47 protein-coding genes (2 of these 47 running past the window's edge) are annotated in these 57,671 nt (G+C 32.5%); 44 read left to right on the forward strand and 3 right to left on the reverse strand.

All coding sequences use genetic code 11. The features are described from left to right. The 34 genes from BMY18_RS21275 to BMY18_RS09745 form a co-directional block, all read left to right on the forward strand. Positions 1 to 339 carry the 3' end of a zinc ribbon domain-containing protein gene (locus BMY18_RS21275; protein WP_092453386.1) on the forward strand. Its footprint begins 1,086 nt before the window's first position, so 339 of the gene's 1,425 nt are visible here — the last part of the coding sequence; its start codon lies off the left edge, out of view; its stop codon occupies positions 337 to 339. 313 nt (positions 340 to 652) lie between these two features. Next, positions 653 to 1,585 (forward strand): DUF932 domain-containing protein, encoded by a 933-nt coding sequence (locus BMY18_RS09585; RefSeq protein ID WP_092453388.1) that lies wholly within the window; start codon positions 653 to 655, stop codon positions 1,583 to 1,585. 12 nt (positions 1,586 to 1,597) lie between these two features. Then, positions 1,598 to 2,044: a JAB domain-containing protein gene (locus BMY18_RS09590; RefSeq protein ID WP_092453390.1), complete on the forward strand. Its 447-nt coding sequence runs from the start codon at positions 1,598 to 1,600 to the stop codon at positions 2,042 to 2,044. Continuing rightward, the gene (locus BMY18_RS09595; RefSeq protein WP_092453392.1) at positions 2,045 to 2,386 is read left to right on the forward strand and encodes a DUF3848 domain-containing protein; all 342 of its coding nucleotides are present in this window, start codon (positions 2,045 to 2,047) and stop codon (positions 2,384 to 2,386) included. Positions 2,387 to 2,392: 6 nt separating this feature from the next. Further along, positions 2,393 to 3,322 (forward strand): YqaJ viral recombinase family nuclease, encoded by a 930-nt coding sequence (locus tag BMY18_RS09600; protein WP_092453394.1) that lies wholly within the window; start codon positions 2,393 to 2,395, stop codon positions 3,320 to 3,322. Between the two features lie 14 nt (positions 3,323 to 3,336). Continuing rightward, the gene (locus BMY18_RS09605) at positions 3,337 to 4,137 is read left to right on the forward strand and encodes a recombinase RecT (protein ID WP_092453396.1); all 801 of its coding nucleotides are present in this window, start codon (positions 3,337 to 3,339) and stop codon (positions 4,135 to 4,137) included. 75 nt (positions 4,138 to 4,212) lie between these two features. After that, complete coding sequence (locus BMY18_RS09610) at positions 4,213 to 5,142, forward strand: DUF5688 family protein (protein WP_139197250.1); 930 nt, start codon at positions 4,213 to 4,215, stop codon at positions 5,140 to 5,142. Between the two features lie 24 nt (positions 5,143 to 5,166). Continuing rightward, positions 5,167 to 5,349 (forward strand): hypothetical protein, encoded by a 183-nt coding sequence (locus tag BMY18_RS09615; protein ID WP_092453400.1) that lies wholly within the window; start codon positions 5,167 to 5,169, stop codon positions 5,347 to 5,349. Between the two features lie 140 nt (positions 5,350 to 5,489). Beyond that, positions 5,490 to 6,113, forward strand: coding sequence for a recombinase family protein (locus BMY18_RS09620; protein WP_092453402.1), 624 nt, complete (start codon positions 5,490 to 5,492; stop codon positions 6,111 to 6,113). Between the two features lie 501 nt (positions 6,114 to 6,614). Then, positions 6,615 to 9,854 carry a helicase-related protein gene (locus BMY18_RS09625; protein ID WP_092453496.1) on the forward strand — a complete coding sequence of 1,080 codons (3,240 nt, stop codon included), beginning with the start codon at positions 6,615 to 6,617 and terminating at the stop codon, positions 9,852 to 9,854. Between the two features lie 13 nt (positions 9,855 to 9,867). Then, positions 9,868 to 10,479: a DUF4391 domain-containing protein gene (locus BMY18_RS09630; protein ID WP_092453403.1), complete on the forward strand. Its 612-nt coding sequence runs from the start codon at positions 9,868 to 9,870 to the stop codon at positions 10,477 to 10,479. Beyond that, positions 10,479 to 12,323 carry a site-specific DNA-methyltransferase gene (locus BMY18_RS09635; protein WP_170841367.1) on the forward strand — a complete coding sequence of 615 codons (1,845 nt, stop codon included), beginning with the start codon at positions 10,479 to 10,481 and terminating at the stop codon, positions 12,321 to 12,323. The genes BMY18_RS09630 and BMY18_RS09635 overlap by 1 nt, the downstream gene beginning before the upstream one ends. A 2-nt stretch (positions 12,324 to 12,325) precedes the next feature. Next, on the forward strand, positions 12,326 to 12,523 hold the full coding sequence (locus tag BMY18_RS09640) for a hypothetical protein (protein WP_092453404.1): 198 nt from the start codon (positions 12,326 to 12,328) through the stop codon (positions 12,521 to 12,523). Between the two features lie 179 nt (positions 12,524 to 12,702). After that, a complete protein-coding gene (locus BMY18_RS09645) occupies positions 12,703 to 15,813 on the forward strand; it encodes a type III restriction-modification system endonuclease (RefSeq protein WP_092453406.1) in 3,111 nt (1,036 codons plus the stop codon). An 8-nt stretch (positions 15,814 to 15,821) separates the two neighbouring features. After that, positions 15,822 to 16,034 (forward strand): YdbC family protein, encoded by a 213-nt coding sequence (locus tag BMY18_RS09650; protein WP_092453408.1) that lies wholly within the window; start codon positions 15,822 to 15,824, stop codon positions 16,032 to 16,034. Positions 16,035 to 16,055: 21 nt separating this feature from the next. Next, positions 16,056 to 17,774 (forward strand): ATP-dependent nuclease, encoded by a 1,719-nt coding sequence (locus BMY18_RS09655; protein WP_092453410.1) that lies wholly within the window; start codon positions 16,056 to 16,058, stop codon positions 17,772 to 17,774. Then, positions 17,762 to 19,324: a UvrD-helicase domain-containing protein gene (locus BMY18_RS09660; RefSeq protein ID WP_092453412.1), complete on the forward strand. Its 1,563-nt coding sequence runs from the start codon at positions 17,762 to 17,764 to the stop codon at positions 19,322 to 19,324. Before BMY18_RS09655 ends, BMY18_RS09660 begins: the two co-directional genes overlap by 13 nt. Positions 19,325 to 19,411: 87 nt before the next feature. Beyond that, complete coding sequence (locus BMY18_RS09665; protein WP_092453414.1) at positions 19,412 to 23,998, forward strand: protein NO VEIN domain-containing protein; 4,587 nt, start codon at positions 19,412 to 19,414, stop codon at positions 23,996 to 23,998. 4 nt (positions 23,999 to 24,002) lie between these two features. Then, positions 24,003 to 25,292, forward strand: coding sequence for a topoisomerase IV (locus BMY18_RS09670; RefSeq protein WP_092453416.1), 1,290 nt, complete (start codon positions 24,003 to 24,005; stop codon positions 25,290 to 25,292). A gap of 197 nt (positions 25,293 to 25,489) precedes the next feature. Further along, positions 25,490 to 26,941 (forward strand): DUF262 domain-containing protein, encoded by a 1,452-nt coding sequence (locus BMY18_RS09675; protein ID WP_242941003.1) that lies wholly within the window; start codon positions 25,490 to 25,492, stop codon positions 26,939 to 26,941. Then, positions 26,931 to 27,407, forward strand: coding sequence for a HEPN domain-containing protein (locus tag BMY18_RS09680; protein ID WP_092453418.1), 477 nt, complete (start codon positions 26,931 to 26,933; stop codon positions 27,405 to 27,407). The genes BMY18_RS09675 and BMY18_RS09680 overlap by 11 nt, the downstream gene beginning before the upstream one ends. A 931-nt stretch (positions 27,408 to 28,338) precedes the next feature. Further along, complete coding sequence (locus BMY18_RS09685; protein WP_092453420.1) at positions 28,339 to 29,349, forward strand: ParM/StbA family protein; 1,011 nt, start codon at positions 28,339 to 28,341, stop codon at positions 29,347 to 29,349. 13 nt (positions 29,350 to 29,362) lie between these two features. Next, the gene (locus BMY18_RS09690; RefSeq protein WP_092453422.1) at positions 29,363 to 29,806 is read left to right on the forward strand and encodes a hypothetical protein; all 444 of its coding nucleotides are present in this window, start codon (positions 29,363 to 29,365) and stop codon (positions 29,804 to 29,806) included. A gap of 205 nt (positions 29,807 to 30,011) precedes the next feature. Next, complete coding sequence (locus tag BMY18_RS09695; protein ID WP_092453424.1) at positions 30,012 to 32,186, forward strand: hypothetical protein; 2,175 nt, start codon at positions 30,012 to 30,014, stop codon at positions 32,184 to 32,186. A gap of 17 nt (positions 32,187 to 32,203) precedes the next feature. Continuing rightward, positions 32,204 to 33,286, forward strand: a complete 1,083-nt coding sequence (locus BMY18_RS09700; RefSeq protein WP_092453426.1) for a helicase HerA domain-containing protein — start codon at positions 32,204 to 32,206, stop codon at positions 33,284 to 33,286. A 126-nt stretch (positions 33,287 to 33,412) separates the two neighbouring features. After that, complete coding sequence (locus tag BMY18_RS09705) at positions 33,413 to 35,581, forward strand: hypothetical protein (RefSeq protein ID WP_092453428.1); 2,169 nt, start codon at positions 33,413 to 33,415, stop codon at positions 35,579 to 35,581. Between the two features lie 420 nt (positions 35,582 to 36,001). Beyond that, the gene (locus BMY18_RS09710; RefSeq protein WP_092453430.1) at positions 36,002 to 36,190 is read left to right on the forward strand and encodes a MerR family transcriptional regulator; all 189 of its coding nucleotides are present in this window, start codon (positions 36,002 to 36,004) and stop codon (positions 36,188 to 36,190) included. A gap of 106 nt (positions 36,191 to 36,296) precedes the next feature. Next, positions 36,297 to 37,508, forward strand: a complete 1,212-nt coding sequence (locus BMY18_RS09715) for a tyrosine-type recombinase/integrase (protein ID WP_092453432.1) — start codon at positions 36,297 to 36,299, stop codon at positions 37,506 to 37,508. 471 nt (positions 37,509 to 37,979) lie between these two features. Beyond that, a complete protein-coding gene (locus tag BMY18_RS09720) occupies positions 37,980 to 39,032 on the forward strand; it encodes a M23 family metallopeptidase (RefSeq protein WP_408645054.1) in 1,053 nt (350 codons plus the stop codon). A gap of 224 nt (positions 39,033 to 39,256) precedes the next feature. Further along, the gene (locus BMY18_RS09725; RefSeq protein WP_092453436.1) at positions 39,257 to 40,543 is read left to right on the forward strand and encodes an aspartate aminotransferase type Ic; all 1,287 of its coding nucleotides are present in this window, start codon (positions 39,257 to 39,259) and stop codon (positions 40,541 to 40,543) included. Between the two features lie 33 nt (positions 40,544 to 40,576). Further along, on the forward strand, positions 40,577 to 41,374 hold the full coding sequence (gene proC, locus BMY18_RS09730; protein ID WP_092453438.1) for a pyrroline-5-carboxylate reductase: 798 nt from the start codon (positions 40,577 to 40,579) through the stop codon (positions 41,372 to 41,374). A gap of 17 nt (positions 41,375 to 41,391) precedes the next feature. Continuing rightward, positions 41,392 to 41,937 (forward strand): NUDIX hydrolase, encoded by a 546-nt coding sequence (locus BMY18_RS09735; RefSeq protein ID WP_092453440.1) that lies wholly within the window; start codon positions 41,392 to 41,394, stop codon positions 41,935 to 41,937. 81 nt (positions 41,938 to 42,018) lie between these two features. Continuing rightward, entirely contained in the window at positions 42,019 to 42,588 is a 570-nt protein-coding gene (locus BMY18_RS09740) for a stage II sporulation protein M (RefSeq protein WP_092453442.1), read from the forward strand. Between the two features lie 183 nt (positions 42,589 to 42,771). After that, the gene (locus tag BMY18_RS09745; RefSeq protein WP_092453444.1) at positions 42,772 to 43,659 is read left to right on the forward strand and encodes a site-specific tyrosine recombinase; all 888 of its coding nucleotides are present in this window, start codon (positions 42,772 to 42,774) and stop codon (positions 43,657 to 43,659) included. A 134-nt stretch (positions 43,660 to 43,793) separates the two neighbouring features. Here BMY18_RS09745 and BMY18_RS09750 read toward each other — a convergent pair whose 3' ends face one another. Beyond that, complete coding sequence (locus tag BMY18_RS09750; RefSeq protein WP_092453446.1) at positions 43,794 to 44,825, reverse strand: 3-deoxy-7-phosphoheptulonate synthase; 1,032 nt, start codon at positions 44,823 to 44,825, stop codon at positions 43,794 to 43,796. Between the two features lie 200 nt (positions 44,826 to 45,025). On the opposite strand from BMY18_RS09750, the gene BMY18_RS09755 reads away from it, so the two are divergent. From BMY18_RS09755 to BMY18_RS09800, 10 genes are all read left to right on the forward strand, one after another. After that, the gene (locus tag BMY18_RS09755; RefSeq protein ID WP_092453448.1) at positions 45,026 to 46,198 is read left to right on the forward strand and encodes a phosphopentomutase; all 1,173 of its coding nucleotides are present in this window, start codon (positions 45,026 to 45,028) and stop codon (positions 46,196 to 46,198) included. A 118-nt stretch (positions 46,199 to 46,316) separates the two neighbouring features. Then, the gene (locus tag BMY18_RS09760; RefSeq protein ID WP_092453449.1) at positions 46,317 to 47,621 is read left to right on the forward strand and encodes a pyrimidine-nucleoside phosphorylase; all 1,305 of its coding nucleotides are present in this window, start codon (positions 46,317 to 46,319) and stop codon (positions 47,619 to 47,621) included. Between the two features lie 50 nt (positions 47,622 to 47,671). Continuing rightward, a complete protein-coding gene (locus tag BMY18_RS09765; protein WP_092453451.1) occupies positions 47,672 to 48,043 on the forward strand; it encodes a VOC family protein in 372 nt (123 codons plus the stop codon). Between the two features lie 238 nt (positions 48,044 to 48,281). Continuing rightward, positions 48,282 to 48,776, forward strand: a complete 495-nt coding sequence (locus BMY18_RS09770; RefSeq protein WP_092453453.1) for a MarR family winged helix-turn-helix transcriptional regulator — start codon at positions 48,282 to 48,284, stop codon at positions 48,774 to 48,776. 24 nt (positions 48,777 to 48,800) lie between these two features. Beyond that, complete coding sequence (locus tag BMY18_RS09775) at positions 48,801 to 50,963, forward strand: ABC transporter ATP-binding protein (protein ID WP_092453455.1); 2,163 nt, start codon at positions 48,801 to 48,803, stop codon at positions 50,961 to 50,963. A 2-nt stretch (positions 50,964 to 50,965) separates the two neighbouring features. Further along, positions 50,966 to 52,828 (forward strand): ABC transporter ATP-binding protein, encoded by a 1,863-nt coding sequence (locus BMY18_RS09780; RefSeq protein WP_092453457.1) that lies wholly within the window; start codon positions 50,966 to 50,968, stop codon positions 52,826 to 52,828. A 176-nt stretch (positions 52,829 to 53,004) separates the two neighbouring features. Then, the gene (kduI, locus tag BMY18_RS09785; protein ID WP_092453459.1) at positions 53,005 to 53,847 is read left to right on the forward strand and encodes a 5-dehydro-4-deoxy-D-glucuronate isomerase; all 843 of its coding nucleotides are present in this window, start codon (positions 53,005 to 53,007) and stop codon (positions 53,845 to 53,847) included. Positions 53,848 to 53,899: 52 nt separating this feature from the next. Next, positions 53,900 to 54,697 carry a gluconate 5-dehydrogenase gene (locus tag BMY18_RS09790; protein ID WP_092453461.1) on the forward strand — a complete coding sequence of 266 codons (798 nt, stop codon included), beginning with the start codon at positions 53,900 to 53,902 and terminating at the stop codon, positions 54,695 to 54,697. 250 nt (positions 54,698 to 54,947) lie between these two features. Continuing rightward, positions 54,948 to 55,709 (forward strand): RNA polymerase sigma factor, encoded by a 762-nt coding sequence (locus tag BMY18_RS09795; protein ID WP_092453463.1) that lies wholly within the window; start codon positions 54,948 to 54,950, stop codon positions 55,707 to 55,709. 86 nt (positions 55,710 to 55,795) lie between these two features. Continuing rightward, entirely contained in the window at positions 55,796 to 56,131 is a 336-nt protein-coding gene (locus BMY18_RS09800) for a carboxymuconolactone decarboxylase family protein (protein WP_092453465.1), read from the forward strand. Between the two features lie 258 nt (positions 56,132 to 56,389). Here the strand turns inward: BMY18_RS09800 and BMY18_RS09805 are convergent, their stop codons facing one another. Both BMY18_RS09805 and BMY18_RS09810 read right to left on the reverse strand, forming a co-directional pair. Continuing rightward, positions 56,390 to 57,262, reverse strand: a complete 873-nt coding sequence (locus tag BMY18_RS09805; RefSeq protein WP_092453467.1) for a polysaccharide deacetylase family protein — start codon at positions 57,260 to 57,262, stop codon at positions 56,390 to 56,392. Between the two features lie 165 nt (positions 57,263 to 57,427). Then, positions 57,428 to 57,671 carry the 3' end of a D-alanyl-D-alanine carboxypeptidase family protein gene (locus tag BMY18_RS09810; RefSeq protein WP_139197252.1) on the reverse strand. The gene runs 1,181 nt beyond the window's last position, so 244 of the gene's 1,425 nt are visible here — the last part of the coding sequence; its start codon lies off the right edge, out of view — the gene reads right to left on this strand; the stop codon is at positions 57,428 to 57,430.

The following is a 57,671-nucleotide window of genomic DNA, read 5'->3' on the forward strand; positions in this document are numbered from 1 at the left end:
GCATTTTCGAAAGAATATAATAAGGCTTCTAGCCTTGCAAGTATGGGGAAAGAGGGCTTTAAAGATTTGAAAGATTCTATTAAAATAGTGGTAACTAATGATGTATCAATAAATTCATTAAAGATTGGTGATACCTTTGCGACACTAGATTTTGCCATCCCGTATACTTCAACAGGTGATAGATACGATGATTACTTTTGGAAAGGGAAATTAATGAAAACTGATGTAGTAAACAAGTATAAAGTCATTTTAGATAATGGTACGATATTTGGATATCTGTCTGTAACAAATTCTTCTATAATCGTTACGGAAAGTAGTTATTCGGGAACCTATAACTAAAATAGAGCTTCTACTGTATAAGAAGTTGCTATGAAATATATGGTTAAACCAGAATTGGTTTAGCGTATGAATATGGTTTATTGAAATTTAAAAAGAGTCATGGGATAAATGGATCAACTAATTTTGATATGAAAAATAGCTAACACGAAATAGGTTCAATTATTGAATTGTATATTATAACGAAGAGTACTTCCGTGGCTGCACGGAACATAGGATCATAAAAAGCATACTTCTGAAGTCGAAGTATGCTTTTTTAAGTGTATATAATATAAGTGTAATGAATAATAATATTGAATTTAAGGAGGTAAAAGTTATGTCAGCAAATGTTGAAACAATGTTTTATGTAAGAGAGGTACCATGGCACGGATTAGGTACCAGAGTGGAAAAAGCACCGACGTCAAAAGATGCAATAATAATGGCCGGGCTTAACTGGGAAGTGAAACCGCGGAATATCTACACTTCAGATGGGACAGAGGTTGAAGGCTATAAAGCCAATATCCGAACTTCTGACGAAAAAATACTTGGAGTGGTAACTGATAAATATCAGATCGTGCAAAATGAAGAAGCATTTGCCTTTACTGATAACTTGCTAAGTGAAGGGATAACTTATGAGACAGCCGGGAGTCTGCAGGGTGGAAAAAGAACCTGGATACTTGCAAAGATGCCAGGGAACATAAAGGCAGCAGATGATGAAATTACACCTTACATGGTATTTTCAAACTCATTTGACGGATCAAGCTCCATCAAGGTAGCAATGACACCAATAAGAGTGGTATGTCAAAACACTTTAAACCTTGCCCTGTCTACAGCAAAGAGAAGTTGGGCATGCAAGCATATGGGAATCATACAGAGCAAGATGGAGGAAGCTGGAAATACACTCTTATTAGCGGATAGATACTTACAAGAGCTTAAGAGTTCTATTGAGCAGATAAGTTTAAAAAAGATTTCTGATGGTAGATTCAAAGAATATATGGATACGTTATTCCCTATATCAGAGGATATGACGGAGATGCAAAAAAAGAACAGTCGGATTTTAAGGGAGCAATTAAGTATCAGATATTTCGATGCTCCTGACCTCGAAGGTATGGATTTGAATGGGTACCGATTTATTAATGCGGTATCGGATTTTGCAACTCACGCATCACCTTTAAGAAAGGGAAAGAATTATAGAGAGAACTTGTTCTTTAAGACGGTAGAAGGCAATGCAATGATTGATAAGGCATATGCGATGATAAAAGTCGCTTAAAGGAGGCTTCATATGCACGGAAAAAGATTTAGTCTCATTCATACAGAGATTGTAAAGGAAAAATCACTTATATATAAGGAACGTATTATTGACTCCCCAAAAGCTGCAGCTGATTTTGCTGCAGCTTTTTTTAAGGGCAGTGACAGAGAGAAAGTGTATATTGCATGCTTGGATGCGAAGGGAGAAATTGTATCAATGGAGCTGATTTCGGTGGGAACCGTAGATAAGGCGTTGATAGGGATAGCGGAAGTGTTTAAAACAGCCATCATGCAAAATGCGAGCAAGATACTGTTAATGCATTTTCATCCGTCAGGGTCAACAAAACCGTCAACTAATGATATTCTTGTAACCAAAAGAGTCAAGGAGGTAGGCGAACTGATGGGAATAAATCTTGCAGATCATATCATAATTGGTGACGAGGATAACTACTATTCATTCACCCGAGAGGAGACATTATAAATGAAAACGAAAGATCGATTGACAGAAAGATTTTTATTAAAGATAAGTACAGAATATCTAAATTTTAAAATAAGTGTTGTCATGAAAAATCATGAGGAGATATATGCAATGGCGTATGAAATTGATCATATTGCAAGGATATATTTGATTCTTCAGGAAAGAGCTGATCAGATCCCAGCATATATGCTAAAAGCACTTTATCAAACACCTGAGCTTATTAAGACAGTATATGACATATGGATGAACCATCAGGACTCTTCTGAAACAGAACTTAATGGATTTGTGGTAAAAATTCTTGCCATGTTGTCAGATAAGAATACAAATTTAAAGAAGGGAGCGTGAAAAGTTATGAAGAGACTCGTAAATATCAATGAAATCAGCCATGAAGAATGGTTGATTTACAGGAAGAAAGGTATCACAGGAACAGATGCTGGCGCTATCGTGGGTATGAATCCATATGTAAGTTCAATGCATGTATACCAGAATAAGATTTCGGATGATACAGATCAGATTGACAATGAGGCCATGCGACAGGGTAGAGAACTAGAAGATTATGTGGCAAAGCGATTTATGGAGCATACGGGTAAAAAGGTACGGAAGGCTCAAGCAATATTTTATAATGAGGAACATCCTTTTATGCTAGGTAATTTTGACCGACTTGTAGTGGGAGAAAATGCTGGGCTTGAATGTAAAACAGTAAGTCCGTATTCTGCAGATAAGTGGAAAGATGGTAAGATTCCTCTCCATTATCAGATACAGTGCCAGCATTATCTTGCAGTATCTGGATGCGAATGTTGGTATCTAGCAGCGCTTGTATTTGGACAGAACTTTATTGTTCATAAAATCGAACGAGATGAGGATCTAATCAATAGCTTGATAAAAATCGAGCAGAGGTTCTGGGAAGATAATGTACTTGCTGGTATATTACCTGATCCGGATGGAAGTGATACCTATACAGATGCAATAGCTAGAATGTATGCCGATTCAAGAGCAGAAAAAACAATAGAATTATTTGGAGCTAAGCAGGAACTTGATAGGCGCAATGAGATTGATGAACTTGTTGAAAAGCTAGAGAGGGAAAAGAACGAGATAGACCAAAAGATAAAACTTCAAATGCAGGATGCAGCTTATGCAGAGGCAGAAGGCTACAGAATATCATGGGTATCGTCGCAGTCGCAGAGGATTGATACAAAGAAACTTAAGGAAGATGATCCAAATATTTATTCAAAATATTCAAAAATAAGTAGTAGCAGAAGATTTATGGTTAAGGTAGCTTAACGGAAAGGAGTAAAATGGAAACAATTGATATCAAACAGGAACTAGCGTCACAGGCCCAAACAGACTCAAAAAAAGAAGTGAAGCTCACTAAAGCGATGAGCATTGCAGAGATGATTAAGGCTATGATGCCTGAAATCAAACGGGCATTGCCATCAATGATCACACCGGAACGATTTACAAGGATTGCTTTATCAGCGCTTAATAATACGCCAGAACTACAAGCATGTACTCCTATGAGTTTTATTTCAGCGCTTTTAAATGCTGCACAGTTAGGGTTGGAAATAAATTCGCCCCTTGGACATGCATATTTAATTCCTTATAAAAATAAAGGAGTATTGGAGTGTCAGTTTCAGATTGGATACTTGGGACTAATTGCGTTAGCATATAGAAATGAACTAATGCAGACAATACAGGCACAATGCGTTTATGAAAACGATGAGTTTTTATATGAATATGGTCTGAATCCAAAACTAGTACACAGACCTGCCACTTCTGATCGGGGTGAACCTGTATTCTTCTATGGACTATTTAAGATGATTAACTCTGGTTTTGGCTTTTGTGTCATGTCTAAGCAAGAAATGGATGAATTTGCAAGAACATATTCAAAAGGATTGGCATCTTCATTCAGCCCATGGAAGACTTCGTATAATGAAATGGCTAAGAAGACCGTTATAAAGCAAGCTCTAAAATATGCTCCCATTAAAACAGATTTCCAGAAGGCGTTAAGTACGGATGAGAGTATAAAATATGCAATATCAGAGGATATGACTGAGGCTGTAAATGAGATAGTTTCACAAAATACAGAAGTAGCATAATTATATATGGATACAGTAATAGTAATATTGAATTTAGAAAGCCCCTGCAGAGATACTGCAGGGGAAATTTATTTTATGGAGGAAAAAGAAATGACATTTGAAATATTTAATAAAATGGTGGTAGATTTAATTATTAAAAAGACCATAGGAAAATATTATTTAAAAATAAATAAAGTGATAAAAAATAACGATTGTGAACTCACAAGTATAACTCTTTTGGATAGCGCAAATAAATGCGTACCTTGTGTATACTTGGAAAATTACTTTAAACCAGAAACGACAATTGCTGATATTCCTAATATTGTAGAAGAAATAATTAATACTGTAGAAAACAATCAAATGACAGTTCAGAATTTTGACTGGATATCACAGTGGAAAACAGCAAAAGAAAAGATTTCATGTAAAATAGTAAATACAAATCGAAATGAAAAATTGTTAGAAAGTGTACCAAACAGATCTTACTTGAATCTTTCAATTATTTATTATTTAGATATATCAGATGGATGTGTCAATGGAGAATCTGTTCAAGGTACATCCTTGGTAAGGAATGAGCAACTAAAAATGTGGAATGTGAGCGAAAATGATTTATATGAAGCTGCAGTTGAAAATATTATTGGATCAGGTACTCTTAAAACAATGGAACAAATTATGAATGAGTTTTTAGATTCAGGGTCCGAAGAAGAATTAGAAGATTTTGATTTTACTGATGATGGAAATATAGGAATGTATGTTGTCAGTAACAAAAATAGAATTTATGGTGCAGCAGTTTTACTTGATTTGGATTTTATGGTTAAACTTTCTAAAAGATTTGTAAGTGGATTTTATATACTTCCAAGTTCAATCCATGAATTGATAATTGTTCCATATAGCGATGAAATTAGTGTGAAAGAACTTAATGAAATGGTTAATCAAGTAAATGAAAGTGAAGTAAGTGAATCGGACTTTTTATCGAATTCAGTTTATTTCTATGACAGCACGAATAAGAAGATTTTAATTGCAGCTTAAACATACACAAGGAGGATTAACATAATGATTTTGTTAATATTATATATAATATTAGGCTTTTATTGTACAAAAAAGACGATTTATGCAAATAAAATAGTATTCTATCAGAATTTTGGTGATTTGTTTTTGCAGAGATTTATTTATGGGATTTTATTCGGCTGGGTATTAATTCCCTGGGCATTGATTAAAAAGATAGTGACAAGATAGGTAGATAATTTAACGTCTGAAAATGTGTACTTATTCGAGCTAATAATATATCACAAAATTACGTCCGTAAATGCCTACATGGTAATTTACGGGCGTTTATTTTTTTGTGTAAACATTAACGAACGATTTGGAGGATTAATATGGGAAATTATTATGGATATCATAGGACGAGTACCACTCAGCAGCATCTTGACAGAGGGATCAAAGAGATTACAGATTTCTGTGAAATTAATGAAATAAAATTAGAAAGGATATATACGGACCAGCTGACTGGGAAGAATTTCAATAGACCACGTTATACAGTGTTGAGTAATGATATTTTAAGAGATGGGGATACACTTATAATTAGTGAGGTGGACCGACTTGGAAGAAATAAAAAGGCAATTCTTGAAGAACTTAGATGTTTTAATAATAAAGGTGTTAGAATTATGATTCTGGAACTGCCTACAACATTGCAGGATTTTAGTAAGTTGGATAATTCTATGGCTAAGATGCTTATGGAAACAATTAATAATATGCTGATTGAACTATATGCAGCTATGGCACAGGCTGAAATTGAAAAGAAGGAGAAAAGGCAGAGAGAGGGAATTGATGCAAAAAAGGCAAGAGGAGAGTGGGAGGATTATGGACGACCAAAGATAAAGAAACCTGAGAACTGGGATGACGTAATAATAAAATGGAACAAGGGTGAAATTAGATCTGTTGAGGCAATGAAACTGACTAGGGTGAAGAAAAGTACATTTTATAAATTCCTTAAGTTATAGAGGGATTTAATATATTTTATATTATAGAAACGGTATACAGAATGTTTGTTTGTGCTTGATAGTATTATTATAATAATAATTAAATATGTCATCATAAATTGTTAAAATAACTTGTAAAAATTTATAAAAGGTTATAAAATACATTATATGCAAAATATTGGGGAATATGCTGCAATTGGGGATGAAAATATAATTGTTATTATAAGAATATAGTGATTGTAGGTTTCCCCAAAAGAAATCTACAATTTTTTTTGCCCAGTATGGGCGTAATATAGAGGGCAAAAGTCCTTAACATGACCTTTTAGTGGTAAATGTATAGCTGAGAACAAGGGTGCCCATCGTGATGTGAAATCTGAAGGAGGTTTAAAACAAAATTCTGATCCGACGAACAGAAATAACATATAGTAGTAAGAAGTCCTGAAAATGGGACAGATGTATATGATAAAATACAATGCGGTGATCGAAAGCATAGTTCATAAAAGATTGAAAGGAAGTACTAAAATGAAATTGATCGATAATGTTACTCAAACGTTAAGTGATGATTTATCCGTAGAAATAAAAAAAGATAGTAAAGTATCAATTGCAGCGGCCTGCTTTTCAATCTATGCATTTCAAGAGTTAAAAAAACAACTTATTAATGTGGATGAATTACAATTTATTTTTACGTCTCCAACATTTATTAAAGATAAAGCAAAGAAAGAAAAAAGAGAATTTTTTATTCCAAGAAAAGATAGAGAGAAAAATCTTTATGGCTCAGAATTTGAAGTGAAATTGCGAAATGAGTTAACACAAAAGGCTATTGCGAAAGAATGTGCCGAGTGGATAAAGAAAAAATGTGTTTTTAAATCCAATATTTCTAATGAGAATATGATGGGGTTTATGAATGTGGATGAGAAAAGTTATATGCCATTAAACGGATTTACAACTGTTGATCTAGGCTGTGAGCGTGGTAATAATGCATACTATATGGTTCAAAAAACGGAAACTCCAATGAGTACTGCTTATTTGCAGTTATTTGAACAGCTATGGAATGATAAGAATAAATTACAGGATGTCACAGATGAAGTAATCCAAAACATTTCAACCGTTTATAATGATAATTCTCCAGAGTATATATATTTTGTTACACTTTACAATATTTTCAATGAGTTTTTAGAGGATGTATCAATAGATGAACTTCCAAATGAAGCAAATGGTTTTAAGGAAAGTAAGATATGGAATATGTTGTATAATTTTCAAAAGGATGCGGTGTTAGCAATAATAAATAAGCTAGAAAAATATAATGGTTGTATTCTAGCAGACAGTGTTGGACTTGGTAAAACATTTACAGCATTGGCTGTTATTAAGTATTACGAAAATAGAAATAAATCGGTTCTTGTATTATGTCCGAAGAAATTGGCCAATAACTGGAATACATATAAAGATAACTATGTGAACAACCCAATCGCAGCCGATAGGATGGGATATGATGTCTTGTTTCATACCGATCTAAATAGGGATGCAGGAACATCTAACGGTTTAGATTTGGACAGATTGAATTGGAGTAATTATGATTTAGTTGTAATCGATGAATCGCATAATTTCCGTAATGGTGGAAAGGTGACAGATGATGGGGATAAAGAAAATAGATATTTGAAATTATTGAATAAGGTAATAAGAAAAGGTGTACGGACTAAGGTGTTAATGTTGTCTGCAACACCTGTTAATAATAGATTTACTGATTTGAAGAATCAGATTGCACTTGCATATGAGGGTGAAAGTAGGCTGCTAGATGAAAAACTTGATACTAGTAGAAGCATTGAAGATATATTTAAGCAGGCGCAGGCAGCATTTAATGCATGGAGTAGGTGTGAACAGCAAGATAGAACAACTGGGCGATTGCTAAAAATGCTCGATTTTGATTTTTTTGAAGTTTTAGATAGCGTTACAATTGCTAGATCAAGAAAGCATATCGAAAAATTTTACGATACAACAGAAATTGGCACTTTTCCAAAAAGAAATCTTCCAATTTCAAAAAGACCTGGACTTACTGATTTAAGTGATGCCATAAATTATAACGAAATATTTGAACAACTTAGTTTGTTAGACTTGTGTATCTATACACCTACAGATTATATTTTACCAAGTAAACTTGAAAAGTATGTTGATATGTATGATACCAAGAAGGTAAAAGGAGGATTAACACAGTCTGGACGTGAACAAGGAATCAGAAGATTGATGTCAATTAATCTAATGAAACGTATGGAAAGTTCCGTATACTCGTTTAATCTTACACTAAAACGAATTAAAGAATTGATTGATAATACGATACAGGCAATTAATGATTATGAAGATCATAAAATATCAACTAATATGGTGCTTAGAGATATTACTAATTTGGCTGAAAATGATTTTGACGAAGATGATTTAAATGATGATGTATTTACTATAGGGAAAAAAGTCAAGATAGATTTGTCTGATATGGACTATCCAACTTGGAAGAAAGCACTTGAAAAGGATAAAGACGTGCTCGACTTATTGGTGTGTATGATAGGGGATATTACACCTGAACATGATAGTAAACTGCAAGAATTATTTGATATTATTGATAAAAAGCAAGAGTATCCAATAAACGTAGGCAATAAGAAAATAATTATATTTACAGCATTTGCAGATACAGCTGGTTATCTTTTTGATACTGTAGGTGTCTATGCAAAGAAAAAATTCGGACTAGATACAGCATTGGTTACTGGAGCTATAGATGGTAAAACTACGATAAAGGGTATGCGAACCAATTTAAATACAGTATTAACGTGTTTTTCTCCAATTTCAAAAGGAAAAGATTTATTGATGCCGGATAATAAAGCTGAGATTGATATATTAATTGCAACAGACTGTATTTCAGAAGGTCAAAACCTTCAAGATTGTGATTATTTGATTAATTATGATATACACTGGAATCCAGTAAGAATTATTCAGCGTTTTGGACGTATTGATAGAATTGGAAGTAAGAACGATGTAATTCAGCTTGTGAACTTTTGGCCTGATCTTACTTTGGATGAGTATATTAATCTAAAAGCAAGAGTTGAAACAAAGATGAAGATTGTGGATATGACTGCTACTGGAGATGACAATCCACTGAGTCCAGAGGAAAAGGGCGACCTAGAATATAGAAAACAACAATTAAAACGACTTCAAGAAGAAGTAGTAGACATTGAAGAAATGTCATCAGGAATATCAATTATGGATTTGGGATTGAATGAATTTCGATTAGATTTATTAGATTATATTTCCACACATTCAGAGATTGAACATGCACCTTTTGGAATGAATGCAGTAGTGAAATCCACAAATGAATTACCACCAGGTGTAATATATGTGTTGAAAAATATTAAGAATGAAGTAAATATTAATAGTCAGAATCGCTTACATCCATTTTATATGGTATATCTTACAGAAGATGGTGAAGTGGTTATCGACCATTTATCACCAAAGGAAATGCTGGACAATTTTAGGTTCCTTTGCAAAGGAAAAAAAGAGCCGGATAAGAAATTATGTGCTGCATTTAATGATGAAACAGAAGATGGAAGAAAACTGGGCAAGTATTCAGAATTATTAGGTGATGCGATTTCATCTATAATAGACATAAAAGAAGAAAATGAGTTAGATAGTTTTTTAAGTGGAAAGCAGATGAGTTTTCTATCTGAAAATATTGGTGGATTGGATGACTTTGAGCTGATTTGTTTTCTGATTATACAGTAAAGGTGGGATGGATATGTTTGGTCTACCACAATCTACGGAATTACGCAAAGTAGTACATAAGAAATTAATCTTTGCCAAGTTTCCAGGAGAATTGAATGGAGATAGAAAAAAACGATTCGACAATGATATTAGTAGAATCGGAATAGTAAATGAAATATCACCGTCTTCAGTAAATATCAAAGAGGGCGAATCAATAAAGTCAATCTTTGTAGTGCAGATAGAATTAAAGACAAAGAATTATGATGAGCGAAATGTCTTATTGATATCAAAGTTATTTGGACAGCAGATGCTAATTATATTGAAGTATGAAGAAGAGTATCAACTTGCTGTATATCAGACAAAGTTATTGTATTCTGATTGGAAAAGTAATAGCGAAATGGAGCTTCATTTAAACGGACTGGATCTGGATTCTATGTGGCTGAATATGGTGGAGCAGGTATCTGGAATTATTCCTAAAAATGGCAATTCACTTGATGAACAGATTGCTGTTGAAGTAGAAAAAGCCAAACTAATGAAACAGATTGATGAGATGGAAACGCAAGCAAGGAAAGAAACTCAATCAAAAAAGAAATTTGATATGTTTCAAAGAATGAAAGAATATCAGAAACTATTGGAGAAACTATAATGGATAAATTAAAAATGGGCACAAAAAACTTGGCTGATGTAAATTATAAGAAACTAGCTGCATTATTTCCTAATGCAGTTACAGAGACAATAACTGGATATGATGAAAATGGAAAAACCATTATTGAGAGAGCAATTGATGCAGATGTGTTGAGGCAAGAAATATCATCAACCGTAGTTGAAGGAAGAGATGAAAGATATCAGTTTACTTGGCCAGATAAAAAGAAAACTTATGCTGATATTAATGCGCCAATTGATTCAACGTTGCGACCATCAAGAGGAAAAAGCGTTAATTTTGATAAAACTGAAAATGTATATATAGAAGGTGATAATTTTGAAGCATTGAAATTATTACAAGAAACATATTTAGAAAAAATAAAAATGATTTATATTGATCCACCATATAATACTGGTAGTGATTTTATTTACAATGATGATTTTGCAGAAGATTCAAACGAATATATGCAAGATAGTGAACAGATAGATAACGAAGGAAATCGAATGGTTCAAAATACAGAAACAAATGGAAGATTTCATAGTGATTGGCTTAATATGATGTTCCCAAGATTAAAACTTGCTAGAAATTTATTGGCAGAGGATGGGGCAATATTCATAAGTATTGATGATAATGAGGTAACAAACCTCACAAAAATAATGGATGAAGTATTTGGTGCTAGAAATAGAATTGCAATAATTTGTCATAAATCAAGAGCTTCGATATCAAATGATAAAATAATATCTCCAAATCATAATATGATTTTGTTTTATGCAAAAGAAATACTAAATCTTGAAGAAAAAAGAAAAATGATTGGACTTGATCCAATACTTGAGGGTTTTGGTTTAGATGACGGGGATGGACGAGGGGAGTATCGTCTGGTACCAGTTGATGGACCTGGGGGAGAAAAAAAAGGAAATCCGTTTTATGAGTTTCTTGGAATAGAAGGTTATTGGAGATTTTCCAAAGATACTATGCAAGATAAATATAATGAAGGTCTTGTAGTAAAAAGAGGAAATAGTCTTTATCAAAAATATTTTAAGTCAAAAGCTGCAAGTACTCGTCGTACGGCAACAACTTGGTGGGATGATGCAGGACTAATGTCAACAGCAACATCAAAATTAAAATCTTTGATGGGTGGAGCTACGTTTGATACTCCGAAACCAATAGAATTAATTGATAAAATGCTTAGAATGATTACCTTCGAGGATGAAAATGCAATTATTTTGGATTTCTTTGGTGGCTCATCAACAACAGCTCATGCAGTATTACAATATAACGCAGAAACAAATGGAAAGCGAAAATTCATTTTGGTCCAAGTACCTGAAAAAATTTCAGAAAAACTGGAGGCTTATAAAAATGGATATAGAGATATTTGCGAAATTGGAGAGGAAAGAATACGTAAAGCAGCTGTAGAAATTATGAAGATAAATAAAGATGTTGATACGGGTTTTAGAGTGTTTACTATTGAAGAATCTAATATGAAAGAGACTTTTTATAGTCCCAAGGAAGTTCAACAGTCATTATTTATGACGTATACTGATAATATAAAGGAAGATAGAACTCCAGAAGATTTACTATTTCAAGTGATGCTTGAATTAGGCGTTTTATTATCTAGTAATATTGAAGAAAATGAAATTGCTGGAAAAAGAGTATTTAATGTTGCAGAAGGTTTTTTAATAGCTTGTTTTGATACAAACATATCTGATGAAGTTATAAAGAAAGTGGCTGAGTTGAAACCATTATATGCTGTATTTAGAGATAGTAGCATGGCTAATGATAGTGTTGCAACGAATTTTGAACAAATTTTTATGACATATAGCCCAGATACGGTTAGGAAAGTACTGTAAATATGGATAATAATTTATTTGACGGAATTTCTTTACCACAATTTAACACAAGCTTCAGTTACGATATGGCTAATAGTTTGCGTAAGCAAACGCAAGATATGATTGATAGTATTAAGCCGCTTGATGAAATTCTTACAGAGCAGATAAAACCCTTACTTGAAGGAAATCAACAGGTAATAGAAGGTTTGTCTAATAATTAACAAAAACTGGATGAATTATATCAATTAAAGGAAAAGGAATTACAAGATTGTAAGGAAGATGCCAAAAAAGCGAAAAAATATAATTCTATAATGCTAATCATTGCTTTGATTTCCGGAGGAATTGCATTAGCTTCATTAGCTGCAACAATAATAATATCAACATTGGGAGGTGCTACATAATGAAATTTAATTTTAAAATTCAGCAGTACCAGACAGATGCTGTTGAAAGTATTATAAATGTATTTAACGGACAACCATATAATGATCCGGTTAATTATCGTAGAGATATAGGTAAAAACAAAGTGGTAAAATCATTTTCTCAAATATCTTTTGATGATTCGGATGAATTGGAAATAGCTGATGATTTTAACGATGCAGGATTTAAGAATGAACAAATGGCTATTCCTGATAATATGATTTTATCTAACATAAAAAAAATACAGCAGGAAAATAATTTGAAAGTTTCGGAGTCATTGATCAAAAATCTTGGATGCTGTTCTTTGGATATTGAAATGGAAACTGGTACAGGAAAGACATATGTGTACATAAAGACTATGTATGAGTTAAATAAGCGTTACGGATGGTCAAAATTTATCGTTGTTGTTCCGTCTATTGCTATTCGAGAAGGTGTTATAAAGTCATTTGAAATAACACAAGGTCACTTTATGGAGCAATATGGGAAAAAAGTAAGACCATTTGTATATAATAGTAAGAATTTAAATCAACTAGATGCATTTTCGAGTAATGCCGGTATTAATGTTATGATAATCAACATGCAAGCTTTTAATACGTCAATGAAAGAAGGCGGGCGATCGAAAGAGTCAAGAATTATCTATGACAAGAGAGATGAGTTTGGAAGTAGAAGACCTATTGATGTAATTAAGGCAAATAACCCTATTATTATATTGGATGAACCACAAAAAATGGGTGGAGATGCTACGCAGAATGCTTTGAAGAATTTTAATCCGTTGTTTTCTTTGAATTACTCTGCAACCCATAAAGAACATCATAACATGGTATACGCATTGGATGCGGTTGATGCATATAATCAACATTTGGTTAAGAAAATTGAGGTAAAAGGATTCCAGGTAAAGAACTTCCGTGGAACAGATAAATATATGTATTTGGAGAATATTATTGTTTCTCCAAAGCATCCGCCTAAAGCAAAAATTGAATTTGAGATTGCCTATAACAAATCAATTAATCGTGAATCCAAAATACTTGGGGTTGATGATAATTTATATGAATTATCAAAAAATATGGAGCAATACAAAGGCTATCGTATTTCAGAGATTGATCCTTTTTCAGCTACTGTTACATTTACAAATGGAGAAGTAATATGTAGAGGAGATGTTGTAGGCGATATCTCAGAAAAAGATATGCGACGTATCCAAATTAGAGAAACCATAATATCACATTTTGAAAAAGAAGAACAATTATTTAACCAAGGAATTAAAACATTATCACTATTTTTTATTGATGAAGTAGCTAAATATCGTCAGTACAATGAAGTGGGTGAGGAGGATCTTGGAGAATATGGAGTGATATTTGAACAAGAATACAATGACATAATAAATGATTACATCACAATATTTGATACTCCTTATCAAAAGTATTTAAAAGATATAGCGGTACATGAAACCCATAAGGGATATTTTAGTATTGATAAAAAAGGACAGGCTATAAATAGTACTGCAACGAGAGGTAATGATTATTCGGATGATATTTCAGCATATGATTTGATTTTAAAAAATAAGGAAAGACTACTTAGCTTTGAAGAGCCAACAAGATTTATTTTTTCTCATTCAGCATTAAGAGAAGGATGGGATAATCCAAACGTATTCCAGATTTGTACTCTAAAACACAGTGATAGTACTATGTTAAAGCGGCAAGAAGTAGGACGTGGATTACGTCTTTGTGTAAATCAGGATGGTTTTCGTATGGATGAACAAAGTCTTGGACGCGATAGAGTCCATAAAGTTAATAAGCTGACCGTAATAGCAAGTGAAAGTTATAAAGACTTTGTGACTGATTTACAGAAGCAGATTAAGGATGTTCTTTATGAAAGACCAACAAAAGCTTCGAAAGAATATTTTATAGATAAAACAGTTAAGGTAGATGGTAGTTCAGTTAAGATTACAGAGCAACAGGCAACCGCAATTTATCGCTATTTGTTAAAGAATGATTACATTGACAATGATGAGCATATCACAGAACAATATCATGCAGATTTGGAGAATAATTGTTTTGCAGTTTTACAGGAAGAATTGCAGCCACTCGCAGAGGGTGTTCATAAGCTAATCCAGAGTATATTTGATGATAAAATTCTGGGTGATATGATTTCTAATGGTAATGAGACTACGATTCCTAGTAATGACCTGAATGAAAATTTTGCAAAGAAGGAATTTCAAACACTTTGGGGATATATTAATCATAAGTATGCTTATACCGTAAGTTTTGATAGTAATGAGCTGATTAAAAAAGCAATAGATCACATTGATGAAGAATTGTTTGTATCGGAGCTGCTTTATACCGTTTCAAAATCAGAGCAAAAAAGTATAATGGATGCGAATATGGTTAGAGAAAGCAATTCGTTTTATGATGCAAAGTCAAAAACCAATGCATTGAAGCATTCAGAAACAAGCCAGATTAAATATGATTTAATTGGAAAGATTGCCGAAGGCACTGTATTAACGAGAAGAACTGTTGCAGCAATCATAAGTGGAATAAGTCCATTCAAGTTTGCAATGTTTAAGAATAATCCAGAAGAATTTATCACAAAAGTGATCCGCCTAATAAAAGAACAAAAAGCAAATATGATAGTAGAGCATGTTTCTTATGACAGAATTGCCGGCAAATATGAGAATTCTATATTTACAGCAGAAAAGCATGCAAGCATGGATAAAGCATTTAGAGCAGAAAAGCATATTCAGGATTATGTTTATACCGATGGAACAGCAGAAAAGAGTGTTGAGAGAACATTTGCAGAATCATTAGAAGAGGCATCTGAAGTGTGTGTATATGCAAAGTTACCAAAAGGATTTGCTATTCCCACCCCGGTTGGAAATTATTCTCCTGATTGGGCTATTGCATTTAACGAAGGTACGGTAAAGCATATCTATTTTGTTGCAGAAACGAAAGGAACGTTGGAGAGCTTAAGCCTAAGACCAATAGAAAAAGCAAAGATAAAATGTGCTCGAAAATTGTTTAATGAAATATCAACAGAAAATGTTGTTTATCATGATGTTGATAGTTATGCAACATTACTTGATGTTATGAAGAGTTTATAGGAGGTATTATGGTAGATATTAAATACGATATAGTTGAAGAAATAGGCGTTCTTTCGGAGAATGCAAAAGGATGGAGAAAAGAAATAAATCTTATTAGTTGGAATGGTGGTGCACCTAAATATGATATACGTGATTGGGCCCCAGAGCATGAGAAGATGGGTAAAGGGGTAACTTTGACAAAAGAGGAACTTGATAAGATAGTTGAGATTTTAGCAGAGTAAGGGTGAAAAGGGGTAGTAATAATGTTATTTAAGCGTATATGGATTAAGAACTTTAGAAATTTTGAGAGTATTGATATCAATTTGGAAAACAAGAATATTCTATTTGGATTAAATGACATTGGAAAAACAAACTTTTTATATGCTATCAGATTCCTCTTTGACAGAGAATGCAGAAAAAACGGATTAATTGAATCTGATTTTTTTCAGAAAAAGATTGAACGTGAAATAGAAATAACTATAGAGATAGATATAAGTGATATTAATGATAGTGATAATAAAAAAATCAGAAAAAGAATGGCAGGAGCAATCTCAAGTGGATATGATTCTGTGTTTATGCAATTAAAAGCAAAATACGAATCTGGAAGTATAGTTGCAATGCCAGAACTGTTTTGGGGAAGCGATATTAATTATCTTGAAGCTATTCCTAGTACACAGGCAATTTTTGAAATTGATAAAATTTTTAATGTCGTCTATATTGATTCCTCTATACAGTTGGGTAATGTATTTAAAAGATATACAAGAAATATTTTTAGTAAAGATAGTGGAATGACCGAATCAGAGCGTGGAGTTGTAAAACGATTAATAGATACTCTAAATGATAAACTTGGAAAACTCGATAGTATCAAAGAACTTGAAGGAATGATAAAAAGTGAATATTTTAAATATCGACCTGAAAAAGGATTTGAAATAAACATTAAATCTGAAATGGAATTAGAGAATATATCATCTAAGCTCATGCCATATATAAATTATGGGGGAGATGTTTCTTATCCAACATCAGGTGATGGAAGAAGAAAGTTGTTGGCATATACATTGCTTTCATTAGAAAATCGCCAATATGAGGATGTGAAAATTAATATTTTTTTAATTGAGGAATTAGAAAATCACTTACATAGATCAATGCAATTAGCAGTTTCAAAACAACTATTTACAGATGAAATATTCCAATATATGTTTTTAACAACTCATTCATCTTTGATTGTAAGCTCTATGGATGAAGTAAATTTAATCAAATTATATAAAACAGATAAAACGGATGGAAAATCAGTCTATTATAAGGTTCCTCCTAAATATCAAAAACTTAAGGCCCAATTGAATCAGAATCTAGCAGAAGCAATATATGCAGATTATGTATTATTGGTGGAAGGTCCATCAGAGAAGATTTTGTTTGAAACAATCATGTGCACAAAATGTCCAGCATACGAATTGCTTGGAGGATACATTTTGGAGGTGAATGGAATTAGTTTTAAGGAGTATATAAAAATATTAAGTAAACTAAATGTGATAACAATTATTAAGACTGATAATGATTTGAAGTATAATAAAGATAAAAAGGAATATAACCATTTAGGATTAAATCGTGCATTGTCCATTGCAGATGAGAATAAAGTAAATAATGTTTTGTATAATCCAACACAATTTGAAATAGATAAAATGGGTATTCAAACACAAATTTATAATAATTATATTGAAAAGCTTGAACTATTGCAGCAGAAGCATATATATTTATCAAAAATTGATTTAGAAAATGATTTATATGAAGCAATACCAAGTAAAATGGACAGTTTTGTAAAAAAGAAAAATACAACTAAAAGCGCCGTGGATTATTTACAAGAGAAAAAAATGATACGAATGATTGAATTATGTTCGGAGTTAAACTCATCAGTTACAATCAACAAAATTTATAATCACGATAGATTTAAATGTATAAAGGAGATGTGTGATTTATGCTGCCGATAGATCAGGAAATACGAGAAGCAATAATAAACCAAGTTGGTAATATTTCTATAAGCGCTAGCGCTGGTACAGGTAAAACACATACAACAATTTTAAAAATAAAACATGAAATTAAAGTGAATACTTCCTTTCAAACATTTGCAGCTATTACTTTTACAAAGAAAGCAGCCAAAGAAATTCAAACTAGATTATCAGGAGCTAAAGGAGATGGCTTTGTAGGAACAAATGATAATTTTGTCTTGAAAGAAATTATTTGTCCATTTATGTATGATGTATATGGAAGAGAATTCAAAAAAGAACTTAGGCCAGATTATTCAAGTGAAAATCAAGTTGGAAAATTTGAAGATGGAATTGAGAAGATTAAGCAATATGGTTATATATGTAAATATGCTGATAATAAAAAGAATTTTTCTTTTCAACTTGCCTTGAATATTTTAAAAAGATCTGAGGCAGCAAGACTTTATTTACAATCAAAATATTACCGTATTTATATTGATGAATATCAAGATAGTGACAAGGATATGCATAATCTATTTATGTACATTTGTGATACATTAAATATTCTTCTTTTTATTGTTGGAGATTTAAAACAGTCCATTTATGGATGGAGAGGTGGATATTCTAAAGGTTTTGAACAGATTATATCTAATTCCAATTTCAGTCAGTACCGTTTGAGGCACAATTTTCGTTCAGTGATTTCAATACAAAATTTTTCAAATATGTTCATGGATGATGTGAGATGTGATGTAAGAAAGGAAGAGTTTGATAATGGTGTATGCTGTTTTGCATATAGAGAAAGCGGTTATGCGGTAGAAAAAATTAAAGAGTGGATTCAGTTTGAAAGTACAAGCGCATTTCTTGTGCGTCGCAATGATGATGGTAAAAAATGGGCATCAGAATTGAAGAATAATGATTTGGAATTCACATTTATCTCAGGCTCTCCATTAGATAATAATGATTTGGAAAGCGAGCATGTTTGGATTTCACGTCAATTAGCTTATTTTTTAATAAAAGAATTATATTCGGAATTTGATTTTTATGATGAAATTCCAAACTCTGATTCATATAATTTCGCAAAAATAAAAACAGCACTTCAGCGAGTAGAAAAAAGTATGGGTGATAAAGAGGTATTCGAACAATGTTGTTATGGACTTTATGAAATACTTGGATATGAAAATAGTGAAAAGATACGAAAAGAAGTAACTGTTTTATATCAAGTTATAAATGATGAACAATATATTCCTACATATAATAGTGATAAGTTTAGACATGTGGTGACAACAATCCATTCGGCGAAAGGATTGCAGTATGCACAAGTTATAGTTCTTGCAGAAAATTATAATTTGCAAAACGAAGAAGATTTAAATCTTCATTATGTTGCTGTTTCAAGACCTGAAAAAAGATTGTTAGTATTATGTAATTATTCGACCTTCAATGGAAAAGCGTATTGCGCTGCAGTTAAAAATAATATTACTCAAGTTAATAATTTGGGAATTGATGTTAATATAGATGATGTGGCAGAATGTCTAAATTCTGCTGAATTTAGCAAGTAAATAATTGCTGCGATTAAAAGATAAGCCTTAAGTTTCGAAAATGTAGTAGATAATATATATTTAAATTCAGGTTTGGAGAGTGTATTAATGAATGATAAAGTGACATGTGCAATAGAAACCATGAAAAAAGGGTATGTTCTTGACCCAAACCGCATATTAGCGGACTACAGGAAAGAAACAGATGAAATTCGCGGTTATCACGGCAGGGAACTGTTAGAACTACTCCAAAATGCAGTGGACGAACTCGGTGGGACAAAAGACCGCTTTGTTTCTATTGTGTTAAAAGATAATGTGCTGACAATTAGCAACAACGGAAATGCATTCACTTTTGAAGGCTTTATTTCCTTGATGTATTCAAACCTTAGTCCAAAGCATAACAAAGACGAATATATAGGTAATAAAGGTACTGGGTTTCGTTCCATACTTAATTGGGCAGACAGTGTTCGTATATATAGTGGTGATTTGTCTGTTGAATTTTCTGAATTCTATGCTCGTGAAACACTGCTTGAATTGCTCGAAAATGTTGGTGTTAGTGAATTTCGTAAAAAGCATGATGATGTAAGGCTTGCGACACTTGTTGCACCTCGATTGATTTCGCCGCTACAAAACAAAGAATACGACACAGTAATTGAAGTTGAATTGAAATCTGACGTTGTTGATAGGGTAATAGGTCAGCTAAAACAAATCAATTCAAAAACGCTTCTGTTTTTGGAGAAGCTGGAAAAGCTGACTATAGAATATTTTAGAGAAGTATTTGTTTATGAAAAGGCACCATCTGAACGTGAAAATAGTATTTGTGACATACAGATTACAACTAAAAGAAACGGGAAAATCGTCGAAACCGATAATTGGTCTATTTTATCTCGAGAGGGCGTATTTGAGAAACAAAAATATGGTGTAATGGTTGCATATAAAAAGGATATGTCTGTTATGCCAGATGTTTTGTACAGCTATTTCAAAACAAAGGTTCAATTTCCAGTCCATGCACTTATTCATGCGACGTTTGACCTAAACGCAGACAGAAACCACCTCGTTGAAACAGAGGCTAATAAGCACATACTGAAAGTTGTTTGTGATACGCTTGTTGAACTTGCACTGCTAACAAATTCTGAAAACGTAAACTACGCCCCTCTTACTTTACTTTCAACAATAGGAGATTTTCCAATTGACTTGAGTTGGGATAATTTCACTATTAAGAATTATTATCTTGAAGCAGTTGCTGTGAGCAAGGTTTTTCCGACAGTTGACAACAAATATATTTCATTCACTGAAAAACCGCGATTTTATGATAGCAATATTGCTGACTTTTTGTGTGGAAATGTATTTTCTACGCTAATGCCTCCAACGGATAATTCTGCAATAAGAGCTATGCTAAAATCCATTGCAAAGCATAGAAAAGTAAGTATGCGGTATCAATGCAGTGAAATCACAACTGGCATCAATTCTGTTTTGTCATCACTTCAAATCAGTGAGAGAGCAGCTTTGTGGCTTGTATTTATCAGTGAGTACCGAAATGAGATTTCCGAAGAAAATAAGCCGCATTTTATTTTGGATAGTAGTGGTAACACTGTAATTGATGGTCAACAAGTGTTCTTGCCTGCAGAAAATGTAGAGTTTTCTTCTCCACCTGATTTTACGAAAATCGTTTTTATGAATAAAGACCTTGTGAGTGCCTTACGCGATATGCAAGGCAAAGAAAGTACATTAAGAGGTCTTGCCAATGAACTCTCGAGATTCAATATTCGAGAATACAATATTGCAAATATCATTAATGCTGTTATTTCTCGACTAAGAAATCGTGTGCATCAAACAAGCAAGAAAACCCGAGGGTGCTACGAAGATACTATCGAGTGGCTGTGGAAGCTATGGAAGGCCAATGTTTTGAAAAATGAAATGTCTGCGTTAACGACAATTCCGTTGATAAATCGTAGTGGTGCAGTAAAAAATGCAAATGAATTATATTTCGGTCAAGAATTTGGCAATGAGGTAACTGACAATTTGTTTATGGACAACGATGATCTTTTTGTTGCACTCCCTAGAAGAATAGTCTTAACTGAATTAACAAAGCAGCAATATAAAGAGTTTTTGTCAGCGTTAGGTGTTGCCTATTTTCCTCGAAAGACTAAGTTGAAAATCTACCCAGTTTTAGATGCCTACAGAGAACTTATATACACAAGCATAAGAAAATACCCATTGCTTGCAGAGGATAATTGTTATCACAATGAACAGGAATTACGTAGCGCATCTTTTAGTTATGTTGAAATTGCTACGGTTGAGCGTCTTGATGAAATTTTCAAAGAAGCAAATACCAAAAGCATAATTGACTGGATTAGACAAGATGAGAGTATCCGCCAATTGCTATCTGATTATGAGCCAAGTACAAGTCGTGCTTACGTCTATAATTTGTATCAACAAAAAGTAAGAGCCATCAGTGGCGAACAGTTGGCTTCGCATCTTCGTTTTGTCTTTGCAACAAGCAAGTGGATAGAGATTGATGGTATTAGATATTCACCTAAGCAGTGCTTGTTAGTGAACAAAATTGACACATTATTTGCGCCTATCGTTGTTGCACCTAATTTAGACTTGCTCATCGATAATCATAATCGCAGGATTTCAGAAATAAACGCTGTTCAGAATGTTTTGGAGCAGATAGGAGCCGCATCAGATTTTTCGGGATTAGACACAGAAACTTTTTATTCATTGTTAATGGCATTACCAGAAACTGATGAAAGCGGTGAGATAAGCAAGGCTCTTTACACATCCATTTTGAAATCTGGTGGACTAAAAAATTTCAACCCAAATAACGCAAAGCGACGTGAGTATTTACAAAATGGAAGAGTATTTTGCAAATCTTCGAAAACATATATGGCGATAAAATATGTCCATTATCTTACAGAGAAGACGGTAAGTCGTGAAATATTGAAGGGTTTTAACCTAATTGCTATCCCAAGCAGACAAAGCCAAGAAAATATAAAGAGATATTTTGGAGTATTACCGTTAAAAATCAAAGGTTCAATAATCGGCGAGCCAACAATTCACCCAGAGAGCGTTGACTTTGAACAAGATTTTAACGATTTCATTTGTTATGCTTTTTGCTCGCGTGTCGATGCTGCAAAGCAAAGCGAAATCTCTACAGTAAAAGCATTGCGGGTTCGTTTATGTACTAATATAACAGCCGACTACGGAAAAGGCGAAATTATATTAGCCGAAAGTTCTTACATCAGGGGCAAAAATTGTGTTTATGTTCAGGCACCCAGAAATGGAGGACATTTGAAACAGCTAAAGAGTAACGTGGATTTCTGTTCCGCAATTGCCGAACTTTTTATTACGGCTATTGATATTCAGGACGATACTCTTTTCGGATATGTACGCTCCTTATATGAAAAGGAACTGCACAATCGAAACGCTTTAATCTTGCACGATTTTGATGATTTGAGTATTCTTGAAAGGTCTCGTGATGCCCTCAATCGAACACAATCTGAAAAAGAAATGTTTCTTTCGGCTTGCGTACTTATTGCTGGTGAGAATAGCATTGCATCAATTGAAACTGACATCGAATCTATAAATTTTACTGATTTTAACTCAACTGCAAACGTAGTGACACTTATCGATATCCTACAAACTCTGCAAATCGACGTGGATGAGTTTAATGAAAAATCCGAGATCATTATAGACTTAAGTCCATTCTATCTTGAGTGTTTACATAAGCGAGCAAATGACGAGAATGATTCATATAAAAATGGATTGTTTGCAATGCTAAAAAGTGAACCTATTAGCAAACAACGCACATTCATAAAACAATTGGATAAATACAGGACGTTTGTTTTCAACCCGCTAAACAGTATCTATTATGATTGGAAAGCTGAGTTTACACAGCAGTTTGGAAGTGTAATTTCATTCGCATCTGAGGAGAATGCAGATACGGTTTGGAAAACATACAGGGATATTTTTGTGCAAAATAAGGATATGTCCATAGTAAACGATATGCTTGTTGATTCGGAACAGGAGAGCCTCTTATACTTTGGTAAGCTTGATGAGTTGGACAAAGCTTATAATGCCAGAAAAGCTGACATTGTCAATGTACAAGCAAAAGAATCAAAAATACTAAGCACGACATACGCAACAACCATTCCAATAATATTGGTTGATGTTGTTGCTCCATCGAATAATACCGTCAATAATCCAGGTAGCTCATCACGCACAGGAAGCCGTATGGCGGGAATGAAACGAGAACGTAATATCTCAGAATGGGGTGCATTTGCAGAAAAACTTGTATACGAACAAATGAAATCAAACTTCCTCAAAGTATTATGGGTTTCGGAAAACGCAAAAAAAGAGGGGATCAACCCTGATGGAATAGGAGGTTTGGGCTATGACCTAAAGTATTCCAACGAAAAGGGCGAAATTGTTTATGTTGAAATAAAGTCCACTGCCGGGACGGGAATTTCATTTGTAATTACAGAAAACGAACTGAACTTTGCCGAAGAACATCCACAACAATATGAGGTTGTTTTGGTGACTGCGGTAATGAGTGATGTCGAACGAAAAATCTATCGACTTGCAGATTTGTTTTATTACGCCGATGGTGAAGAACGTTTTTGTAATTCCAAATTTGGTATCATTGGAGATAGCTACACTATACGTTGTCAATTCTACACCCAGTTGGGAGGATGAAATTATGGATATTTTACTGGTAGTAATATTAATAATAATAGTTACTTTGATTGTTGTATTAGTAATTCACTCAGGAAGAAAAGTTATTTACAATAGCAACGATGTTTTAAGTGCTGAAAAAACTAATTCAACTACTTTTGAAGCAGTAGAAGTTGTACAAGGCGGTGGAATAGGCATATCGATAGAACGACTACCTGCGACAACTAAAATTGAGGAAAAGAGTCTATTTGAAATTACTGACCATACAGTTATTGCTCGAATTTCAGAGATAATACCGGCCGCAGCAGAAACTGTAGCAAAAACACTTACAAACAAAGCACTTAAAAATGTTGAATTATACAAGGTGGTTATCCCCAGTGGTGTTACCCTTGCAGAATCTAAACAAATGGAAGGTGCTGTTCGAGGCTTTTATCGAGGAGCAAAAGGAATTAAAGGGCAAGCTAATTTAGTCAAAGTAGACCCTACGAAAATTTCTAAAGCCGCCACGGTAGCTAATAGGTTTGCAAATATAATGAATGTTGGCTCTTTGGTTGTGGGTCAATACTATATGTCAGAAATCAATTCTAAGATTGAAAATTTGAGTAAGAGTGTAAATAAAATTAGTGATTTTCAAGAGAGAGAATTTAAAAGTCGGATTCTATCATTGATGGCTTTATCAGGGAAAATATCTAATTTTAGTTCGGAAATTTTGGAAAGCGATGATTTGCGAAATCGAAAACTGCATACTATAGATGATTTAGAGAGAGAAGGAATTCAATTACTTCAGCAGATTAATTTAGCCTTCGTCGAAATAATAAAGAAAAATCAAAAAACAGATTACAAGGAGTATCAAGAAAAAGTTGATAGCTTTAGGCTCTTGCTCGAATATCAACAAATATTAATGACAGTATTAGAACAGATTAGTAAGTTGACATATTTACTTGGTAAAGGCGAAAACTCAAATGAGATGAGTTATTCAATATTTAACGTATATCTGGAACAATCAAATCAGATAAGGGCGGCATTAGAAGAATGGCATAGAAAACAAGTGGAGTTGCATGGAATTAATGTAAATAAGAACCGAAGAAGTAAAAAAGGCATTGAAGGTTTCTTTGCATCAATACCAGGTTTTATTGATGATAATTTAAATTATAAGGGGCTTGAGGACGGATTGGTGCAAAAAATAGATGCTCAAACAACGCAAAGCAAATTAATGCTGAATAAATCTGAAGAGGTATATGACAAAGATGTTCAGATTATTATTAAAGATGGTAAATACTACTTTTTACATGAAGAACTCAATAGTTATTCATAGTAGGCAAATCGCAAGGAATGATGGAAAATAAATCGTTTAACACACAAATATATGATCTGATCAAAGGATTACAAACTGATGGAATAGAGTGAAATATGGTTGACAAAGAAAAGAGCATATTAATGTGTATGTAATGAAATATAATAGAAAAAATCAGCGTATAATAGATAGTAACTACATTAGGAGGTAAATAGTCTTTGTATGCTGATAAAATTGTTCTGAACGTTAATGAAATAATAAATCGAAAAGTCCATTGGGATAATATTGAAAAGAAGGAATATGATTCTAGATGTTTTGATATGGGAGAGTTAATAATAATCGAATATGAAGATAAAAGTATAAGACTTTTTTCAACGCAGTTAAAATTATTATCGACATTGTTCTTTCTGAATGGGAAACAAAATACTGATAGGATTATTTTAGAAAAAACAATATACTGTACAATAGTACAATCCAATATATTATTGGCACATATTAATGAAAAAGAATTTTCAGAAAGATACACTTTAGGAGGAAATTTAATGATTGAAAAGAATGTAAAAATTGAAAGTTTGGACGAGGAGGAAGTGTCATATTCAGATGATGATTTGTACAATATAACATCATGGGGAGCTGATTTGTCTTTTAGAGAAATACTAACTATGTATGAAGATGGTGAACTACTTAAACCGGAATTACAACGAAAATATGTATGGTCTAGAGTAGAAGCAAGCAGATTTATAGATTCCATTCTATTAGGGTTGCCTGTTCCAAGTATTTTTTTTGCAAAAGAAGTGAAGGAAACTATGTTGATTATTGATGGATATCAAAGAATAATGACAGTTAATGATTATGTAAATGGTACTTTTTCCGGAGATGGAAAAGTATTTAAGCTATCAAATACAGATAATATTAATGCTCGATGGAGAGGAAAAGCATTTGTAGAATTAGAACCGGACGAAAAAAGAAAAATTAAAACAACAACAATTCATGCAATTATTTTTGAACAAAAGCACCCTACGAATGATACAGGAATGTATCAGATTTTTGAGCGCATTAATACAGGTGGAAGAACATTAAAACCACAAGAGATTAGAAATTGCATATATCAAGGGCAGTGTAACAATTTGTTGCTTGAATTAAATAAAGATAAGAGCTGGAGAAAGGTATTAGGATTGAATGATGAAGATTCAAGGATGGCAGATATTGAATTGATTCTCAGATTTTTTGCAATGAAAGACATTCATAAGAGAAAGGAAAAAACTCAAAATCAAGTCAATTTGACAAAATATCTAAATGATTATATGGGTGATAAGAAGAAAATCTCACTTGAAGAATATGCGTTGATGAAAAATGAATTTGTAGAAATGATTCATATTTGCTATAAAAACTTTGCTGAAAATTCATTTAAAAATCTAAAAAAGGGAACGGAAGAATTTGTTAAAAAAGTTAATCCTGCTATTTTTGATGCAGTTTCAGTTGCAACATCAAATGCAATCAAAAATGGATATAAGTTTGAGGAAGAAAACTATATTGAAAAATATATAAAACTACTTAAAGATGATGAATTTATTGACGCTGCAAGTAACAGAACCACTAATATGGTAAATATTGAAAAGAGAATAAAGAAGGCCTCTGATATTTTATATGGAGTAACATATGAATGGTAGATATGAACAAATAATTAATGATACACATGAAGAATTAAATAGTATTAAAAAGTGGATCAACAGCGGAAATCAATTTGATTCAAAGAGCAGGTATTTAATTTCTTATGCAGTAATCAAATCAAGTGGTACGGTAGAAGTGGTATATAAAAGCATTATATTTGACGCGCTCGTAGAAGGAACAACACAGGAAACAAAAACATATCTTGAGAAAATGATTATTGATAGCTCATCAAATCCCAACACTGGAAATATGAGTCAAATGTTGCAACAAATATCTCCTGAATGGCGTACTGAGTTTGATGACAAGGTAAACAAAAGCGGCGAAAAAGATAAACTTAATTCTTTAGTTAAATTAAGAAACGATTTTGCACATGGAACTAATATTACAGCATCTATTGATACGGTTATCAAATATGTAAAATCAGCTAAAAAAATACTTGATATATTAGCTGATACAGTAAAATGATTATTATAACGAAAAAAATCAAATGAATGAGATACATAGAGTGATTTAATCATAATAATCACTGAAATGCATATTTTAGATTTACATAGCAATCCAGAGTTACATAGGATAGAAAACGGTTTATTCAAACGATAAACAAGTTGATTGGTGAAATAAAGCAGTTGATTCAAGCAAAAAATTAATCGATTGGAGGCAAAACCAGTTGATTCATAAGAAAAATCCACTGTCAGTTTCAAACAATGAGGTTTCTTAGAAAAATACAAGCTCTTCAGATAGATCAATTTTGGGAACGATGATGCGTTCTATAATGATGATAAATTTTTCATGAGATGATGCTACGCCTTTATTTACCTTGAGAATACCTTGATTTCTTATGGTCCAATACCGAATATAATACCATTGTCGGATAATCATTAATGATTATCCGACAATGGTATTGTGAATTTAATAAATTATAAATGTATATTATATACGCATAAGTGTATAATTAATGTTTTGTATTTGAATAGGAAAATTGTGTAAAAAGCAATATAGTGGATATAAAATATATTTAATTTCAAAGTTTATATGTTAATTAATAAAAAAAAATATAATAATTTTACTTTAAAAAACGTTTATATAGTGCATTGCATTATATGAACGTTTTTTCTATTTAGTGAACATCAATACAAGTTATGAACGCTGGGAATTATTTTATCTATATTTAATAGGCATTATAAGGGACTTTATATTGTAATCAATAATTTAATCTAAAAGAAAAGTCAATCAGAGAAAGAAACAAATTATATTTTCGCGCGTGAAACAAATGATCCAACGAAAAACGTTGCTATATAATCAGTTAGTATTTCTTAAACTAGGAGGATGAAAAATGGAGAATTTCAAACAATGTTCTAAACCCAGTACCTATGAACGACCTGGATAGAAGAAATAAGTGAATATTAATAAAACTAGAATTGATGAGAGAGTACCTACAAATGTAGATGAAGGAGATAATATGGATATTATGAAAGATTATAGAACTGAAAAGGGAGCAATTATTGTACCAGTGGATGGTGGTTATGGAAATATGAAAACTGCGAATCATGTATTTGCGACTGGTGTAATTTTAAGTGAGTTAGCACCAACAATGAGCAAAGACGTTCTTTTATATAATGAGAATCATTATATAATTGGAGAAAATCATAAAGAATTTAAATTTGAAAAGATCTTAGACGAAGATTTTTATGTATTGACATTAGTAGCGATTGCAATGGAGTTAAAGAGTCGAAATCTTCATATCGCGGATATTCAATTGGCAACAGGGCTTCCACTAACATGGTTGAAAAGTCAGAAAGAAGATTTTAGAAAGTATTTATTGCAGAAGGATTATGTAGAATTCAAATATCAAGGTGAAGATTATCTTATTCATATGGTGGGAGTGGATGTATTCCCTCAAGGATATTCTGCAGTTGCAGAAAGAATACATGAGTTTAATGGAGTGAATATGCTAGTAGATATTGGAAATGGAACAATAAATATAATGTATATAAATAATCGTAAGCCGATGGAAAGCAAATGCTGGACAGAAAAATATGGGATTAATCAATGCAGTATCAATATATGCAATGCCATTATGAACAAAACAGGAGTGGTAATAGATATATCAATCATTAATGATTTTCTACGTATGAAGAAAATAGATGTAAGTGAGAAATTCTTGAGTGTTATTCAAGACACTGCTAAAGAATATGTAAGAAATGTATTTATGAAGGTTAGAGAACACGAATATAACAGTGAATTAATGAAATTGTATGTCATAGGGGGTGGAAGTAAGCTCCTAAAAGAGTACGGTGAATATGATAAAAACAGAGTATTTTTTGATGAAGATGTAAGGGCAAATGCAAAAGGGTATGAATATTTATCTTATATGAAGGACAAAAGGAAAACTAAGATTGTGAATTAAGGGGGTAACTATAATGGTAGATAAAAAACACACTAACTTAAGTTTTAATATGTCTAATGCAGAACATGATAAAGCTTGGAATTATCTTCATAGTATGGACAAGAAAAAATTTGGGTCACAAAACAAATTAATAATAAAAGCTATAAATGATTATTTTGATAATTATTATGTATCTAAAAATGACCCATATCTTGAATCAAGAATTAAGGAAGATGATTTTATTAATCGGATCATTTCAGAAGTGGGATTTAAATTGACAGAACAGATGCCTCAAATGGTATCAGGGTATTTAATGAATATGCTAGGACCTATGATGTGTAATTCAAATAATAACTTGTCCTCAAACAGCTTTTCCATTGGAAATAAAGGCGCGCCTTCTGAAGCAATTGATAATTCTGAAACCGAAGATGATTTAGATTGGAATTTTATCGATGGGTTTGAAGAAGTATTAGAATAGTATTTGTAGAGTAAAACAATGCAATTATATGGTACCAGAAACAAAGGTTTTTGGTACCGTATAATTACCATTAAGAAAGAATAAGAAAATCAGCACTAAATTTTTTGAAATTAGTGCTATTTATAAAAAAACAGCTTCACAAATAAGTATAGTTGGAAAAACAGTTTGAAAGTAATAATGTTTTTAAAATAGGAGGAATTAGGATATGAGTGATGAAGTGAAAATTATGTGTATAGTTGCAGATAAAACGATGGAACAGACAAAACTAAAACCAACCATCAATATGGAACCAGTACAAGAGCCACAGTATACGCAAAATCAAAATATGGAACCAGTACAAGGGCTACAGTATATGCAAAATCAATATATGGAACCAGTGCAAGAGCCACAGTATATGCAAAATAAAAATCGCAATATGGGGCCGGTACAGGAGCCACAGTATATGCAAAATCAAAATCCCAATATGGGGCCGGTACAAGAGCCACCGTATATGCAAAATCAAAATCCCAATATGGGGCCGGTACAGGAGTTGCAGTATATGCAAAATCAAAATTCCAATATGGGACCTATACAACAGAGCATTCCAAACCCCAATATGAAATATGAATCTGATACAATTATAAGCATATTAGCCAAAGGTGCAGAAATGAGTGGTGAGATTTGTTCCGCAAATAAAAAGTTGATGTATAAAGATGTCTGTATTAGCCAATTGATGCGAGAGAAGGAACAGTTGAAGAGAAATAATATAGCACAAATGATAGTAGATGATACATTTGGTATAAGAATTCAAAAAAAAGTTGGAAATCCAGGAGATATTATTGGATTTTGGAAGATAGAGTCTTGTACACCACATGTAATTATAAGAAGTAAAAAAATTAGTACAATGTACTTTGATGTCAAATTGATTAAATTCATTGCCGGAAACATACAACAGATATCATTTATAGTGACACAAGAAGAATTAGAAGAGAATAGGATACTAGATTTGTTGTCTAAAAAAGCAAAAATAATAATGATGTTACCCAATATGAGTTTAAAGGTTTTGAATGAGCTTATTAAGAATTACTTAATGAGCAAAATCGAATTACATGATGTAATTGAATATGAAAGAACAGGTTGGTATACAACTGATAAAGGACATAAGATATATAAGTTCGTAAAGGAAGGGGAATATCCTACATCTTTAAATAGTAGTAAAGCCGAAGTATCAAAAAGCTACGACGAGTGTCTAGTAATTAAGAAGTATTGGAGTTTATATAATGGTGTTGAAAGTATACGCGGAAGGGTATTCTTACTATTATTTTTTCATTGTAGTTTGATTTATTCGGAATTTTTTTCAAAGGTAGCAGATGATGAAAGAATTTTAAAAGTTGCTATTAATCAGCCAATAGCTGAAGCTATGATATCTTATATGATGGGGAATATATATGAATCCGTTGAAATAAACGTATGTGATTCTGAATTAATGCAGACATTTTGGAGAGATAAGGACATGCCAAGCGTATTTAGTACATCTGATAGTAAGAGTAGAAGTGACAAAACACGTAAAAACATGTCAAAAGTATATGAGGAAGTTATTTATGGTTATAGTTTTGATGAACATGACAAAAAGGTGGTAAAAAGAGGTTTAGTAATAGTAATTGATAAGTTCTGTTCTATGAGTATGAAACGAGATAGGTCGTTAAATATTGATTTTTTTGTTACTGGTAGTATTGAAGAGTGGATGAAAATTTTAGATACTAAAAGTATTCCAGGCAATTATATTAAAGTCTTTACAGATTGGATTAGTCAAAATTTCAACATAATAAAATCAATGGTTAATACTGAACGGTTAAAAAATGATACGTTTGTACATATATTTATAATAATGCAAAAAATGATAAAGGAATTCCATCGTACATATGGAGTAGACTTGCCAGAGTGGTTCGAAAAAGAGAGCTTAGAAGACATTATTATGGATGTATATGATGAGTTTGAAGAGGAAGTGGATGATGATGAGATGGTAAACGAATTGTCAGAAATGCTATTTGAACAATTAAGATTTGATAAGCTAAAATTGAATATTCAAAATGGTAAAGGAAAAGCATTTGAAGTTGATTTATTTGAAGAAACTAAAAATTCATTGTTCTTAGATAAGAAAAAAGAAGTTTTCTTCGTTAACTCAGAAGTAATTTCAGATTTTGTTCTTAATCAGGCTTCATTTAGAGTGTCAGTAGATGAATTTAAACGAATTCTAAAGGATAAGGGTTTTTTGGTTTCAGCTATTACTGAAAGATATGTTTCAAGGATGAGTTTAAAAGTTAGAGGTCAAGAGAATTCTGAGCAACCAAGAATGATTAAGTTAAAAAGCTCATTGCTCGGAAATATTGAATTATTATAAACCAGGAGGAAAAATAAATGAACAAAATTAAAATCGGAGTAACAACCAGAGGATTAGAAGTAAATATGCCACTAGCGAAGGAAAGGAATAATCATATGCTTATATTAGGAACAACAGGATGTGGAAAAACGTATCAATGCGAGCGAATGGTACTGGAAAGTTATAAAAATAATGTTCCTATGATAATTTTAGATCATTCGCAAAGCTATATAGATGAACAATTAGAAACACCCTTAAGATTACTGGAGGTAGAAGGAAAGCTTTTTCGTCATAGTGTTTATAAGGATAAGATATCACTTAATCCAATGGAATATCAGAGACTAGGGGAAAACGGTAATCTAAAAGAAAAAAAAATTGACATGTGTGCTAGAGTAGCAGGTATATTAGCTGGATCGTTTTCCTTAACAGATTATCAAGATAATGTATTGTATAATTTATTAATGAAAAACTTTGATGGAGAAAAAGGCTTTATGGATATATTGAAAACAATTATATGGGATTTGGAGGAGAGAGAAACAGATAAAGCTGCTCAGAGTTTACTTAACAAAATGAAGAAGTTTGTGGATTATGAGTTATTTGCTGATGACGATATTTGTATATGGGATTTAGCTTTTAAAGAGCATAAGATATTAATTATTGACATTAATTACTTTGATGAACTTATGCAAAATTGCCTTACAGAGCTCTTGCTTTGGGATTTATATAATTACAATATGAAGTTAAAGAAAGAAGAAAGAGAATTTTGTGTTCTTATTGATGAGTTTCAGAAAATGAGAATCAATAATAAAAGTGCTATTACTAAGTATTTAAGTGAAGGGCGTAAGAATTGCGCTAATATATGGTTGGCAAGTCAGACGTTAAAGAATAAATTCACAAAATCACAAAAGGCAGACTTGTTACAGGCTGGATGTAAACAGTTTTTTGCACTTTCTCCAGATGATGTTGGTCTTGCAGCTCAATTGTTAAATGAACCAAAGAAGTATAATGATATTGCAAATTCATTAAAAAGAGGACAGGCGTACATATCATCAAACGTATTGACTAAAAGTGGTAAAATTCTTGAGAGGTATGAAGTGGCTATTATTGTTCCCGAAATTTAGAAAATTGTATTACTAGCCATTTTGAACTTGAAAGTTTTATAAAAAGGTAGGATAATCAGATAAATGGATGCTTTTTAGTGGTAGAGAGTGTTGAAAGTGGCTAGTTTATATATGGAGGGTAAATATATGGTGATTAAAGAAGGATGTTTTGAAAATAATAAAAATGATAAAATACAAGAATTAGTTATATCTGGACTAGAAGAGATGATTAATTGCTATACAAAGTATGGAGAGAAAAAAGAACCACTTTTAAACTCACAGGAATATGATAATACACATAATGTTATCACGATTCTGTTAGATATGAAAAATAGGATATTGGAAAGCGATGCAAATATATCGAATGAATATGTTGGCATATTATTTCTAATGAAAAATTTTTGGGATGGATTTAAAAGTCAGTTAACAGACATTATAGTTGAATCCATAGAATATAAGCCTAAAGAACTTGATGAAAAAATCAACGATTTAATGAAATCTTGTAATCTTATTTTGAATTTTATACCTAGAGGATTAGATGAAAAGATTACAGGGTTAATTATAGTTTGGAATAAGTCCACAGATATCAATTCTGAAAGGTTGGATGAGAAGATTAATGAGTTAATGAGAACTTGGCTTATTTCCATAAAAATGACTTATGAAGAATTAGATCAAATAATTAAAGACTTAATGATTACTAGGCTTATAAAATGTGATTTTAATACGAAAGTTCATCCGCATCTTCATGCAGATCATACTATAGGTTTATTTTGGGAAACAGAAAAATTTTATTATGATTGGTATGATAATGCATTAAGGATAAGTAGAAATGATAGTGAAAAAAATATATTTAAAGGTTGCTTTAATAAGCAAGTTATTGAAAATTTAAAGAATAAAAATTATAAATTTTTCAATGATTATTTTCTGGATTTGTATGCAATGAGAGGCGATTTTAATTATAGTGAAATGTTCAGTTTAAGTAGTGACATAAGTATAGAAATATGTAAAGCTACAAACTATAATGAATGGACTAGTTGGGTTATTTCTTCTCTTATTGTACAGAATCTTGGTGGGCTAGTGGCGGCAAGGTGGATTGATGTCAATTATTTAGAAAAAAGTAAAGAATACATGAGATTCTATTTTGAAGAAAAGGAACTACATTCTTGTTTATTAGAGAAGGCTGCTAATAAGACAGCTTTTTTAAATGTAATTAAGTTAGTAGCTGTTGAATCAATTTTATCACAGGGCGTGTTAGAACATGCTTTAGATTCTAGAGTTTACCGAGAGTACTATGAAAGGATAGAAAAAAAGGAAAAATATAAAAAAATGGTTAACTATGATCAAGAAGAATTTATAGGAATTTTTGAATATTTAGATGAATTAAATGGAGGCAAAAATACTCAAGAAAAAAGGGTACATGAATTAAAGGATTTATTAGAAAAAATGAATCCCAAATTTTTTCATATATATGATAGTTTGGGGTCAAATAAAAACCTTGAAAATACTAAATTAACAAATTTTTACACGTATGATTATCAAAAGAGCATAATTGAATTAATGCTAAGTGACAGGGAAAATAGCTCTGAATTTACATATGAAATGTATTGTATACAAGTGGGTAGAGGTAATACAGGTGGCCAATTTAGATATTGTAACTATATTGAAGATATTATTAAAATGAAGATTGATTATACTAATAAGGTAGATAAAAATCATTTGCTTGCATTGGATGATTATTATAATATATCTGGGTTCAATTCAGTTTTAGAGATATATTACGGAATAAGCAAAATATTTGATGAAAATTATACCAAAGATTTGTTTAAGGAAAAAAGAATAATTAAGTTATGCCAACTTGTGGGGGAAATGGTCAGAAACATTGGTATGGAGACTTCAAATATTATACATTCTATTATGGATTTTTGTATAGAAGTGAAGGATATAGATCCAAATGATAAAATAGATTGTATTATCGATTTATTAGAAGCTTATGATTTTCAAATCGTTTTGCAAAAGTTAGAAAAGCAGTATATAGCGGGTGTTGATTTTTATTGGAAGTGTAAAGGTGTAAGTAGAAATAATAGAAATGAATTATATAAATCAATTAAAGAAAAAAGAAAAAATAGAGTGAGCAATCTACACTTTGATATACCGATAAAAGTGATTGATTTTGCTGAAGATGAATTAATTCTAATTGAAAGTAATGAAGATGAAAAAACAGCAAATATAAGTGAAATTTATGTATCTAGAGATAAGAAGATTCAATTATTTAGGAGTGTTGCAAAGAATGTTTTAGTAGGGATACAAAAAAATTGAGAAAATTGAATTGCTATATAATATGTGTTAGTACGATGAGTGAATAGTAGGTGGATGATTTTTAGTACATTAGCTGATATGCTTTGATCTCCTTTTTTAGGGCTTTGTATATGGAAAAGATGTATAACATTTATAATATACAAATCTGAATAGCGTGCGCGAATTACAAATCTGAGAAAAAATGATTATGATATGCTATCTCCATAGAAGGAGATAGCATTATTTTATTTAAAGAGTAGATAAAAGAGTTAACACTAGATATTTTGGTGGTCCATTAGAATTGGAATTTGTAGAAAATTGGATGATGAAAGGTAATGGATATTATATTGAAGAGTAGTTAGAATTTACTTTTATAATTGGGAATGAAACAGATAGAAATTTAAGCGAATATTAATTTGATTTGAGAAAGGGGCTGCTAATATGGTAGAGCAAGAAACAAAGGCATTGTTAAATATAAAAGAAATGTGTGAATACCTAGGAATCGGTCAAACAAAATGTCGTGAGTTACTAAATAGTCCGAAAAATGGATTTACTGTTAGAATAGGGAATCGTTTATATGCTAATAAAAAGAAACTAGATAAATGGCTTGATATGCAATGTTGTAATTAAGTAAAATAAAAAATGGCGTAAATTGATTTGATTTAAGAAACGCATTGTGATAATATTTATATATATCACATAAAGGTTTTTTCTCATATCAAGGAAAGGTGATAAAATGGGAAAAAATATAGACGGAAAAGAACTAGGACCTGGAATATCTCAGCGGTCAGATAAAAGATATTCTGCTAGATTTGTAAATTCCAATGGTGAACGAAAAGAATTTTATGATTTTAAGTTAGCAGAAGTTAAAAGGAAACTAAACGATGCTAGGTATAAGGATGAAAATGGACTTGCTGGAAATGGAAAAAGTGTAACTGTAGATAAATGGTTTTGGGTTTGGCTTGATACATATAAGAAAGATATTGTAAGCCCTTCAACATATAGAAATTACAGGGCTAGATATAATAATAGTATTAAACCTAAAATTGGTTATATGTTACTTGAGAAAGTTAGAAAAAATCATTGTCAGACCATTTTAAATGAAATGTATGATGAAGAATATTCGTTTGGTACAACGGACCAAGTTAAGATAACTTTGCACGCATTGTTTGATGGAGCAGTAGAAGATAGATATATTCTTACTAATCCTTCACAGGGAATAAAATGTAAAGAAAGAGACGTTGAAGAGCGAAGAGTTCTAACAATTAAAGAGCAAAAAACTTTTTTAGAATTTGCTAAAAACACAGCTTATTATTATGTATTTCTTTTAATATTACAAACAGGATTGAGATGTGGTGAAATAGGTGGATTAAAGTTTGAAGATATTGATTTTGATAAAAAGGTATTACACGTTAATAGAACAATGCTTCAGGATAAAGATAAAGGTGGATTTTATTTTGGTAAACCGAAGACAAAGTCAAGTGTAAGAGAAATCCCTTTAACTGATTTAGCAATTGAGATATTAAAGAATCAAAAGAAAAATAATTTCAAATTACGTTCAGCATCAAAAGTATGGGTTGATAATAAAGAATTTAATAACCTAGTATTTTTAACAAAGAATGGTAATCCAGTTGGGAACTCTACATTGAATCTTAGCATTATTAGAATAGTTACAAACATTAATAACAATGCTAAAATAGAAGCCAAAATGAATGAAACAGATTATATAGAATTTAAACATATGTATATTCATTCGTTACGCCATACGTATGCTACGAGATGTATAGAGAATAATATGAAGCCTAAGAGCTTACAGAAAATTCTTGGACATTCTAGCATTACTGTAACGATGGATCTTTATGTTCACGTTACTGATGATGAGTTAGCTAATGAAGTACAACGTTCATCACCACAGTTAATACAGGTAAATGGCGTAAAGATGGCGTAAAGTAATAAATATAGATATTTAAAGCCTTGAAACACAGGTATATAGGGGATTGTAGAAAATTGGTATTGATTACGCTAAGTAATTTTTTTGTAGTAAAGTAATTAGTAGTCAAACCATTAAAACATATATGTTTTAGGTGGTTTGACTATTTTTTTTTATGTTTTTCCTTAAATTTAATTTATAGAAGCTTATCGTAAACCAATCACCTAAAGAAGGATAATTGAAGTATATGAGAAGTAATATGAAAAAGAATAAATATATAAAGATTATAATAATAATAGTTTTGGGAATTTAGTCTTTAATATGGGCTATTCCATATATACATAATGAAATATCAACAAAAATATATGGAAATACGTTGAAATCGGAGATGATTACATGGATTAAGCCTTTTTATATAAATTATGTAATAAGATTCATATAAAAACATAAAATAATACTACAGTTCATTATGAGGTATTATTCATGAAAATGAGAATTGGAGTAAAATATGTTATTATTCTTGAACTTGTCTTATTATTCGTTTTAATAGTAACATTGGTAAACAAAAAAATGAATAACAAATCGGAATACGTTCTTACTTCAGCTACTGACATAAAATATGTGGAATTTAATGTTACATATTCGGCGCTAGATAAGGCCTATGCATATGATATTGGATCTCAATCAGAAGAAATCAAACTTAATTGGATTGAATTACTTTCCTATTTGGGCGCTAAATATGGTGGTGATTTCTCAAAATATAAAGAAAATGATATAAATACACTTGTCAAAAAACTTCAATCAAAGGAAGAGACAATTGGTACTTTAACAGAGGATATGAAGCATTATTCTTACTATTATGAAGCTTATGAAGCTGTACTAGGTGGATTAGTTGGGGAATATGAAATAGAAGTTGCTAGTGAGCAAAATCCTACAGAAAAAGTATGGGTTAAAAAATATGGGCTAAAGGGATTCGCTCCGATTGCGAAAAATTTTCCATATAGTGATTATGACGATTTTGGAGTGTCTAGATCCTATGGATATGCAAGAAATCACTTAGGCCATGATATGATGAGCCAAGTGGGTACCCCGGTTGTTTCTGTTGAATCTGGATATGTTGAAATCCTTGGTTGGAATCAATATGGTGGATGGCGAATTGGTATACGAAGCTTTGATAATAAACGGTATTATTATTACGCTCACTTAAGAAAAGATTTTCCATATGTTAAAACATTAAAAGAAGGTGATATTGTTTGCGCTGGAGATGTTATTGGCTATGTTGGAAGAACTGGATATAGTAGTACTGAAAATACAAACAATATAGAAACTTATCATTTACACTTCGGATTGCAACTGGTATTTGATGAATCTAAAAAGGAAAGTGAAAATGAGATTTGGGTAGACTGTTATAACTTAGTTCAATTTCTATATAAAAACAGATCTGAAACGGCTAAAAATACTGAAACAAAAGAATGGTACAGAATATATCAAATGAAAGACCCCTCAGTTGATGCTTTTTTGCAAAACAACAATGAACAATGATTTTATAAAAGACCTTTTAATTCATTGAATTGAAAGGCCTTTTTTGGGTAATTAATCAACTTAATATTTATATATGATATTATTTAATCGCAGGTTAGATTTGAGCGCTTTTTTATATAAATTGTTAATATTCAATATTATTCTTGCATTTTCTATACGTAGAGTGTAAAATTAGCTTAATTTTGTAGAATTTAATTATGATTTTGATATTTTAGGAGGCAATTATGAAGTCATTTAAAGAAATGAATAAGGAAGAGCTTTTAGAATTAAAAGGCGAATTAGAAAATAAGTACAACGAAGAAAAAGCGCTTGGCCTTAGTCTTGATATGTCGAGAGGAAAACCTTCGTCTACGCAATTAAATGTGTCTATGGGATTGTTGGACGTGCTTAGTAGTTCATCCGTTCTTAAGTCAGAAAATGGCGTAGATTGCAGGAATTATGGAGCTTCAGATGGAATTCCAGAAGCTAAAAAACTAATGGCAGATATTATGGGGACAACACCTGATAAAGTGATTGTATATGGTAATGCAAGTTTGAACGTTATGTATGATACAGTTGCTAGATCATATACACACGGTATACTTGGAAGTACTCCATGGTGCAAACTAGACACAATTAAGTTTTTATGTCCCGTTCCTGGTTATGATAGACATTTTGCTATCACCGAAAGATTTGGAATTGAAATGATTAATATTCCAATGACAACAAAAGGTCCAGATATGGATTTGATTGAAAAATATGTGAGTGAAGATGAATCAATAAAGGGAATCTGGTGTGTCCCTAAATACTCAAATCCACAGGGGATTTCATATTCCAATGAAACAGTAAGTAGATTCGCAAATTTAAAACCGGCAGCAAAAGATTTTAGAATATACTGGGATAATGCATATGCGATCCATCATTTATACGAGGATAATCAAGATGAGATTCTTGATATTATTGGAGAATGTGCTAGAGCTGGAAATCCAGATATGGTATTTGAATTTTCTTCAACATCTAAAGTGAGCTTTCCCGGTTCTGGTGTGGCGGCATTGGCAACTTCAGCAGCAAATATTGCAGAATTTAAAGATCAACTTACAATACAAACAATTGGACATGATAAAATCAATCAGCTAAGACATGTAAAATATTTCAAAAATATAGATGGTTTGAATGCTCATATGAAAAAGCACGCTGACCAGATGAGACCAAAATTTGAAGCAGTGATAGAAGTCCTAAAAAATGAGTTAGGCGGCCTTGAAATTGGTTCTTGGATAGCACCTAAAGGAGGCTATTTTATATCATTTGAAGCACTTGAAGGTTGCGCGAAAGCAATAGTGGCTAAGTGCAAAGACGCAGGTGTCGTAATGACTAATGCGGGTGCTACATATCCTTATGGAAAAGACCCTAAGAACAGTAATATTCGAATTGCACCTTCATTTCCAGAACCACAAGAATTATTGCAAGCAACTGATTTATTTGTACTTTGCGTAAAAATAGTAAGCGTTGAAAAATTACTTGAATTACTATAAATTAAGATAATAATACAATTCGGAGGCATTAAAATGGCACTAATAGGGTTTATTGGAATGGGTAACATGGGATATGCAATGTTAAAAGGGGCTTTGAAAGTATTTGATAGTTCAGAGTTGATTTTTTCTTGCCCAGATAGAGCTAGATGTGAGGCAATTAGCAATGAAACAGGCGTGAATTATGTTGAAAGTAATTCAGAATGTGCAAATAATGCGAAATATATTGTCTTAGCAGTAAAACCACAGATATATGATACCGTATTAAAGAATATTCACAATATTATTACGCATGAACATGTTGTTATTTCAATTGCACCAGGTATAACAATTGACTATGTTACAGGCGCACTTGGTGGTGATGCCAGAGTAGTAAGAGCTATGCCGAATACTCCAGCTTTAGTTGGCGAAGGTATGACAGGTATTAGCTATGATTCAAAATTATTTTTATTAACAGAAAAAGACTTGATTCAGAAATTTTTCAAGTCTTTTGGACGTGTTAACGTTCTTCCAGAAAGTTTGATGAGTGCAGTTGTATGTGCAAGCGGAAGTTCGCCAGCATATGTATATATGTTTATAGAGGCATTGGCGGATAGTGTTGTTCAATATGGCTTGCCAAGAAATAAGGCATATGAGATGGTTGCACAGACTGTACTTGGTGCAGCTAAGATGGTACTTGAAACTGGAGAACATCCAGCGCAACTAAAAGATAATGTATGTTCTCCTGGTGGCACAACAATTAAAGGCGTTGCAGCATTAGAAATGAATGGTTTTAGATCTGCAATATTTAAAGCTACTGATGAATGCTATCAAAAATGTAATAATATTAAATAGCAATAAAGAGGTGTAGAATAATGCAACGTATAAAACGAATTAAACGCGAATTAAAATATTCGGGGACAATGATTGACATGTATACCGATACAATAAGTGTTCCAAATGGAAATGTTGTGCAATGGGATTTTATCAAGCATCCAGGTGCTGCGGCAGTTGTTCCAATAACGGATGATGGTAAGATCGTTATGGTAAGACAGTATCGGAATGCACTAGATCGAGAAACGTTAGAAATACCGGCTGGTGGCTTGGATTCTCAAGAGGAACCAACCATAGATGCTGCAGCAAGAGAATTAGAAGAAGAGACTGGATATATATCACATAATTTAGAACTTCTGATTACGGTAGCTACAACTGTGGCTTTTTGTAATGAGAAAATCGATATATATGTGGCTAGAAAACTTATTCAATCAAAGCAGAATTTAGATGAGGATGAATATGTGGAAGTGGAAGAGTATAGTGTTGATGAATTAGCTGATATGATATATGCAGGTAAAATTAATGATTCGAAAACAATTGCAGCAATAATGGCTTACAAAAACAAGTTTGTTAATATTAAATAAAGAGTAATTTATATTAAATTGTAATCATATAATAAGACAGAACTGATGCGCTAAGCATAGTGGAAAGGGAGAGTCTTATTTATGGAGGCATTTAAAATAGCAATTATAAATAAAAGGTTCTTGATAGTCCTATTTTTAGGGATGATATCAGGAACCTTGTTTGCTAATTTTTACGGTACGAATCATATTAGTGACTGGGGAATATTTGATGGTGTGTATATGGAAAAATATAATACCATTACAATCAACTATCCCACATTGTGGAAGTATGTTGCACAAGATAGAATAAGAGACATCATTTTTTTGTCTATTATTAGTTTGACTTCAATCAGCGTGTCTATTTTTTTGTTGTATCTATTTTATATAGGAATGGGGATTGGACTGGTTGTAAGCATGGCTACAATGCAATATGGAATATTTGGGCTATGGATTTATGTGGTTTCAATATTTCCACAATATATATTCTATGGACTTGCATGCTATATTATTGCTAATAATTTAGTTAAAAATAAAAAACACGAAGCGAAAAAGCCAAATTACAAATTTTTGGCTTCAATAATCATTTCCTGTCTTTTGGTTATAATAGGTACTTGTGCAGAGGCATTTATTAATCCAAGTTTTATGAAAAATATAATTTACAACATGTATTGATTTGAATACTTTAATATTAATATTTTTGATTACATTTGTTATAAATAATAGATTGCATTTGTGATAAATAATAGTTGATTTAATGTATAAACCATTATATAATGTGAATTGCCCTAAAGTTCGAAGGCAAATAATAAAATTTAAGTTCACATAATATATGTGCAAGTTAACAGAGGAAAAGCAATGAAAGAATACATTAATCAATTTCTTTTATATGAAAAAAATTTAAAAAAAGCCACTTCTAATACGCTGCTTTCTTTTCAAAGAGATTTGATAAAGATGGCTGATTTTTTTGAAATCCAAGGTATTGTTGATGTAAAGAAAGTTAACGATACGCAGATGAATGCGTATATGTTATATTTAGAAAAAAATAATTTTGCAACGGCCACTATTTCAAGATTTGTATCGTCAATAAAATCATTTTTTAGTTATTTGATGAAAGAACGAATAATTGATAGTGAACCTACATATATGATGAAAGCCCCTAAAGTAATCAAAAAAGCGCCTGATATTCTTTCAGTAGAAAAAATCGACAAATTACTTTCTCAACCGGATATATCGAAACCAAAGGGAATAAGAGATAAGGCAATGCTTGAACTTCTCTATGCTACCGGAATTAGAGTTTCAGAATTAGTGAATTTGAAAATCAGTAGCATTAATTTACAGATGGGATTTTTAACTTGTAATGATAATGAAAAAGAACGAATAATTCCATTTGGTAATCATGCAAAACAGGCAATTCTTCAATATATTAAAAATGCTAGATTGTATTTTGTGAAAGATACTAATAACGACATATTTTTTACAAATTGTTCAGGTAGTTTAATGAGCCGCCAAGGATTTTGGAAAATAATTAAGGGATATGGAATCAAAGCAGGAATTGAAGAGGAAATCACTCCTCATACACTTAGACATTCATTTGCGGCACATCTTGTTCAAAATGGAGCTGATTTACGCTCGGTGCAAGAGATGCTTGGACATTCTGATATCTCAACTACAACTCAGATATATGCAAAACTTGCAAGTGGGAAAATTCGTGAAGTATATTCCAATTCTCATCCACGTGGGTAATTAAAACATCAATTCATACATAATAAATATACAAAATCAAAATCGAGTATAGGGAAGATCACTCCCCTATACTCGATTTTGATTTTGAAATATATTATGAAACGAAAGTACAGTATTAAATAGTTAACAGTTGATTATACGATTGATTCAGCAATATCATAGATTAGACGTTCAGATTCAGTCCATCCAAGACAAGCGTCAGTAATTGATTTTCCATAAACACCATCCCCAACCTTTTGGCAACCTGGTTCAATATAACTTTCAATCATTACACCTTTTACAAGCTTGTTAACATCTTGAGAGTGACGGCAACTATGAAGTACTTCTTTTACGATTCTAACTTGTTCCGTATATTTTTTAGCGGAATTGCTATGGTTTGCATCTACAATAACTGCTTGGTTCTTAAGGTCACGTTTTTCATACATTGCAAGAACTCTAACTAAGTCTTCATAGTGATAGTTTGGTATGTTTTGTCCGTGTTTGTTTACAGCGCCACGTAGAATTGTATGTGCAAGTTCATTCCCCTGTGTATTAACTTCCCAGCCTCTGTATATAAATGTATGTCCAGATTGAGCAGCAACAACGGAATTAAGCATAACAGAATAATCTCCACTCATAGGATTCTTCATGCCGGCAGGAATATCCATACCACTTACAGTAAGCCTATGTTGTTGGTTTTCTACAGAACGTGCGCCAACTGCAACATATGACAGTAAATCTGATAAATACCAGTAATTTTCTGGGTAAAGCATTTCATCAGCAGAAGTGAGACCTGTTTGCTCAATGATATCCAAATGCATTTTTCTGATTGAAATCAAACCATTTAAAAGATCTGGCTTTTTTTCTGGATCTGGCTGATGAAGCATGCCTTTATATCCTTCGCCAGTTGTACGTGGCTTATTTGTATATACACGTGGTATAAGTATTAGCTTATCTTTTACTTTATCTTGAACCCTTGCAAGTCGCTGCGCGTAGTCCATCATAGATTCTTCATTATCAGCAGAGCATGGTCCAATAATCACTAAAAATTTATCAGAGGCCCCAGTTATTACATCTTTGATTTCTTTATCACGAATCGCTTTGAGTGCAGTGACTTTTTCAGTAACTGGGTACTGTGCCTTGATGTCTTTAGGAACAGGTAATTTTTTTACAAATTCAAAACTCATATTATTTCCTTCTTTCTATAAGTGAATTTTACTAACAAGCAATAATAAATTATAAATGAATAAATATTAAAAGCACATAAGGCAGATTATAATATACAAGCAACAAAAAGTAAAGAAAAACGGGTTGAAATGGAAAAAACATATGCTAAAGTATTTCGGCTGTGATATAATATTCCAACAAACAAATTGGAGGATATTATATGATTAAGAGAGTTATATGGATAGTACTCGACAGTGTTGGCATGGGGGAATTGCCTGATGCAGACAAATTTGGTGATGTTGGAAGCGATACAATAGGAAATACATCAATTGCAGTAGGTGGGTTAAAAGTACCTAATATGGTGAGGATTGGACTTGGAAATATTGATGGAATTCATAATGTGGATTATTGTAATGATCCAATAGGATGTTTTGGTAGGCTTGCGGAGATTTCAAATGGCAAAGATACAACGGTAGGTCATTGGGAAATGACAGGTATTTACTCGGCTAATGCATTTCCAACTTATCCGAATGGATTTTCAAAAGATATATTAGATAAATTTATAGAGTTGACAGGCGTAAAAGGAATTCTTGGAAATTGCACAGCTTCTGGAACTGATATTATTAAAAAGTTAGGAGATGAGCATGTAAAAACGGGTTTTCCAATCATATATACTTCTGCAGATAGCGTTTTTCAGATAGCTGCACATGAAAGTGTATTTCCAATAGAAGAGCAATATAAAATATGTAGAATTGCAAGAGAAATCCTGCAAGGTGAAAATGCAGTCGCTAGAGTGATCGCTAGACCTTTTATCGGTGCGAATGGTGCTTATGAAAGAACATCTAACAGACGTGATTTTTCTTTGAAACCACCTTTCGATAATGTATTGAACCGTTTGAAGGATAATGGATATGATGTTATCGGTATTGGTAAAATCGAAGATATATTTGCAAAAGAAGGTATAACGAAAGCAATTCATACCGCAGATAATCAGCAGGGAATTGATGTAACAATTGATTATATAAATCAATCCAATAAGGGACTGATTTTTACTAATTTAGTAGAATTTGATTCAAAATGGGGCCATAGAAATGATTTTGCAGGATATGCAAATGGACTAAAAGAATTTGATGAACGCCTTCCTGATATAATGAATTCTATGAGGGAAGATGATATTCTAGTGATAACAGCTGATCATGGTTGTGATCCAACAACTCCAAGTACAGATCATTCAAGAGAATATGTACCGCTACTTATATATGGTGCTAATATTAATAAAAACATTAATCTTGGAACAGGAAAAACTTTTGCGAATATTGGACAGACAGTTGCCGATATATTTAATTTAGAACCACTAAGTGTGGGGATCAGTCTCCTTAACCGTATACAATAGCGCCGTATACAATAGCGCCGTATACAATAGCGCCGTATACAATAGCGAAAATAAAACGAAAATAAAACGAAAAAAGCTTATGTCTTATGAAAGTAAGCGATAGGAATAGGAAAAAAACATGAGAATGTATGATTTGATTATGAAGAAAAGAAATTCAGAAGAATTATCAAAAGAAGAAATAGAGTATATGATTCAGGAATATACAAAAGGTCTAATTCCAGATTATCAGATGGCTGCATTTTTGATGGCCGTATATTTTAACAAAATGACAGATAAGGAAACGGTTGATTTGACGATGGCTATGGCAAACAGTGGGGATATCCTCGATTTGTCCGCAATCAATGGAATTAAAGTAGATAAACATAGCACTGGTGGAGTTGGTGACAAGACTTCATTAGTTGTAGGGCCAATGGTGGCGGCCCTTGGTGTCCCTGTAGCAAAAATGTCAGGAAGAGGACTTGGACATACAGGAGGGACCATCGATAAGTTAGAAAGTTTTCCCGGATTTTCAACGTCGATGAGTGAAGAACAGTTTTTTAAAAATGTGAATTCAATTAAAATCGCAATTACTGGTCAGACAGGTAATCTAGCCCCTGCAGATAAAAAATTATATGCACTCAGAGATGTCACTGCAACCGTTGATAATCTTTCTCTTATTGCAAGTAGCATCATGAGTAAGAAAATAGCGGCTGGAGCGGATGTAATAGTTCTTGATGTCAAGACTGGCAGTGGTGCATTTATGAAAAAGGAAGAAGACGCATTTGCACTGGCAAAAGAAATGGTAAAAATAGGTGATGGCGCTGGAAGAAAAACGGTAGCAATTGTATCTGATATGGATCAGCCACTTGGATATGCAGTTGGAAATGCACTTGAAGTTATTGAGGCAATTGATACGCTAAATGGGAAAGGGCCTAGTGAATTGTTAGAACTATGTGTCATTTTGGGAACCTATATGCTAATTGGAGCTGAAATCGCAACCAATGAAGCACAAGCAAGAAAGATGCTTCTTGAAACGATTGAAAATAAAACAGCACTTAACAAATTAGCTGAATTCGTTGAAGCACAAGGCGGTGATAAAGCCGCAGTATTCAATACGGATTTGTTACTTAGGGCTTCAATAATTGAGGAAATCACTTCAAGTGAAGAGGGCTATGTTGAACATATCGAATCAGAAGAAATTGGTATTGTATCAATGCTTTTGGGTGGTGGAAGAGAAACCAAGGAGAGTAAAATTGATTTGGCGGTAGGATTAGTCCTTCATAAAAAAGTTGGGGACAAAGTTAACATAGGAGATTCAATTGCAACAATATACGCAAATGATGCGGTTAAACTTGCTACTGCGAAAAAACGATTTAATGGAACGTATACATTTTCACAAAAACCTATTGAAAAGAAACTATTTATCAAGGGAATTATAAAATAAAATACAAATCAATCAAAATTGTATAATATATCAAAAGGAGATTATAAATCATGAAATTCACATTTAATCATAGTAATTTTAATGTTGTAGATTTAAATAAATCAATAGAATTCTATAAGAAAGCACTAGGACTCGAAGAGGTAAGAAGAAAGAATGCTGAGGATGGTTCTTTTGTTCTAGTATATTTAGGAGATGGCTTGACAGGATACAATCTTGAATTAACTTGGATAAGAGATTTTGAAAAAGAAAAGTATGAATTAGGTGATAATGAATTTCATTTGGCTTTTAGAGTAGATGATTTTGATGCTGCACATAAACTACATGAAGAAATGGATTGTATCTGTTATGACAACACAAAAATGGGTATCTACTTCATAACAGATCCAGATGGCTATTGGCTTGAAATTATACCAACGAGATAATAGATAATAAGATATTACAAAAAAACCGATATAGAAATGCTAGAGTTTACACCTAAAAATCTATATGGACATTCTATAATTCTAAAATAATTCTTAAAAAATATAAAATCCTTATATTTCTATTGACAATCACCCGATTCTGAGTTAGATTAGTTAACAAGGTTGATAGTTAACTAAGTTAACTACCAACACGTTCGAGTTTATTAAAAATAATATATATTAGGAGGAAGGTGAAAAATTGATTGAAGAGGAAGATAACATTTCAGGAAATGATACTCATATGAAACTTGTAAATTTAATGAGTAAATTCAGAAAAATAAAACATATGGATAAATTTGTTGGAATTAAAAAAAGTGAATTTATTATGTTGATTACAGTTGATTGTACTATTGAAAAATGCGGAACTGCCACAGTATCACAGATTTCCAGTAAAATGGAAATGACAAATGCTGCTGCATCAAAGACAATTGGAGAATTAGAAAACAAAGGGTATTTAGAGAAAAAGATAAATAAAGAAGATAAGCGTCAGTCATATATTGAACTTACTTTAAAAGGGAAAGAAAAACTAAAATTTTTAAAAGCTGAAAGAGATAATATTACAAAATCAATTTTTGATAAATTAGGTAAAGAAGATACAGATAAACTATTTGAACTTATGGAAAAAATATATGAGGTAGCAGAAGAAGAAATTAATATTCGTATACAAAACAGAAAAAATGAAGAAAAAGAATAGTAGTAAAGAAAGGGATTTAATTTTATGTTAAAAATATTTAAATATTTAAAACAGGAATGGTTATCTGTTCTGATTATTTTTGGTTTATTGATATTGCAAGCAACATGTGACTTGGCATTGCCACAGTATACGTCTAATATTGTAGATATTGGTATTTCCAAATACGGAATTGAAAATGCAGTACCAGACACAATAACAACTGATACATTTAATTCAATAAAGCTTTTCTTAACAGATGACCAAATCAACACTTTAGATAAGTTTTATAATGAATCAAGTGAATATAACGTTGCAGCGTATACGCTCAACACACAAAATGAAGCAGATATTAATCTGTTAAACGATATCATTCAGACACCAATGGTTGCTGTATATATGATTGGTTCATCTGATCAGTATTCAATTGATCAAGTAGCAATGATGCCATTTGAAGCTAGAGAACAGATAATTACTGACGTTACAGAGAAAGTTTCTATAATGGGAAATACAGCAATTGATACGGCTACTGCTAAGGTTATCATCTCTGAGAAAGAAAAACTTGGTATCGATATCAATAAACAGCAGACTAGTTATATGCTTGCAACCGGTGCCAAAATGCTGGGTATAGCATTGGCTGCAATGGTATGTACAATATTCGTATGCTTGTTAGCTTCAAAATCGGCTGCAAGAATTGGTATGAACCTAAGAGTAAATGTATTTAGAAGCGTAGTGGGATTTTCTAATACGGAAATGGACCAATATTCGACAGCTTCGCTTATTACAAGAAGCACGAATGATATCCAACAAGTTCAAATGGTTATTGTTATGTTACTTCGAATGGTATTCTATGCACCTATTCTTGGAATCGGCGGTGTAATTAAAGTACTTCATACAGAAGCTTCAATGGCATGGATTATTGCAACAGCAGTCGGTGTTATCATGGTAATGATTGTGGTACTGTTGACAGTAGCAATGCCTAAATTTAAGCTGGTACAGATTTTAGTTGATAAAGTTAACTTAGTTGCTAGAGAAATCCTCACAGGTCTTCCAGTTATAAGAGCATTTAGCCGTGAGAAACATGAAGAGAAACGATTTGATCTGGCAAATAAAGAACTTACAAAAACACAGTTATTTACGAATCGTGTAATGACATTTATGATGCCAATTATGATGTTTGTTATGAATGGTGTGGCTGTTATGATAGTATGGTTTGGTGGAAAAGGAATCGATGCGGGTACACTTCAAGTTGGTGATATGATGGCATTTATCACTTATTCAATGCAAATCATTATTTCATTCCTTATGATTACAATGGTTTCAATTATGTTACCAAGAGCAGGTGTCGCTGCTGTAAGGATTGATGAAGTTATTAATACAAAAGGAACAATTTTTGATCCAATCAACCCTAAGAAATCAGAAGGAAAAGGATTGGTTCAATTTAATGATATATCTTTTACTTATCCGAAGGCTACAGACAGTGTAATTGAACATATTAATTTTACTGCAAAACCAGGTGAGACTACTGCAATTATAGGTAGTACCGGTAGTGGTAAATCTACATTAATTAATCTGATTCCAAGACTTTATGATGTAACAAGTGGAAGTCTTACAATTGATGGTGTTGATGTTAGGGAAATGACTCAACATGATCTGAGGGAAATGATTGGTTATGTGCCACAGAAAGCTGTATTATTCTCAGGAACAATTGATTCTAATTTAAGATTTGGTAATCAAGAAGCGACCGTGGAAGAAGTTTCTAATGCAGCCAACATTGCACAGGCTACAGAGTTTATTAATGATAAAGAAGAAAAATATGAAAGTCCTATTTCACAAGGCGGTACAAATGTTTCTGGTGGACAGAAACAAAGATTATCAATTGCAAGAGCAATTGCAAAAAAGCCTAAAATATTCATATTTGATGATAGTTTTTCAGCTTTGGATTACAGTACAGATGTTGCGCTTAGAAAAGCGTTAAAAGATAATACAAGTGATTCAACAGTAATCATTGTTGCACAAAGAATTAGTACAATACTTCATGCGGACCAGATTATCGTAATTGATGAAGGACAAATAGCAGGAATAGGTACTCATAAAGAACTTCTTAAAGATAATGAAGTTTACAGACAAATTGCTATGTCACAGCTTTCAGAAGCTGATATGAATGCAATCGCAGATGAACAAAAAAGCTTTGAAAGCAAGGAGGTATAGACATGAGTGAAGAACAAATAAAACAGAGAAGTCCTAGACGTGGCCCTATGGGCGGACCAATGGGAATGGGAATGGGACCTGGCGAAAAGGCGAAAGATTTTAAAGGAACGATTAAGAAACTTATTAAATATATTGGAAGTTATAATATTGCTATTATTGCTGTAATTGTCTTTGCAATTGGAAGTACTATCTTTTCTATTGCTGGACCTAAGATTCTTGGTAAAGCGACAACAGAAATATTCACAGGATTTTCATCCAAATTCACTGGAGGAGCTGGAATTAATTTTGAAAAAGTTGGGGGCATACTGATATTTTTAATCTGTTTATATGTAATTAGTGCCATATTTTCATTTATCCAGGGATTTATAATGTCTGGTATTGCTCAAAAGATTAGTTTTAGATTAAGAAGAGAACTGATTGAAAAAATCAATAAAATGCCAATGGATTACTTTGATAAGAGCACTCATGGTGAAGTGCTTTCAAGAGTTACGAATGATGTTGATACGCTTGGTATGAGTTTAAATCAAAGTGTAACACAACTGATTACTTCAGTTACTATGATTGTTGGTGTACTTATTATGATGCTTACAATAAGTCCATTGCTTACTTTGGTAACATTTATTATACTTCCGGTTTCTGCAATCCTAATTTCTACAGTTGTTAAAAAATCACAGAAATATTTTAAGGAACAGCAGGAATATCTTGGTCATGTAAATGGTCAAGTTGAAGAAGTGTATGGCGGCCATACAATTGTAAAAGCATTCAATAGAGAAGAAAATATTTTGAATGAATTTGAAAAAATGAACAATGTGTTATACAACTCAGCATGGAAATCACAGTTTTTATCAGGACTTATGATGCCTATTATGAATTTCATTGGTAACTTAGGTTATGTTGCGGTAGCAATACTTGGTGGAATACTCGCAGCGCAAGGTAAAATTACAGTTGGTGATATACAGTCATTTATTCAGTATGTTAGAAACTTTACACAGCCAATTGGTCAGATTGCGCAAGTTTCAAATATGCTTCAGTCGACAGCAGCTGCCGCTGAGCGAGTATTTCAATTTCTAGAAGAAGAGGAAGAAGATCAGGTCGCAATTCATCATGCACCAGTTAAAATCAAAGATTTAAAGGGAAATGTGTCATTTGAAAACATCCATTTTGGATATAATAAGGAGAATATTATTATAAATGATTTTTCGGCCAAAGTTACAAATGGTCAAAAAATTGCAATTGTTGGTCCAACGGGTGCAGGTAAGACTACTATGATTAAACTTTTAATGAGATTCTATGATGTAAATAGTGGTGCAATTAAGGTTGATGGCTACGACATTAAGGACTTTGATAGAAGTGAACTCAGAGAAGCCTTTGGAATGGTACTTCAAGATACTTGGTTATTTAAAGGAAGTATAATGGAAAATATTAGATATGGTAATCTTGATGCAACCGATGAAGAAGTCATTGGTGCAGCAAAAGCAGCGCATGCACATCATTTCATAAAGACACTTCCTGATGGTTATGATATGGAGCTTAACGAAGAAGCAAGTAATGTGTCCCAAGGACAAAAACAGCTTATCACAATTGCAAGAGCTATTTTGGCAGATAAAAAAATTCTTATTTTGGATGAAGCTACAAGTTCAGTAGATACTAGAACTGAAGAGCGTATTCAACGAGCTATGGATAATCTTATGAAGGGCAGAACAAGCTTTGTTATTGCTCACAGACTATCTACAATCAAAGATGCTGATTTAATTCTAGTAATGAATGATGGAGATATTATTGAGCAAGGTAATCATGAAGAACTTTTAGCAAAAGGTGGTTTTTATGCAAATCTTTATAACAGTCAGTTTGAAAGAACTGCATAAATTAATCCGTTTTATTGATTTTAGTACATTGTAAGAGTTGAAAAAGTTCGGTATTTGTGATATGATTTTCATATGTTGTATAGCGGATGGCAATAAACATCCTTTATATGAAACAGCACGGCGGATATTTAATTATCTGCCGTGACTATATATGTAAAATGATAAGGAGATAAAAAATGGAAATAAGATCAGGCGCAAACCCTAGGGATGTAAAATTATATGATACAGAAAGACTTAGAAACGATTTCTTGATTCAGGACACATTTGTAGTTGATGAAATCAAAACTGTATATAGCCAAATTGACAGAATTATTGCTGGAACAGCAACTCCTGTTAGCAAAACACTTTTACTTGAAGCAGGCGACGAGTTAAGAGCTAAATATTTTCTTGAAAGAAGAGAAATGGGTGTTATTAATCTTGGCGGTACAGGTACACTTACACTTGACGGACAAGCTTACACATTAAAATATAGAGATGGTATTTATGTTGGAATGGGTACAAAAGTAATTAGTTTTAAGAGTGAAGATGGTAAAACGCCAGCGAAGTTCTATTTCAATAGTGCTCCAGCACATATGACATACCCAACTGTTTTTATAGATCCTAATAAAGACATTAAGCCAGAAAACAAGTTAGAACTTGGTACACTTGAAGATGCTAACCATAGAATTCTTAGAAAATATATTCTTCCTGGACAAGTTGAAAGTTGTCAACTTGAAATGGGTATCACATCATTAGAGCCAGGTAGTGTTTGGAACACTATGCCATGTCATACACATGACAGAAGAATGGAAGTTTACCTTTACTTTGAAGTTCCTGAAAATGCTCTTGTTTTCCATTATATGGGAGAGCCTTCAGAAACAAGACATATTATTATGAGAAATGAAGAAGCTGTTATTTCACCAAGCTGGTCAATTCATTCAGCATCAGCAACACATGCATATTCTTTTGTATGGGGTATGGTTGGTGAAAATCAAGCGTTCGATGATATGGATGCAGTACAAATGAAAGACCTTAAGTAATTAGGGCTTCATATAAAAAAATAATAATTTGATCTGAAAAGGAGATTTTAAAATGGCAGTTAATTTTTCACTTGAAGGCAAAGTTGCTTTGGTAACTGGTGCTTCTTACGGAATAGGTTTTGCAATCGCTTCAGAATATGCTAAAGCAGGCGCAACAATCGTATTCAACGATATTAAACAAGAATTTGTAGATAAGGGTCTTGCATCATACAAGGCAATTGGAATTGCAGCTCATGGTTATGTATGTGATGTAACTGATGAAGATGGCGTAAATGAAATGGTCAAAAAGATCGAAGCAGAAGTAGGTGTTATTGATATTCTTGTTAATAATGCAGGTATTATCAAACGTATCCCTATGATTGATATGTCAGCTGCAGATTTTAGACAAGTAATTGATGTAGATTTAAATGCACCTTTCATTGTATCAAAAGCTGTTATTCCATCAATGATTACAAAAGGTCACGGAAAAATCATCAACATTTGTTCAATGATGTCAGAATTAGGACGCGAAACAGTTTCAGCTTATGCTGCAGCAAAAGGTGGTCTTAAGATGTTAACAAGAAATATCTGTTCAGAATATGGCCAGTTTAACATTCAATGTAACGGCCTAGGCCCTGGATATATCGCTACTCCACAGACAGCTCCTCTTAGAGAGACACAAGTAGATGGTTCAAAGCATCCTTTTGATTCATTTATCCTTGCTAAGACTCCAGCTAACAGATGGGGAGATCCAGAAGATCTTGCTGGTCCAGCTGTATTTCTTGCTTCAGACGCATCAAACTTCGTAAACGGACATGTTCTTTACGTAGATGGTGGTATCCTAGCATACATCGGCAAACAGCCAGATTGATCGTCTAACAATTATCGTCTATCAATTAGACATGCGCTCTTAAAATAACAAAAGCCTCACAAAATGAGTTTACTCATTTTGTGAGGCTTTTGTTATTTTAAGAGCATAGGGCGAACGCCCGCGTGTAGGGGAACAGCATGTCGTCCCCATGGTATATTTTAATATTGTAAATCATGAACATATGCATTATCATATAATTAGTTTTTTCAATAAATTCCAAACACCAAATTAACCAAGGAGCTTTAAAACTATGCTAGAGATAGATCAAATCATTCAAGACTATGGAAGATATATTTATAATTATGCCTTAAAATTAACATGTCATCCAGCTGATGCAGAAGATTTAGCCCAAGAGACATTTATTCAAGCATGGAAAAATCTTGACGGTTTAAAATCCGAGCTAGCAATTAAAAAATGGCTTATTACAATTTGTTATAACCAGTTTCTTATGAAAATTCGCCAAAAAAGTAGTCGGATTGAAGAGCTATCAGAGGATTTTCAAATGCTTGAGCAAGAAGGCTTTATGCTAAATGATAGCTCCTCAAACCCAGTTGATGAAGTATTGGTTGAGGAAGAAATAAAGGAATTACAAAATGGTTGTTTCCTCGCGATGGTTCGAAAACTTACGTTGAACCAGCGAATTGTGTTTTCATTAGTGGATATGTATGGAATGCGTTTAGAAGATGTGGCACAAATATTAGGTACTTCAATATTAGCTACAAAAGGTCTATTATTTAGAGCTCGTATGAATATCGATTCCTTCTTTGCAGACCATTGTAATATTCTTAATATGAATAATCCATGTAGTTGCAAAGCATGGATTACATTCTCTTCGAATCGCAATAATCTTCAACTTCAGACTAAAAAACTTATAGAGACATTAAATTATAAGGAGAAAAACTATCGATTTGATTTAGAGGTTAGAAATAAAATAAAATTTCTTTATTCTAATATGCCAGATAAGAAGCCAAGCGAAGACTGGTATATCAGAGTTTTACAATCATTAAAATAAAAATTAAAAAAAAACTATAAAAACGTATCTTTCCTATTTTATATGCATCTATATCTATGAAGTACAAAATAGAAAGGAGAATTTCAATGAAAAATGTTACAAATGATTTTAAAGTATTTATGGAAGAGTCAAATGGAGTAGGACAAGCATTTATGAGTACAGTTATGAAAATATCGGAGGTAAGTGCCCTTGAACCAAAAACACACGAGTTAGCATACATTTCCGTGCTAGCCGCATTGCAAATGGTAAGTGGCTTACCATTCCATGTAAAACAAGCAAAAGAACTAGGTGCTTCATTAGAAGAAGTAAAAAGTGCAATCCTAGTAGGAACACCAATCGTAGGATTAAGAATATCCCCTTCCTTCGCCATAGCCATAAATTTCTACAATTCAGAAACTCCAAGCGAAAACACAAATAATTAATTTTTTAAAATCCAAAATCCATAACTGGCGGCAGGGCGTTCCGTCTCCACACAACGCCCTGCCGCCAGTTATTCAACAACCAGAAACCCCGCCTATAGTTTCCTCAACTGTCCGCATTTGCCGTTACAGCCATACGATATTGTCTGCAAGCGGTTGACACCATTTTCACGGTGTCGAACCGAATGCAGACAATATCGTATGGCTGTAGAGGCAATAGCGAACAAGAGGAACTATAGGCGGGGTTTCGTCCGTGTTTGTTTAATAACTAAGCTTAACCATTTCTCCACCCTTAATCTCCATAACCTTATCATTATTAATAGTAATCCATGCAGAAGAAAAGGAAGGGTTATATACAAAACTTAAATCAGCTGCAAATTGTAGTTTATCGTAAGTTTCCATATAATCAACAATTTCAATGTTAGTAGCGAACCAGATATCATCTGAATCAGCCATCTTCTGGCAGAATTCTTCAATTACATTCCAGTTATTGTCTTTTGTAAATTCATAGCTATGTCCCCAAACATACATCATATAAAGATATTGTTTTTTCTTCAAATCCTTGAATGCTTTACCAAATTCAAGTAATCCGTGGTTATGGTGACAGGTAGCCTTCCATTCATAAAAGTTAGTAGGGAAAGAAAATCCATTCGCATCGCCTACAATTTGGGACTGACTATCAGTTTGTATCTGCTTTGCAAGATAAGTGGATGCGTATTCATCGCCAACAATTCTTGCATACTTTATTCCAAGATCTTCTAGAATACGTTCAACACGTGGGCTGTAAGAACCATTTGGATAAGCGTGTCCTCTGACAGGATATCCCATGATACGCTCAAGAAACTTTCTATCAGATAAAATTTCTTCGACAATTTCTATTGTTGGACAACGGTCAATTGTGGGGTGCGTTGCAGTATGAGTAGCAACTTCATGGCCTTTATATAAATCAACCCATTCTTCAGGCTTAATTCTAATATCTTGGTCAATTAAGCCTGAATTAAGATTAAAAGTTCCACGAATTCCATATTTGTTAAAAATTGATACTAGCTTTCTATCATCTAATTTACCATCGTCATAACTCATTGTTAGAACTTTGTGCTTTCCCCCAGGAAATGCTTTGTATATTTTTAACATTCTTAAAGAACCTCCTATAATATGAAAAATTATTTCTTCACATTATATATCTTTTGACTATAAAAGTCGAGATTATATATACTATATTTTTTATCATTAAAAATACTTAAGTAGATACTTAACTTGAGATCCTATTTAATATAATTTTGATGACAGATTTTTATCTTATGGCAAAAATCCTTTTATTATTTTATCTAAGCAATAAATATAGCTTATTTTTTCTGAACTTGATTTTGCTAGTATCGGAAACTCGCAATATAGTTGGTCATTTATGTATATAGATGCAGTACCGACGGCTGAATCTGCAATAATAGGTGCATCAATTGTTTCTGGAAGGGAATATATAATATTCACATTATCGAAGCGAGAAAGTTGCATGGCAACATCACTGTTGATATAAGTCTTAATT

This window comes from [Clostridium] fimetarium (assembly GCF_900111235.1).
GTDB lineage: Bacteria > Bacillota > Clostridia > Lachnospirales > Lachnospiraceae > Clostridium_N > Clostridium_N fimetarium.

Bases quoted from the DNA above. Each gene is read 5' to 3' on its own strand.
- BMY18_RS09585 (WP_092453388.1), top strand. From the start codon at position 653: ATGTCAGCAAATGTTGAAACAATGTTTTATGTAAGAGAGGTACCATGG.
- BMY18_RS09590 (WP_092453390.1), top strand. From the start codon at position 1,598: ATGCACGGAAAAAGATTTAGTCTCATTCATACAGAGATTGTAAAGGAA.
- BMY18_RS09595 (WP_092453392.1), top strand. From the start codon at position 2,045: ATGAAAACGAAAGATCGATTGACAGAAAGATTTTTATTAAAGATAAGT.
- BMY18_RS09600 (WP_092453394.1), top strand. From the start codon at position 2,393: ATGAAGAGACTCGTAAATATCAATGAAATCAGCCATGAAGAATGGTTG.
- BMY18_RS09605 (WP_092453396.1), top strand. From the start codon at position 3,337: ATGGAAACAATTGATATCAAACAGGAACTAGCGTCACAGGCCCAAACA.
- BMY18_RS09610 (WP_139197250.1), top strand. From the start codon at position 4,213: ATGGAGGAAAAAGAAATGACATTTGAAATATTTAATAAAATGGTGGTA.
- BMY18_RS09615 (WP_092453400.1), top strand. From the start codon at position 5,167: ATGATTTTGTTAATATTATATATAATATTAGGCTTTTATTGTACAAAA.
- BMY18_RS09620 (WP_092453402.1), top strand. From the start codon at position 5,490: ATGGGAAATTATTATGGATATCATAGGACGAGTACCACTCAGCAGCAT.
- BMY18_RS09625 (WP_092453496.1), top strand. From the start codon at position 6,615: ATGAAATTGATCGATAATGTTACTCAAACGTTAAGTGATGATTTATCC.
- BMY18_RS09630 (WP_092453403.1), top strand. From the start codon at position 9,868: ATGTTTGGTCTACCACAATCTACGGAATTACGCAAAGTAGTACATAAG.
- BMY18_RS09635 (WP_170841367.1), top strand. From the start codon at position 10,479: ATGGATAAATTAAAAATGGGCACAAAAAACTTGGCTGATGTAAATTAT.
- BMY18_RS09640 (WP_092453404.1), top strand. From the start codon at position 12,326: ATGGATAATAATTTATTTGACGGAATTTCTTTACCACAATTTAACACA.
- BMY18_RS09645 (WP_092453406.1), top strand. From the start codon at position 12,703: ATGAAATTTAATTTTAAAATTCAGCAGTACCAGACAGATGCTGTTGAA.
- BMY18_RS09650 (WP_092453408.1), top strand. From the start codon at position 15,822: ATGGTAGATATTAAATACGATATAGTTGAAGAAATAGGCGTTCTTTCG.
- BMY18_RS09655 (WP_092453410.1), top strand. From the start codon at position 16,056: ATGTTATTTAAGCGTATATGGATTAAGAACTTTAGAAATTTTGAGAGT.
- BMY18_RS09660 (WP_092453412.1), top strand. From the start codon at position 17,762: ATGCTGCCGATAGATCAGGAAATACGAGAAGCAATAATAAACCAAGTT.
- BMY18_RS09665 (WP_092453414.1), top strand. From the start codon at position 19,412: ATGAATGATAAAGTGACATGTGCAATAGAAACCATGAAAAAAGGGTAT.
- BMY18_RS09670 (WP_092453416.1), top strand. From the start codon at position 24,003: ATGGATATTTTACTGGTAGTAATATTAATAATAATAGTTACTTTGATT.
- BMY18_RS09680 (WP_092453418.1), top strand. From the start codon at position 26,931: ATGAATGGTAGATATGAACAAATAATTAATGATACACATGAAGAATTA.
- BMY18_RS09690 (WP_092453422.1), top strand. From the start codon at position 29,363: ATGGTAGATAAAAAACACACTAACTTAAGTTTTAATATGTCTAATGCA.
- BMY18_RS09695 (WP_092453424.1), top strand. From the start codon at position 30,012: ATGAGTGATGAAGTGAAAATTATGTGTATAGTTGCAGATAAAACGATG.
- BMY18_RS09700 (WP_092453426.1), top strand. From the start codon at position 32,204: ATGAACAAAATTAAAATCGGAGTAACAACCAGAGGATTAGAAGTAAAT.
- BMY18_RS09705 (WP_092453428.1), top strand. From the start codon at position 33,413: ATGGTGATTAAAGAAGGATGTTTTGAAAATAATAAAAATGATAAAATA.
- BMY18_RS09710 (WP_092453430.1), top strand. From the start codon at position 36,002: ATGGTAGAGCAAGAAACAAAGGCATTGTTAAATATAAAAGAAATGTGT.
- BMY18_RS09715 (WP_092453432.1), top strand. From the start codon at position 36,297: ATGGGAAAAAATATAGACGGAAAAGAACTAGGACCTGGAATATCTCAG.
- BMY18_RS09720 (WP_408645054.1), top strand. From the start codon at position 37,980: ATGAGAATTGGAGTAAAATATGTTATTATTCTTGAACTTGTCTTATTA.
- BMY18_RS09725 (WP_092453436.1), top strand. From the start codon at position 39,257: ATGAAGTCATTTAAAGAAATGAATAAGGAAGAGCTTTTAGAATTAAAA.
- proC (WP_092453438.1), top strand. From the start codon at position 40,577: ATGGCACTAATAGGGTTTATTGGAATGGGTAACATGGGATATGCAATG.
- BMY18_RS09740 (WP_092453442.1), top strand. From the start codon at position 42,019: ATGGAGGCATTTAAAATAGCAATTATAAATAAAAGGTTCTTGATAGTC.
- BMY18_RS09745 (WP_092453444.1), top strand. From the start codon at position 42,772: ATGAAAGAATACATTAATCAATTTCTTTTATATGAAAAAAATTTAAAA.
- BMY18_RS09750 (WP_092453446.1), bottom strand. From the start codon at position 44,825: ATGAGTTTTGAATTTGTAAAAAAATTACCTGTTCCTAAAGACATCAAG.
- BMY18_RS09755 (WP_092453448.1), top strand. From the start codon at position 45,026: ATGATTAAGAGAGTTATATGGATAGTACTCGACAGTGTTGGCATGGGG.
- BMY18_RS09760 (WP_092453449.1), top strand. From the start codon at position 46,317: ATGAGAATGTATGATTTGATTATGAAGAAAAGAAATTCAGAAGAATTA.
- BMY18_RS09765 (WP_092453451.1), top strand. From the start codon at position 47,672: ATGAAATTCACATTTAATCATAGTAATTTTAATGTTGTAGATTTAAAT.
- BMY18_RS09775 (WP_092453455.1), top strand. From the start codon at position 48,801: ATGTTAAAAATATTTAAATATTTAAAACAGGAATGGTTATCTGTTCTG.
- BMY18_RS09780 (WP_092453457.1), top strand. From the start codon at position 50,966: ATGAGTGAAGAACAAATAAAACAGAGAAGTCCTAGACGTGGCCCTATG.
- kduI (WP_092453459.1), top strand. From the start codon at position 53,005: ATGGAAATAAGATCAGGCGCAAACCCTAGGGATGTAAAATTATATGAT.
- BMY18_RS09790 (WP_092453461.1), top strand. From the start codon at position 53,900: ATGGCAGTTAATTTTTCACTTGAAGGCAAAGTTGCTTTGGTAACTGGT.
- BMY18_RS09795 (WP_092453463.1), top strand. From the start codon at position 54,948: ATGCTAGAGATAGATCAAATCATTCAAGACTATGGAAGATATATTTAT.
- BMY18_RS09800 (WP_092453465.1), top strand. From the start codon at position 55,796: ATGAAAAATGTTACAAATGATTTTAAAGTATTTATGGAAGAGTCAAAT.
- BMY18_RS09805 (WP_092453467.1), bottom strand. From the start codon at position 57,262: ATGTTAAAAATATACAAAGCATTTCCTGGGGGAAAGCACAAAGTTCTA.